This is a genomic window from Methylobacterium sp. PvP105 (assembly GCF_017876975.1).
GTDB lineage: Bacteria > Pseudomonadota > Alphaproteobacteria > Rhizobiales > Beijerinckiaceae > Methylobacterium > Methylobacterium radiotolerans.
Genome location: NZ_JAGIPA010000006.1, coordinates 1 through 46,698, shown reverse-complemented (window position 1 = coordinate 46,698; position 46,698 = coordinate 1). Strand labels below are relative to the sequence as shown.

General features: G+C 66.5%; 39 protein-coding genes and 3 pseudogenes. 17 read left to right on the top strand and 25 right to left on the bottom strand.

The window, feature by feature from the left end:
* The first annotated feature begins 157 nt into the window (after positions 1-157).
* Positions 158-586, top strand: a complete 429-nt coding sequence (locus J3A75_RS35965; protein WP_053608552.1) for a hypothetical protein — start codon at positions 158-160, stop codon at positions 584-586.
* 63 nt (positions 587-649) lie between these two features.
* Here J3A75_RS35965 and mobF read toward each other — a convergent pair whose 3' ends face one another.
* Positions 650-3,595 carry a MobF family relaxase gene (gene mobF / locus J3A75_RS35960; protein ID WP_043388356.1) on the bottom strand — a complete coding sequence of 982 codons (2,946 nt, stop codon included), beginning with the start codon at positions 3,593-3,595 and terminating at the stop codon, positions 650-652.
* The gene (locus J3A75_RS35955) at positions 3,595-3,888 is read right to left on the bottom strand and encodes a hypothetical protein (RefSeq protein WP_043388352.1); all 294 of its coding nucleotides are present in this window, start codon (positions 3,886-3,888) and stop codon (positions 3,595-3,597) included. Before J3A75_RS35955 ends, mobF begins: the two co-directional genes overlap by 1 nt.
* 271 nt (positions 3,889-4,159) lie before the next feature.
* On the opposite strand from J3A75_RS35955, the gene J3A75_RS35950 reads away from it, so the two are divergent.
* The 3 genes from J3A75_RS35950 to J3A75_RS35940 are packed head-to-tail and all read left to right on the top strand — an operon-like array spanning position 4,160 to position 6,066.
* Positions 4,160-4,672, top strand: coding sequence for a hypothetical protein (locus J3A75_RS35950; RefSeq protein ID WP_043388350.1), 513 nt, complete (start codon positions 4,160-4,162; stop codon positions 4,670-4,672).
* Positions 4,673-4,676: 4 nt separating this feature from the next.
* Entirely contained in the window at positions 4,677-5,483 is an 807-nt protein-coding gene (locus tag J3A75_RS35945) for a hypothetical protein (protein WP_043388347.1), read from the top strand.
* The gene (locus J3A75_RS35940) at positions 5,467-6,066 is read left to right on the top strand and encodes a hypothetical protein (protein WP_043388345.1); all 600 of its coding nucleotides are present in this window, start codon (positions 5,467-5,469) and stop codon (positions 6,064-6,066) included. The genes J3A75_RS35945 and J3A75_RS35940 overlap by 17 nt, the downstream gene beginning before the upstream one ends.
* Before the next feature lie 164 nt (positions 6,067-6,230).
* On the opposite strand, the gene J3A75_RS35935 is transcribed toward J3A75_RS35940, so the two are convergent.
* The 4 genes from J3A75_RS35935 to J3A75_RS35920 form a co-directional block, all read right to left on the bottom strand.
* The gene (locus tag J3A75_RS35935; RefSeq protein WP_059409751.1) at positions 6,231-7,913 is read right to left on the bottom strand and encodes a type IV secretory system conjugative DNA transfer family protein; all 1,683 of its coding nucleotides are present in this window, start codon (positions 7,911-7,913) and stop codon (positions 6,231-6,233) included.
* Positions 7,914-8,027: 114 nt separating this feature from the next.
* On the bottom strand, positions 8,028-8,645 hold the full coding sequence (locus J3A75_RS35930; RefSeq protein ID WP_133250946.1) for a hypothetical protein: 618 nt from the start codon (positions 8,643-8,645) through the stop codon (positions 8,028-8,030).
* The gene (locus J3A75_RS35925) at positions 8,638-8,895 is read right to left on the bottom strand and encodes a hypothetical protein (RefSeq protein WP_043388532.1); all 258 of its coding nucleotides are present in this window, start codon (positions 8,893-8,895) and stop codon (positions 8,638-8,640) included. Before J3A75_RS35925 ends, J3A75_RS35930 begins: the two co-directional genes overlap by 8 nt.
* A 387-nt stretch (positions 8,896-9,282) precedes the next feature.
* Positions 9,283-9,879: a recombinase family protein gene (locus J3A75_RS35920; protein WP_059409752.1), complete on the bottom strand. Its 597-nt coding sequence runs from the start codon at positions 9,877-9,879 to the stop codon at positions 9,283-9,285.
* 294 nt (positions 9,880-10,173) lie between these two features.
* Here J3A75_RS35920 and J3A75_RS35915 point away from each other — a divergent pair, with 294 nt between their 5' ends.
* The 4 genes and pseudogenes from J3A75_RS35915 to J3A75_RS35900 all read left to right on the top strand — a co-directional run.
* Complete coding sequence (locus J3A75_RS35915; protein WP_238273932.1) at positions 10,174-10,386, top strand: AbrB/MazE/SpoVT family DNA-binding domain-containing protein; 213 nt, start codon at positions 10,174-10,176, stop codon at positions 10,384-10,386.
* Positions 10,383-10,772, top strand: a complete 390-nt coding sequence (locus J3A75_RS35910) for a PIN domain-containing protein (RefSeq protein WP_043388473.1) — start codon at positions 10,383-10,385, stop codon at positions 10,770-10,772. The genes J3A75_RS35915 and J3A75_RS35910 overlap by 4 nt, the downstream gene beginning before the upstream one ends.
* A 473-nt stretch (positions 10,773-11,245) precedes the next feature.
* Positions 11,246-13,099, top strand: coding sequence for a potassium transporter Kup (locus J3A75_RS35905; RefSeq protein WP_053609008.1), 1,854 nt, complete (start codon positions 11,246-11,248; stop codon positions 13,097-13,099).
* A 290-nt stretch (positions 13,100-13,389) separates the two neighbouring features.
* Positions 13,390-13,722: pseudogene (locus J3A75_RS35900) on the top strand (helix-turn-helix domain-containing protein); the annotation flags it as partial.
* 7 nt (positions 13,723-13,729) lie between these two features.
* Here J3A75_RS35900 and J3A75_RS35895 read toward each other — a convergent pair.
* Positions 13,730-14,950: an IS256 family transposase gene (locus tag J3A75_RS35895; protein ID WP_209651351.1), complete on the bottom strand. Its 1,221-nt coding sequence runs from the start codon at positions 14,948-14,950 to the stop codon at positions 13,730-13,732.
* Positions 14,951-15,004: 54 nt separating this feature from the next.
* Here J3A75_RS35895 and J3A75_RS35890 point away from each other — a divergent pair.
* Positions 15,005-15,960: pseudogene (locus J3A75_RS35890) on the top strand (transposase); the annotation flags it as partial.
* Between the two features lie 401 nt (positions 15,961-16,361).
* Here the strand turns inward: J3A75_RS35890 and J3A75_RS35885 are convergent.
* Both J3A75_RS35885 and J3A75_RS35880 read right to left on the bottom strand, forming a co-directional pair.
* Positions 16,362-16,970 carry a c-type cytochrome gene (locus J3A75_RS35885; protein ID WP_238247143.1) on the bottom strand — a complete coding sequence of 203 codons (609 nt, stop codon included), beginning with the start codon at positions 16,968-16,970 and terminating at the stop codon, positions 16,362-16,364.
* 66 nt (positions 16,971-17,036) lie between these two features.
* Positions 17,037-18,125, bottom strand: a complete 1,089-nt coding sequence (locus J3A75_RS35880; protein ID WP_238247141.1) for a PQQ-dependent sugar dehydrogenase — start codon at positions 18,123-18,125, stop codon at positions 17,037-17,039.
* Positions 18,126-18,734: 609 nt separating this feature from the next.
* Here J3A75_RS35880 and J3A75_RS35875 point away from each other — a divergent pair.
* A complete protein-coding gene (locus J3A75_RS35875) occupies positions 18,735-19,217 on the top strand; it encodes a MucR family transcriptional regulator (RefSeq protein ID WP_078947056.1) in 483 nt (160 codons plus the stop codon).
* 911 nt (positions 19,218-20,128) lie between these two features.
* Here J3A75_RS35875 and J3A75_RS35870 read toward each other — a convergent pair.
* Entirely contained in the window at positions 20,129-21,172 is a 1,044-nt protein-coding gene (locus J3A75_RS35870) for an IS110 family transposase (RefSeq protein ID WP_209650854.1), read from the bottom strand.
* A gap of 117 nt (positions 21,173-21,289) precedes the next feature.
* A protein-coding gene (locus tag J3A75_RS35865) for an IS5 family transposase (protein WP_091995207.1) occupies positions 21,290-22,131 on the bottom strand; the annotation gives its coding sequence in 2 pieces (ribosomal slippage) (positions 21,290-21,741 and positions 21,741-22,131; 843 coding nt in all).
* Positions 22,132-22,725: 594 nt separating this feature from the next.
* Between J3A75_RS35865 and J3A75_RS35860 the strand changes: the two genes are divergently transcribed.
* Positions 22,726-23,394 (top strand): transglutaminase-like cysteine peptidase, encoded by a 669-nt coding sequence (locus tag J3A75_RS35860; RefSeq protein ID WP_053608458.1) that lies wholly within the window; start codon positions 22,726-22,728, stop codon positions 23,392-23,394.
* Positions 23,395-24,462: 1,068 nt separating this feature from the next.
* Here J3A75_RS35860 and J3A75_RS36915 read toward each other — a convergent pair.
* From J3A75_RS36915 to J3A75_RS35840, 4 genes are all read right to left on the bottom strand, one after another.
* A complete protein-coding gene (locus J3A75_RS36915) occupies positions 24,463-25,455 on the bottom strand; it encodes a hypothetical protein (protein ID WP_210254069.1) in 993 nt (330 codons plus the stop codon).
* Positions 25,452-26,978 carry an efflux transporter outer membrane subunit gene (locus J3A75_RS35850; protein WP_053608464.1) on the bottom strand — a complete coding sequence of 509 codons (1,527 nt, stop codon included), beginning with the start codon at positions 26,976-26,978 and terminating at the stop codon, positions 25,452-25,454. The genes J3A75_RS36915 and J3A75_RS35850 overlap by 4 nt, the downstream gene beginning before the upstream one ends.
* A 174-nt stretch (positions 26,979-27,152) precedes the next feature.
* Complete coding sequence (locus J3A75_RS35845) at positions 27,153-30,326, bottom strand: efflux RND transporter permease subunit (RefSeq protein ID WP_053608460.1); 3,174 nt, start codon at positions 30,324-30,326, stop codon at positions 27,153-27,155.
* A 52-nt stretch (positions 30,327-30,378) separates the two neighbouring features.
* Positions 30,379-31,719, bottom strand: a complete 1,341-nt coding sequence (locus tag J3A75_RS35840) for an efflux RND transporter periplasmic adaptor subunit (RefSeq protein WP_053608461.1) — start codon at positions 31,717-31,719, stop codon at positions 30,379-30,381.
* Positions 31,720-32,187: 468 nt separating this feature from the next.
* On the opposite strand from J3A75_RS35840, the gene J3A75_RS35835 reads away from it, so the two are divergent.
* Positions 32,188-33,354, top strand: coding sequence for a sensor histidine kinase (locus J3A75_RS35835; protein WP_143739309.1), 1,167 nt, complete (start codon positions 32,188-32,190; stop codon positions 33,352-33,354).
* Entirely contained in the window at positions 33,351-33,935 is a 585-nt protein-coding gene (locus tag J3A75_RS35830) for a response regulator transcription factor (protein WP_053608462.1), read from the top strand. Before J3A75_RS35835 ends, J3A75_RS35830 begins: the two co-directional genes overlap by 4 nt.
* Positions 33,936-34,045: 110 nt before the next feature.
* Here J3A75_RS35830 and J3A75_RS35825 read toward each other — a convergent pair whose 3' ends face one another.
* From J3A75_RS35825 to J3A75_RS35795, 7 genes are all read right to left on the bottom strand, one after another.
* A complete protein-coding gene (locus J3A75_RS35825; protein WP_051976342.1) occupies positions 34,046-36,181 on the bottom strand; it encodes a carbohydrate porin in 2,136 nt (711 codons plus the stop codon).
* Positions 36,182-36,279: 98 nt separating this feature from the next.
* Complete coding sequence (locus tag J3A75_RS35820) at positions 36,280-36,684, bottom strand: hypothetical protein (protein ID WP_091995204.1); 405 nt, start codon at positions 36,682-36,684, stop codon at positions 36,280-36,282.
* A gap of 26 nt (positions 36,685-36,710) precedes the next feature.
* Positions 36,711-37,160, bottom strand: a complete 450-nt coding sequence (locus J3A75_RS35815) for an SLOG family protein (RefSeq protein WP_081948878.1) — start codon at positions 37,158-37,160, stop codon at positions 36,711-36,713.
* Between the two features lie 13 nt (positions 37,161-37,173).
* Complete coding sequence (locus J3A75_RS35810) at positions 37,174-38,946, bottom strand: Na/Pi cotransporter family protein (RefSeq protein ID WP_043388296.1); 1,773 nt, start codon at positions 38,944-38,946, stop codon at positions 37,174-37,176.
* A gap of 258 nt (positions 38,947-39,204) precedes the next feature.
* The gene (locus J3A75_RS35805) at positions 39,205-40,881 is read right to left on the bottom strand and encodes an NRAMP family divalent metal transporter (protein ID WP_043388287.1); all 1,677 of its coding nucleotides are present in this window, start codon (positions 40,879-40,881) and stop codon (positions 39,205-39,207) included.
* A 22-nt stretch (positions 40,882-40,903) separates the two neighbouring features.
* Complete coding sequence (gene hisE / locus J3A75_RS35800; protein ID WP_051976331.1) at positions 40,904-41,389, bottom strand: phosphoribosyl-ATP diphosphatase; 486 nt, start codon at positions 41,387-41,389, stop codon at positions 40,904-40,906.
* 258 nt (positions 41,390-41,647) lie between these two features.
* Positions 41,648-41,872: a hypothetical protein gene (locus J3A75_RS35795; RefSeq protein WP_043388285.1), complete on the bottom strand. Its 225-nt coding sequence runs from the start codon at positions 41,870-41,872 to the stop codon at positions 41,648-41,650.
* A 344-nt stretch (positions 41,873-42,216) separates the two neighbouring features.
* Here J3A75_RS35795 and J3A75_RS35790 point away from each other — a divergent pair, with 344 nt between their 5' ends.
* Positions 42,217-42,543 carry a metal/formaldehyde-sensitive transcriptional repressor gene (locus tag J3A75_RS35790; RefSeq protein WP_053622404.1) on the top strand — a complete coding sequence of 109 codons (327 nt, stop codon included), beginning with the start codon at positions 42,217-42,219 and terminating at the stop codon, positions 42,541-42,543.
* 411 nt (positions 42,544-42,954) lie between these two features.
* Here J3A75_RS35790 and J3A75_RS36910 read toward each other — a convergent pair.
* Positions 42,955-43,125: pseudogene (locus J3A75_RS36910) on the bottom strand (aldo/keto reductase); the annotation flags it as partial.
* A gap of 31 nt (positions 43,126-43,156) precedes the next feature.
* Here J3A75_RS36910 and J3A75_RS37335 point away from each other — a divergent pair.
* Positions 43,157-43,375 carry a TetR/AcrR family transcriptional regulator gene (locus tag J3A75_RS37335; RefSeq protein WP_306423994.1) on the top strand — a complete coding sequence of 73 codons (219 nt, stop codon included), beginning with the start codon at positions 43,157-43,159 and terminating at the stop codon, positions 43,373-43,375.
* Complete coding sequence (locus tag J3A75_RS35780; protein ID WP_238247135.1) at positions 43,376-43,786, top strand: TetR family transcriptional regulator C-terminal domain-containing protein; 411 nt, start codon at positions 43,376-43,378, stop codon at positions 43,784-43,786.
* Between the two features lie 166 nt (positions 43,787-43,952).
* On the opposite strand, the gene J3A75_RS35775 is transcribed toward J3A75_RS35780, so the two are convergent.
* Together J3A75_RS35775 and J3A75_RS35770 are read right to left on the bottom strand one after the other, a co-directional pair.
* A complete protein-coding gene (locus tag J3A75_RS35775; protein ID WP_051976340.1) occupies positions 43,953-44,321 on the bottom strand; it encodes a hypothetical protein in 369 nt (122 codons plus the stop codon).
* Positions 44,321-45,010, bottom strand: coding sequence for a ParA family protein (locus tag J3A75_RS35770; protein ID WP_043388460.1), 690 nt, complete (start codon positions 45,008-45,010; stop codon positions 44,321-44,323). Before J3A75_RS35770 ends, J3A75_RS35775 begins: the two co-directional genes overlap by 1 nt.
* An 851-nt stretch (positions 45,011-45,861) precedes the next feature.
* On the opposite strand from J3A75_RS35770, the gene J3A75_RS35765 reads away from it, so the two are divergent.
* Positions 45,862-46,680 (top strand): GntR family transcriptional regulator, encoded by an 819-nt coding sequence (locus J3A75_RS35765; RefSeq protein WP_053622403.1) that lies wholly within the window; start codon positions 45,862-45,864, stop codon positions 46,678-46,680.
* The last annotated feature ends 18 nt before the right edge of the window (positions 46,681-46,698 follow it).

Below are 46,698 nucleotides of genomic sequence, written 5' to 3'. Positions count from 1 at the left end.
TCTAACGAACGCCGCCCTCTCCTCGGGAGACGGGCAGGGCTTCTTCGGCCTCAAGCCCATCAGGCCCCCACCGACCGAATGCCATCCCCGCCCAGACCCCTGTGCGGACGACCCGTCTCGCTCTACGGTCACGCTTCGATCCCGTATCCCGATCCCCATGCCGATCCGGCCCGAGCACCGCTTCTTCTACCCGATCGACTGGCCCCAGCTCTCGGCCGTAATCCGGTTCGGGCGCGCTCAGGGACGCTGCGAGGGCTGCGGGCGACCGCACGGGCGGACGGTAGTCCACCTCGGCGACGGGCGATGGTGGGATGCGGACGCGGCCTCCTGGCGCGACAGGCGCGGGCGGCGGGTGCGCGTCCAGCCCGGTGCTGTGGACGTCCTCAGGACCGTGCGCCGGACCCGGGTGGTTCTGGCCGCGGCCCATCGCGACCACGACACCGCCAACAACGCCGATGCCAATCTCGCCGCCTTCTGCCAGCGCTGCCATATCATCCACGATCGGCCCGAACACCGCCGACGCCGCTGGACGACCCTGTTTCGCCGCAAGGCGCTCGGCGACCTGTTCCGCGGACCCTACGCCTGAGCGCAGGCGGCCTGGATCAGTGCGGCACGGATCCGGATCGGTCGCGGACCACAGGAATGGAGCTCATCGCTCGATACCGACGTCGCGATCGCGCGGCGGCACCGAGCTGGGGCGGCCGAGGTGGCGGGCGAACCGCATGACCAGGGCGCGCGTCACCGGCGCCGACGCGCGGCTCAGGCGGCGCCCGCAGGCGTCGACCAAGCGCCAAGCGGGCACAATCAGGCAATCCACCCCGAGCCACGCCACGGCCTCGCGCAGAGCCCGGGCCGCGCGGATCGCTCGGCGCACGTCGACGCCCGGGCTGACCCGCTCTGTCAGTCCGAGCAGCCCGTCGCGCACGAACGCCACCCGGTCAGCGGTGTAGTCGACCACGTTGGCCTTCTCGCGGTAGGTCCGTGCCTCCCGGAACAGCCGTTCCAGCACCAGCGTGTCGGTCGCCGGCACGCGCGCATCCGCCTGCCGCTGCCGACACAGGGCGTCGAGCCGGTCGCGCTCGACCACCACCCGCGCATCGTGCCGGTGGCGGGTCAGCCCGACATACACCTCGCGCGCGTCCGTGCTGGCCCCGAGGTACACCACCGCCGCGCAACAGGTTCGGCCCTGCGCCGCGTAAGTTGTACCTGCGTAGGCGTGTACGATCTTGGGTTGTGATGATCGGCGGCCGAAGCGTGGCTCCCGCGTCAGCTGCTCCCAGGCCGTGTCGAGCGCGCGCCCGTCCTCCAGCCGCAGCCGTAGGCGCGGTCCCGCGTCCGGATCGGTGGTGATCGCCTCAACCCGGGCGCGGTTGCCGTTGCGCAGGCCCAAGTGCGGCAGGCTCTCGCCGAACCGCAGGACGTCGCCGATCGCGAGCGCCAGCGGTACGACCTCATCGGCGCGGTTGCGCGACGGCAGCGCGACTACGTCGGGTCCGAGCTGTCCTTCCGCCCGCAGCACGGCCCGCGCCCGCGCGTTCAGCGCCGCCGCATCGGCATTGCGCCGGGTCACAATCAGCGCGTCGCCTTTATGGACCACGCGCTGCTCGGACCAGAGCGCGATCACCCGGGCGTGAGCCGCCTCGGCTCCGGAGATCAGCTCGACCCGGTCGTTGGCGGCGTAGGCGCGCAGACCCGCCTCGGCATCGCCGCGCGCCATCACCACCGAGGCGGCACGCTGCCAATCCACCGTCTGCCGGCGGACGTGTTCGAGCACGGCCGAGCGTCCGACCACCTCGGCGACCGCCCGCAGCGCGCTGGCGCCCCCGACCGAGGCGAGCTGACGCCGGTCGCCGATCAGCACCACTTTGGCCCCGGCCGCCTGCGCCGCGCTCAGCACGGCTTCCAGGTCACGGGTTGATACCATCCCGGCCTCGTCGACCAGCACCAGGGTGTCGGCGCCGAATGCCGGCGAGGGATCGGGGTGAGGCGCGGGGTCCGGATCCGTCGCCCGAGTCCGATCGTGGCGCCAGCGCGCGATCGCCTGCGCCAGGATCCCGGTGGAGCGCGCGAGCTCGTCGGCGGCGACCCAGGATGGTGCCAAGCCGACGACGCGCAATCCAGAGTCGTGGGCCGCGGCCACCAGGGCTGCGGCCGTGGTCGTCTTACCTGTGCCCGCGCCGGCCTGGAGCAGAGACACCCCATCCGGACCGGCAGCATGGCGCACGGCCTCGCCCTGTTCGGGGCTGAGATGGCCCGCCCGCGCAAGGGCCGCTTCGACCGCCTCGGGGGTGATCCAGATCCGCTCCAGCGGGCGGTCGGCGGCGCGCAGCATCGCGGCCTCGCAGGCGGCGATGCCCGGGCTGGTCCAGCACGCGTGGGCGCCCGGCACCCTCTCGGCGGCGCTCAGTGGCAGCAGCGTGCCGTCCCGCTCCAGGCGGGCGAGCTCCGCCTCCACGGCATCGACCCCGAGTCCCTGCACGCCAGCGAGCTCCAGAGCGCGCTGGAGCAGGTCCTTGCGCGTCACCACACTCTCGTGCCGAAACAACGCCGAGGCGGCGCGCGTGACCGGGCTGTCGCCGGGGATCTCGGGCTGATCGAACGGGGGGTCGCGTTCCGTCTCACGCGCGGCGGCCATCGCGATGGCGGGGTCGCGCTCGGGATGGCGCGCGGCATCCCACGGATCGAGCGCGCAGACGGCGAGCTCCTCGCGCCAGCGCGCCTCCAGCTCGGCGCCGGTCGGCAGCTCGTGCTTGCCGCGGCGCGTGGCGAGCGCGGCGATCTCGCGCTGGGCGCTGGTGGCGCCGGCCCCGGCGTAGTTGAGGATCTGCTCCGAGCGTTTGGAGAAGGCCGCCAGCACCGCCTCGGGCGGGCCGGCGATCTCCCACTGCCCGCGCCCGGCCTCGCGGTAGCGCAGGCCGAAACGGCGATGCAGGTCCTCGGCCAAGGCAGCGCGATACGCGGCACCCACGCAAATCTGGTAAGCGTAGAGTTGTTCGACCTCGATGGTCAGATGTGTCTGTGATTTGTAACGTCCGGATCCAGATTTAGGCGGCGCACCGGCAGCGTTGATGAAGACACAGTGCGTATGGATATTTGGATCGCCTTCTCGGGTCGTGTAATGATCGAAGCGGCCGACGATGATGTCACTCGGCCGGTGCCGTTCGACGCCGCCCGCACCGGTTCGGACGGTGACCAGTCCCTCCGCCGCCACGAAGGCGAGCGCCCGCTCGACGGCGGCGCGGTGGGCGGCCTCGATCGCGGCGCGCTGCTCGGGCGTGCCGGCCATCCAGAGGACGGAGACGGATTTCCCGGGGGTCAGGGTGCAATCCTGTCCGGCCCAGTGGCCTGGACCGGCGCCGCGGACCAGCGGCTTGCCGGTTCCGGGATGGAACCCCGCGCACAGGTCGCGGAACGAGCTCGCGTCGATCGCCGCGCCGTGGCGCACGACGCTCTCACCGCTGCTCCACCACACCCCGCCGCCGTCCGCGAGGTAGTACTCGTCGCGCCGGTCCGGCCTGGCTTCGCGCTCGCTGTCATTGGTGTAGTATAGCCCGGCCTCGGCCCCGGCGCCGAGGCGGTGCAGCGAGGCGGTCATCAGGCCAGATCCGGGCCGCCAGTGCCCTTGCGATAGCGGCAGATCTGGGACAGGTCGATGCCGGTCGACGGGGCCCCGAGCTCACCGACGGCCTGTGCCATGTCGAGGATCGCGGCGTCGACCTGTTCCATGCGCTCGATCAGGACACGGTGGCGGATCGCCACCTCCAGGGCTTGAGCGACGCAGTCGGCCGCCAGGCTCTCGGAGGCCCAGCCGCGCTCGGCCGCGGCGGCGCTCAACCGGGCGGCGAGGGATGCCTCCAGCGTGATCGTGAGCTTGACCTGATCGGCCATCGGCGTACCTGCTGCGTGCGGATCCGGACGGCAGCCCTGGCACGGTCGCGACGGCCTGGCGAGGCTCGCATGGCCGCGCGGTTAACGCTTCACCACTTCAGTGCGTGTGGTGTGATACCCCTCCCCTTGCCGTACACGCTACCGTATCGCTGCCGTCCTCAGCCGTAGCCTGCCGTCCGCTGCCGGACCTTAACGTCGGCTTGCCGTCGCCCCCGGCATTCGCGCGATCGGCTGCACGCCCTGGCAAGCCCCGCCTTGCTAGGGCGTCGCCATGGCCCAGCGCCCCCGCCTCGACCTACGCCGCCTCGCCCGCGACGCCGCCGCCACCCCCGACAGCCGCCGCAAGGCCGGTGCGCCGGGTGGTCGGCCCGCCACGGGCTTGATGGACATCGTGCGCGACCACCTCGACGCTCTGGTCGCCCTCCAGGCCGGCGGCTTGACCTGGGACGCGGTCGCGGCCGGGCTCACGGCGCAGGGCTTCACCACCGCCGCCGGCGAGCCGATCACCGGGCGCAACCTCACCGGCGTCATCTCCAGCGTGCGCCGGCAGGCCGCCGCCCGCGCCTCCAGGACGGCGGCGCGGGCGGCTCGCCCCGACCGCGCGGATCCCGCACCGTCGCCCGCGGCCTCGACCGGTTCCAGGTCACGGCCGACACGGCTCGCCCCGGAGCTGCGCTCGGGCAGCGATACACCGGACCCCGCGCCTACAGACGCACCGCTCACCGAGGCGGAGATCCGCCAGATGCAGGCCGAGCGGCACGCCCACCTGTTCAAGAAGGACTGACCTCATGCCCCGCGTCCTCCTCGTCGCCCAGGAAACCGGCGGCGTCGGCAAGTCAACTGTGACCCGCGGCCTCGCCGAGGCGGTGCCGGATGCCCCGATCCTGGAGATCGAGTCGGTGCACCGTCTGACCGAGTTCAAGGCCGCGACGGCCGCGAATGAGCCGGGCAGCGTGCAGCACTTCCTCATGCGCGCCTCGCGCGAGGCGATCGACGCCAGCGGCGGCAAGGCGGCGCGTGCCGAGTTCGACGACGTGATCAACGCGCTCTTCGAGGTCGCGACCCCCACGCTGGTGGACATCGGCGCCAACACCTCGGCGTCTCTGCTGGGGGTCCTGACGCACGAGGCACCGGCGCTGCGCGAGGCCGGGATCGAGCTCGGGCTCGTGGTGGTGGTCGCCGCCGAGGCCGGCGCGCTCGCCGACGGCGGCGCGCTGCTGCACGCGGCCAAGGACTGGGCGGGCGCCCGCTTCGTCGTGGCCAACGCGGTGCGGGGCGCCGTCGATCCGGCCCTGCTCAAGCGGGTAGCCGGCGACGCGGTGGTCACGCACCTGCGCCAATTCGAGCTGGAGGACAGGACGCGCGAGGTGCTGGCGGCAGGTCAGCTGCGCGGCGTCAGTCGGCTCGACCGGGCGGGCTTGGTCAAGCAGACCTCGCAGGCGCAGGCCGGACGGATGCTGCGCGATCTGACCGCGTTCCGCCTCGCCGTGATGGAGGCGGTCAAGCCGGCAGCCCTCTGGCTGGTCGAAGAAGCGCCGGTTCCGGCTCGGGCCGGTACGCCGGCAGGGGGGAGCAAGCGTGCCCGCAACGCCTGAGGACGTGCACGCCCGCCTCACGCGGGCTGATCGCGCCGCGCGCGAGGCTGCGGCCGGGTTCGAGCGGGACAGCCGCGCCGCGCTCACCCGGCTGAAGACGCGCCCGATCCACGAGCGGTTTGCGGCGTTGGAAGAGGGCGCAGTACAGCTCCTGCCCGAACATCGGCGCGAGCTCCTGCTCTCCATCCGTGACCGGTCCGACGCTGTGGGGCCGGGCGCCCGGCCCGCTCCTGGCCACGCCAGCCGCATCGCGGTCTGGCGCGGGCGCCTGCCGTTCCGCGTACGCCGGCTCACCCGTGACGCCCTGCTCGCGCTCTGTCTCCTGCTCGCGCTGCTCCTAGCCTATCGCCGCACGCCGATCTCCTGGGTCGAGGTTCGGAGCGACCGGGATGTGGCCATCGCCTGGGTCATGCCGGACGGGCGACCCGCCGGGGATCGCCTCGTGGCGGGCCGCGCCTACGCGCTGATGCGGGACGCCGACGGCATGGCCGAGCTGCGCGACTGGCGCCCTGGTGAGGGCTATGCCGCGACGCGTGTGCCATCTGATTGGCTGCGGACCCGCTCCGGACCGGCCTCACGCTGAGGTCCGTATCCCTCGATCGGTTGCGGCTCACCTCGGGCATGTGGCGTTCCGGCGGTCCGGCGCCGCTGGGTGGATCCGCCCTGCCAACCGCGGCGGCCGCGTTTTCCACCCTCGACCGAGGCGCGTCCGGCTGGCGCTCGCGCCTGCGTGGCGGCGTCCCCGGCTCAGCGCGCCCGGCCGACCGGCGGCACGGCGGTGATCAGCTTGCGAAAGCGCGGGTCGGTGTGCGCGACCGTCTTCTTCAGGCGCAGCGGATGGCGGGTCTGGCCGCCGCTGTTGGGAAACACCAGGAGCTCGTCGCCCGGCATCGCGATCAGCGCCTCCTTGGTCATCAAGCGCGCGCCCTGCGAGGCCCGGGTCGTGGACGGGCTGCCCTTGGCGTCGCCGGTCGGGGCCGTCCGGGTCTCGACGAAGGCGGTGTAGTCGCCGATCGCCCGCGACCAGCGCTCGGTCTCGTCCGGATCGACGGCCGGGACGTCGAAGACGGTGACGACCTCGGCGGTGTTGAGCAGCACGTCAGCCCCGGCCTCGCCGTAGAGCCCGACGAGCTGGGCGCGATCCTGCCACATCGTCCACAGGCTGGCGCCGTAGCCCGGCAACTCGCCCGCCGCGGTCAGCAGCGCGTCGAACCGGCCGAGCACCGCGGCCTCGTCGACGAAGATCATCAACCGCTCGGCCGGGCGGTGGCGACGCACCGAAGCGAAAAGGTCGGACAGCAGCCAGCGCAGGAACGGGGCTAGCACCGCCTTGTACTCGGTCGGCACCGCCACGAACAGGTCGACGGCGCCGGTGGACAGCTCCGATAGCTGGAAGGTCGAGTCGCCGACGAGGTCGCGCAGGCGCCGGTCGGCCAGCCACTGGAACGCCTGTAGGGCGGTGGATTTGATCGGGTCCTTGGTCTTCGGATCGGCCTGCAGGATCTCCATGGCGGCGTAGGCCGCGGGCTCGGGCCAGTGGGTGACGTACTGTTGCAGGAGGCCATGGAAGCGGGCCTCGTCGGTGAGCAGATCCTGGACCTCCACGACCGTGCACGCCTCCGGCTGGCGCAGGGCGACCAACAGCGCGCCGGTGATCAGGTCGACGGCCCGATTGCGGAAGTAGGCGGAGGCCTCGCCGTCACCGGTGGCCTCGGGCAGAAGGGCCAGGGCGGTGCTCTGAAGGTAGAGGACGTCGTCCGGGTCGCGGCCCTGGAGCGGGTTCCAGTGGTCGGTGCCGCCGGCCAGACCCATGGGGTCGAGGCAGATGACGCGGCGCCCGAGCGCCCGGCGCCGTGCGGCGACGGAGCGGTAGACCTCCCCCTTGGGATCGAACACGACCGCGGGTCCGCCCCAGCCCTGAGGTTCGGGAAAGGCGAGATTGGGGATGAGCAAGCCCGACGTCTTGCCCTTGCGCGGCGGCGCGATGGTGACGAGCGTGCCTTGCACGGCGAGGCGCACGGCACGGCCGGTCTCCGGGTCGCGGCCGAGTTCGAGCCCGCCGCGCAGGCGGCCGCGCTCGGTCGCGGTGGCGAAGCGGGCCGAGCCGAACAGGTCGGAGGTGTCCCGCTTCTGTTCGGGCTTGGCGCGCCGTAGTAGCGCGGCGCCAAACAGGATCAGGAGGGGCGAGAAGGCGATGAGTGGGGCTAGCGACCAGCCGCCATTCGCGAATTCGGGCGCGCGACCGATCAGCATGAGGTACGGCATCGCGAGCGCGTCACCGGCATGCGGGGAGAATAGGGCCCCGAACCAGGCACCGGGGCGCGTCACCTCTGCGGGCCAATACGCTGGGTCGAGCCCGTTCTGGATCAAACCGGCGACTGGGTAGGCCAGGAGCACGGTCGCGAGGAAGGCTGAGAAGATCAGGCGCATTGCGGATCAGTCACGAGGAAAGTAGGCAGCATCGCTGCAAGCACAGCTTGCCCCTCTGTCTCACTTGAAGTTCGACGACGGCATGTCCTCGCGGACCAAAAAGCTTGGAAGAAATTATCTATAATCTAGAGAGGCTAATTTTTCGAGACTTATTTTTTCTTTCAGCCAGGCAGCATTGAGTTGTTCTAGCCACATGGGACGATGACGAGTCCTGAGATCATCAAATCTTAGATGCATCGATGCGACCTCCGGATCGTTCAGAAAGGCCGCCTCGCACAGTGCGGCAAGACCATCAGCATCGAGGGCGTCGAACGCGTGGAGCACACGTGTGGCCAACTTGCGCTGCTCGGTGAGATCCGTCTCGGATCCTCCCAACTGCGCGAGGCGGACCTGACGACCCGCGTAGCGTGACACCGCCTCGTTGATACATGTCGTGACTGCGATGCTGGCGAAAGAATTCGGATTGTAGGCCAACATCTGAACCTGATGCCACGTGGGCAGCAGCACGATCCCGTCTCTTGCAAAGGCCTCCAGTTGCTCAGGTTGCGGCACCGCAAGCCGGTTGTTCTCGAACCAGCGCGTGTCGGGCTGGTGAACCTGGAGTACGGTGTAGGTCGTCGAGCCCATCCGCCGGGCGAAAGCGTTTGCCGCAGCGACCCACTGAGGATGGCGTGCGTCGTCGATGAGGATGATGTCGCGCCCGGTCCTCGCCGGCATTGTCTGTTCAGGCATGACCCTGCACCTGCGGCTTGAGCACGACTACGCCCCGCGTCCGAAAGAGCATTTCGTCGGCCTCTGTCCAGATGGCCCCAAAGCCGCTCAGATCCTGGCCGGGACGTGCCGACACCACGTTATAGTTCGGGCGCACAAGACCAAGCTCGGACGCCCAGCGGGCCTCGGCCTGCCGCACGTCGGGGTGAATCTCTGTATTGACGATAAGCAAGTCCTTGAAAAGCGCTCTCAGCAGCGCGTCCTTGTCCATGGGAGACATAACGATCCTTGCACCCGATCTATATGAACGATGACAGTCGCAATAGAAGGATCGTGTTTCTGAAGCGGCTGGTAAATCGGTAAAATTGATACGATTTGCTCAGTTCACATAAGCTTCGAAGAGATATAAGTATTAACCAAGGTATCCTCTTCAGATGCGCGTCGCCCATCGCCTCACATATTGCTCAGGATGTAGAAAACCTGCCGCCTGCGAGGTTGACGGCATTTGAGAGCGCATCAAGGTAGTGGGAGGCCCTCGGGCGGTCCTCTGGTGTTATCTTGATCGTTATTTGGCATTGATCCTCGGCGTCTCTGTCGCTCTGTATCGAGGGAAACCGGTGATGTGTGAACCCAATGCCGGGCGCCGTGCCGCGTCCACTTAGGTCGCCACGACAGCAGGCATCGTAGATTGGCGCTCCAGGGTCCGGTAGACGGTCGGCCGTGAGACTGAAAACAGCTCGGCCAAGTCGCTGATCGCGTAGTCGCCTGTGTCGTACATCCGGCGCAGCTCCTTCTGCTGGCGATCCGAGAGCTTAGGCTTCTTGCCCCGCAGCTTCCCCTTGGCGCGTGCCATCGCCATGCCCTCGCGCGTGCGCAGCCGGATCAGGTCCGCCTCGAACTCGGCAAACGTCGCCAGGATGTTGAAGAACAGCTTGCCCATCGGGTCGGACGGGTCGTGCACGCTGGCGCCGAGCTGGAGCCTCACACCCCGTTCCGCGAGCGCGTCGCCAATCGCGCGCGCGTCCGGCACCGATCGGGCCAGCCGGTCGAGCTTGGGTACTACTAGGGTATCGCCACTCCGGACCGCGGCCAGCGCTTGGTCGAGGCCCGGGCGTGCCCGGTTCGTCCCCGTGAAGCCCTTGTCAGTGTAGATGCGGTCAGTCGCCACCCCGAGCTGGAACAGCGCGTGGCGCTGGGCAGCGAGGTCCTGCTTGTCGGTCGAGCAGCGGGCATAGCCGATCAGCACATGCGTCATGAGCGGGACTGTAACGTACAGGGTCCCCTCACCGCAATTTTTATCGTACCAACCTATTGAGACAGCGTCCGCGCAGACGGATTGATCCTTTGCGAGCGGATCTTCCGAGCGTCCGTTGACCGATCCCCTTGCGGACATAGCTAAGCGGCACCACACGTCCAGAGTGATCCAGCATCGCGACGCCATGACGTCAGTCGCTTACCCTGGCGTGAACTGGTATTTTTGGCGTACATTGGTTTGCATGGCAGACAGTAGAGGCGTCCCATGAGAGCCAAGGTGATGCCCGATGGGCGCGTGAGCCTGCCGGCCGATCTCCGCAAGCGGCATGGCCTCATTCACGGAGGCGAGGTCATCGTCGAGGATTTGGGCGACGCCATCGTGCTGCGGACGCTCGATCAGGTCGTCGCCCGGGCACAGGCTCTGAGCCGCAGGCTGATCGGCGACAAGGCAGGCGCGTCCGTGGCGGACTTCCTCGCCGACCGGGCCCGTGAGGCCGAGGCCGAATGACGAGCTTCGTCCTCGACGCGTCCGCGCTGCTTGCCCTGCTGCTGGCTGAGCCGGGAGCGGATCGGGTGAAGGCCGGGCTCGACGGGTCTGTCATGACGATCGTCAATCTGGCCGAAGTAGTCAGCCACTACGCCAAGCTCGGGGCTGCACGCCCTGATATCGAAGCGCTGTTGCGCCCCTTGCCGATCCGGTGGGCCGCCGTCGATGCCGCGCTGTCGTACGAGGCCGGCATGCTGCGTCCGCTCACGGTTGCGGGTGGTCTGTCGCTCGGGGATCGCTACTGCTTGGCCCTTGCCAAACGTGAAGGTCGGCCAGCGCTTACGGCGGAGCGGCGCTGGTCGACGATCGCCGAGGCAGCTGGTGTCGTGGTCGAGATGATCCGCTGAGGGCTGCGCGGAAGGACCAGGTCGACGGCGGAGATGCGCGCGAAGCCGACGCGCATGTCGGGATCGTGCCAAACCGGCGTTTGCCCGCCAATAGAAAAGCCGACACGTTTTTCCGACACAACCGGGGTTGTTTCGAGCGACTAGCGATCCGCCCCGCCGGATCGTCGGGGAAACGGTCGGTTTGCCTACACACTAGGCGATAGGCTCAAAGTCCTTTTCTAAGATAATCGGTCCAAGATCCTCTAAAACCGCTTCTCCTTTCCTCTGTGACAGCCGGAGAGCTGCGGGGGCATCGGGGGCGTATCTGCCACCGATCACGCGGATCTGTTTCGGCTCGCCAAGCGTCTGAGACCAAGAGAGCTACCGAGCATAGCGCCCGTCGCGCTCGGCTGGCTGTGGATGGAGATGAACTGGTGACCGTCGCGATCCAGGCAGGCGAAGCGCAGCTCCCGGCACGAACCGCCTCCGTCGCCCTGTCCCTCGGCGCGCTCGGCATCGTCTACGGCGATATCGGCACCAGTCCGCTCTACGCGCTCAAGGAGACCGTCAAGGTCGCAGCCGCAGGTGGCACCCTCCAGCACGACGCGGTGGTCGGATCCGTCTCCCTCATCCTTTGGTCGCTGTTCCTCATCGTCGCGCTCAAGTACGCCGTCTTGATCCTGCGCGCGGACAATCACGGCGAGGGCGGCATCGTGGCCATGCTTGCTCTGCTCGGGGCCCGGCATGCACCGCCACGCTCGTGGCGCGCCATCCTGCTCGTCGTCGGGCTGATCGGAGCCGCGCTACTCTACGGCGACGGCGCGATCACCCCTGCCATCTCGGTGCTCTCAGCTGTCGAGGGCCTGAAGGTCGATGCCCCCGGCGTGACGCCTTTTGTGGTGCCGGCTACCGTCGTCATCCTGATCGGTCTGTTCTCGGTCCAGCGCAAAGGTACCGGCTTCATCGGGCGCCTGTTCGGACCGGTCATGCTGCTGTGGTTTGCCACCATCGCGGCCGTCGGCGCGGCCGGCATCCGGCAGAAGCCGGAGATCTTGGCGGCCCTGAACCCGTTCCGCGCCGTCTATTACCTTCTCACCGCGCATCTGCCGGTCAGCTTCGCCATGCTGGGCGCAGCCTTCCTGGCGGTCACCGGCGGCGAGGCGATGTACGCCGACCTCGGCCATTTCGGGCGCGCACCGATCCGGCTCGCGTGGTTCGCGATCGTGCTCCCGGCCCTGGTGCTGAACTACCTCGGCCAGGGCGCGCTGCTGCTCTCGAACCCGGCCGCGGTCGACAACCCGTTCTTCCAGCTCGCGCCGAGCTGGATCCACTACCCGCTCGTGGCGTTCGCCACGCTGGCCACCGTCATCGCCTCCCAGGCCATCATCTCCGGTGCGTTCTCGCTCACCGAGCAGGCGATCAAGCTCGGCTTCTTCCCGCGCATGCGCATCGTCCATACCTCTTCGCAGGAGGCCGGGCAGATCTACGTGCCCATCGTGAACTGGCTCCTGGCCTTCGCCACCCTCGGCGCGGTGCTGGCCTTCGGCTCGTCGGACGCGCTGGCGGGCGCTTACGGCATCGCGGTGTCACTGCTGATGGTGATCACGACCGTGCTGGCGGCATTGATCGCGCTTCGCTGGGGCTTCAACCTCGCCCTCGTGCTCGCGGTCAACGGCGCGTTCCTGCTCGTCGATCTGACCTTCTTCAGCGCCAACACGCTGAAGCTGTTCGAGGGCGGCTGGTTTCCGCTGCTGCTCGCGGCGGGCGTCGCCTTCCTGATGCTGACCTGGCGGCGCGGCACACAGCTCCTGGAGGCGGCCCGGGCCGATATCCGCATGCCCGAGGCGGAGTTCCTGACCCGCGTCGAATCCAAGCACCTGCCGCGCATCCCGGGCACGGGCGCGTTCCTGACCTCGGCCGAGGACGGCATGCCGTTGCCGCTGATGAACTTCGTGCGCCACCTGCAGGTGCTGCACGAGCGCGTGCTCCTCGTGACGCTGCAGATCCTGGACGTGCCGCACGCGGCAGACGCCGAGCGGATCGAGGTGGTGCCGGTCGCTCCGGACGTGACACGGGTGCTGCTCCGGTTCGGCTTCATGGACACGGTTCATGTCCCGCGCGCCCTGCGACGGGCGGTCGAGGACGGCCGGCTCAAGGGCATCGACTGCGACCACCTGAGCTACTTCATCAGCCACGAGACGGTGGTGGCCTCGGAGAAACGTCCCGGCATGGCGGGTTGGCGCGAGGAGATCTTCGCGCTGATGCAGCGTAACGCCGAGGAGACGGCGAGCTACCTGTGCGTGCCGGCCCAGCAGGTGATGGAGGTCGGCGCCGAGATGGAGGTGTGAACGGAGGCTCTCATGGGATCGATCGTATGCCCCGTGTGCGGGCTCAAGGACTTCGAGGTTGGGCCGCAGGCGGACGGTGGGCTTGCAGCGGCCGCAATCTGGACAGACGCGTTCGTGCGACGCTGCCAGCACGTTCAGGAGCGCAGGCACCGCGCTGATCTTAAGACTCACACCTGTCCGCACTGGGCATGCGCTGTGCAAGATGCCGCTGAGCAGGTCAGTGATCCTCCGCCTCCCGGTTGCTTGAGACACCCCGTTAGCGGACGGTCGCCGCGACAGGGGTGAGGATGATGAGCACGGATACGAGGGCAGATGCAGGCGCAGTCGGTCCTGGTCGCGGCGGGCGCATGTCCCGGCAGCGCAAACGGGATGCAGTGCTGCGGCTGCTACGCGGCGAGGACCTGGAGAGCGTCTCGCGCAGTCTGGGCGTGACCGCCGCGACCCTGTCGGGCTGGCGCGACGCGTTCCTGACGGCGGGCGAAGCGAGCTTGGCGACCCGGCCCCTTGATGCGGACGCGCTGGAGAGCGGGCGGCTGAAGGCCAAGCTCGGTGAGATGCTGATCGAGCGCGAGTTGCTGGAGGCCAAGATGGGACTGTCAGGAATTCCGTGTAGGGGCGGCGGGTTGAACATCAGGCCGCCATGGCCCGGGTGAAGCGCTCGCCGAAGATGACGGCGAACTGCGCCTTGGCCATGACCCACTCACGCGGGCCCATCTTCCACGCCTTCTCGGAGCGGTTCAAGACCAGGTAGAGCAGCTTCAGCGCGGCCTCGTCGGTCGGGAAGTGACCGCGGGCGCGCACAGCCCGGCGCAGCGTGGCGTTCAGAGCCTCGATGGCATTCGTCGTGTACAGGATCCGGCGGACTTCGCCGGGGAACGCGTAGAACGGGACCACCTCACTCCAAGCACGCCGCCAGCTCTGGGCGATGGCCGGGTAGCGCCGGCCCCACTCGCCCGCCTCGAAGGCCGCCAGAGCCGCCTCGCCAGCCGCGGCATCGAGCGCGCGGTAGATGTCCTTCAGCGCGCCCGCCACGAGCTTGCGGTCCTTGTAGGAGACGAAGTCGAGGCTGTGGCGCAGCAGATGGACGATGCAGGTTTGAACCAACGCCTCGGGGAACACCGCCCGGATCGCGTCGGGGAAGCCCTTCAGGCCATCGACCACGGCCAGGAGCACGTCCTCGACGCCGCGGTTCCTGAGCTCGTTCATGACCCGCAACCAGAACTTGGCGCCCTCGTTCTGCTCCAGCCACAGGCCGAGGATCTCCTTGGAGCCGTCGGCGCGCACGCCGAGCGCGATGTGGACGGCCTTGTTGCGGACCACGCCCTCGTCGCGCACTTTGATCCGCAGGGCGTCGAAGAACACGATCGGGTAGACCGGCTCCAGCGGTCGGGCCTGCCAGGCGGCGACCTCCTCCAGCACCGCGTCGGTCACCGCGCTGATCAGGTCGGGCGAGACCTCGATGCCGTAGAGCTCGCGCAGGTGGGAGACGATCTCCCGGGTGCTCATGCCGCGGGCGTACATCGACACGATCTTGTCGTCGAAGCCTGGAAACCGGCGCTGATAGCGGGCGATCAGTTGCGGGTCGAACGTCGCCTGCCGGTCGCGCGGGATCGCCAGCTCGATCCGGCCGGTCTCGGTCGTGACCGTCTTGCGGCCGTAGCCGTTGCGGCTGTTGCCGGCCTCCTCGCCCGCCAGATGATGGTCCATCTCGGCGTTGAGCGCCCGCTCAGCCAGGGCCTTCTTCAACTCGTCCAGCAGGCCGTCGGCCTCGAACGCCGACTTCGGATCAGCACCGGCCAGCAGCTGGTCCAGGATCGCGTCAGGGATGCGGGGGGCTTTGCGTCTGGCCATCGGGAACCTCCTTCGGGGCCACTATGGCCGCCCCACACGAAATTCCCGACAGTCCCGGCCAAGATCGCCGCCCTGGAGGCGCGCGGCCCCGGCCCTTTGGCCCGCAGGCGGTCGCGGCCATGAGCCGGGCCGTCTCGCCTGCCAGCGGCAAAGTTTACGGACTGGCCCGGGTGTGCCGGATCTGGCGCGTGTCGCGCGCTACCGTCCACCGGCACCTCTCACCCGCCCGGCTCGTGCCGTCGCGGCGTCCCGGCCCAGTCGGGCCGATGCCGGATGCGGCGCTGCTCACGCAGATCCGCGCCATCATCACGGACTGCCCCTTCCACGGCGAGGGTCACCGCAAGGTCTGGGCGCGGCTGCGCCTCAAGGGCGTGCGCACCTCCAAACGCCGCGTGCTGCGCCTGATGCGCGCCCATGATCTGCTCGCCCCCTCTCGCGTCGGCACACCGCGCGGCCCGCGCAATCACGACGGCACCATCATCCCGGAGAGGGTGGACACGATGTGGGGCACGGACTTGACCACCACCTGGACGGCTGAGGGACAGGTCGCGGTGTTCGTGGCCGTCGACCACTGCTCGGCCGAGTGCGTGGGCATCCATGCGGCGCGTCGGGCCACACGGTTCGAGGCGCTGGAGCCGATCCGCCAGGGTGTGCGGCAGCGCTTCGGCGGCTTTACGGCCGAGATCGCCTCCGGCCTGAGTGTCCGGCACGACCACGGCAGCCAGTACATGTCGGACGATTTCCAGGCGGAGCTGGCGTTCCTGGGTATCGCGAGTTCGCCCGCCTTCGTGCGCGCACCGGAAGGAAACGGCTGCGCCGAGCGCTTCATCCGCACGCTCAAGGAGAACCTGCTGTGGGTGGAGCACTTCGACACGGTCGAGGACCTGCGTCGCGCGCTGCTGGCGTTTCGCGACCTCTACAATGAGACGTGGCTGATCGAGCGGCACGGGTTCCGACCCCCAGCCGCCGTTCGTGCCGCGCAGCTTCCACCCGCGGCCTTGGCCGCGTAGGCTTCAGATCGGTGTCTCACAATCCGCGGGCGGTACAGTGAGGAGGTATCCGCTTGATTCTATTCAGGATGGGATGCTGCAGAACTACTCGACGAGGCCGCGCCAGCCGAGGAATTCGCGGACGTCCTCGAGGTGATCAGGCTTCATGAGGAGAGGGCCGTTGAAGCGTATACCCTGAAGACATGCGATGCGGGCAAGACCATCTTTGCGACTTCGACGCCGTGGTCCCGAGACTGTGAACATCAGGCGATCACACAAGCTACGCAAACGATCCGTAGCAACGCAAAACTGATCGTTTTATCGACAAAATAAATCCATAGATAATCCTATCATTCTAACTCGTTGATATGCTCTTAGACATGAGGCTTATCAGAGCTCAACTTGACCGCCCGCGACCCCGTTCAAGGTTTTGGAACCTGCCCCGCCGTACTCTGCTCCGAGCGGTATTGGGCGAGGTAGCGTGCAAGCACTGGAATGTGCTCATCTTTGATGTCTCGTGAGACCTCGTTCATCGCCGGCTCGTAGCCAGGGCGTGCGTTGCTCTTGTAGCCCTCAAGCGCGGCCGTCAGATAGTCCTCGCGCTGCCCAGCGACCCTTGGGATCTGTCCCTGCCCCGCGAGGTCGGCACCGTGGCACGAGCCGCAGCGATAGCGCGCGATGAGTGCGCGCGCCTCTTCGGCCGCTTTAGCTTCGATCGGAGCAGAAGTTTCCGGCGCGGGCAATTTGGAGATTGCCTCGGCGAGCGACTGTAGATCATCATCCGACAGGTTTGCCGCCATATCGTTCATCGGCGGAGCAATTCGCTGCTTCTCGCGGAACATCAGCAGCTGCGCGACTACGTAGTCGCTCTTCTGGGCGCCGAGCGACGGCACGTGCTCCGCTTGGGACGTGCCGTTTTCGCCGTGGCAGCTGAGGCAGATACTCAACTGCTCCGTGGCCGGCTGCGCACACACCGGCACGCCGATGCTATCGAGCAAGATCAAGGCTGATAGACCAACAAGCAGGCGCACGGCGGGTCCGATGGCGGGCGAGGGTGATTAAGCCGGGGCGAGGAGGTCTCACCTCGGCCAAGTCACTTAGGGCTCTTTGTAGGTGATGCGCCAGATAGCGCCGTTCCAATCGTCGGATACCAGTAGCGATCCGTCCGGCATTGGCTGCACATCGACGGGCCGGCCCACGTAGGCATTGTTCTGGAGAAAGCCTGTCAGGAACGGCTCGTACGATGCGATAGTGCCGTCGTCCTTGAGCTTGACGACCACGACATCTCCGCCGAGCTTCTTCGTACGATCCCACGAGCCATGACGGGCCAGGAAGATCGCATTCTTGTAGCTGCTCGGGAACATATCGCCCGTGTAAAACCGCATCCCCAGCGTCGCCACGTGCGGGCCCATCAAGCCGGCTGGCTTGGCAAACTCGTCGCACGAGTGACCCCATCCAAATTCAGGGTCGGTGAAGTTGCCCTGATGGCAATAGGGATAGCCGAAGTTGGGCGCCGTCGTCGTTCCCGCCTTGACCACGTGCAGCGTGTCGTTCGGCAGATCCTCCGACATCCAGTCGCGGCCGTTGTTGCTGAAGTAGAAGTCTTTGGTAACAGGGTTCCAATCAAATCCAACTGAGTTGCGCACGCCGGTCGCGACCAGTTCCACGTTCTTGCCGTCCAGGTCCATGCGCCGGATCTGCGCGTGGCGCGATGACGGCATGACGATGTTGCCGGGCGCGCCGACCGGGACGTAGAGCTTGTTGTCGGGGCCGATGGCGATGAACTTCCAGCCATGCGGCTCGTCCGTTGGCAGATCTTCGTAGACCAGCACGGGTTTGGGCGGGCTGTCGAGGTTCGCCTCGATGTTGTCATATCGCCAGATCTTGGACAGCTCCGCGACGTAGAGCGCGCCGTCGTGGAACGCGAGGCCGTTCGGCCGATGCAGACCGCTGGCGATCACCTTGACCACGTTGCCGTTCGGGCCTGGCACGACGGCGTACACCTTGTCGCGCACGCGCGAGCCGACGAACAGCGTTCCCTTGTCGCCCAGGCGCATGGATCGGGCGTCCGGCAGCCCGCTGGCGAACACCTCGACCTTGAATCCCTCGGGTACGTGCAGCATCGCCGTTGGCAGCTTGTCGGCACGGGTGGGCAGAACTGGGCCAGATACCGGAGCCAGCTTCATCGCATCTGGATTATCCGGCTGCCCGATCAGAGGGTCGCCCGGCGGCAGCTGTTGGCCGCGCTGAGTGACAGTCGACGGCTGAGACGGTGGGGTGGTTTGCGCCAGCGCCGTTCCAGCCCACAAAATTGCCCCAGCTGCGATAGTAGCTGGCAGTCGGCGTCTTTCGCCTAGCATGTCATCCTCCCTGACACTCATCGCGCCCACTAACATGTGCTGAACGAGACTGATGTCTAGCTGCAACGATGCCTCAGGCCGCGGCAGTGACCAGACGGTGACGGGCTGTGTCCCGAAGCCGGTTTGATAGTTTATCTACGATTGCGCTTGATCTGACTGAGCAGACCTCGGGCGTTCGAAGCGCAGTGTCTAGCGGAAAACTGAATACGATGAAATTATTGCCCAGCCTAATGTTTATCGTTGATATGGCTCACCTTCATGAATTTAACAGAGTCCGGTGAGATAGATGATTGTGAGCGAGATGTTGCGGCAAATATCTAATTTGATTATGCAGATGGTCGGAGGTAAGTTTCAAATCTGTATTATGAGATTTCTACTTGAATTCGGAGGAAGATTGCGTCATTTGTGCACTTGATCTCCAAAAAGGATTACTTCATGAACGAGAAAGCGGTCACACTGCGGAATGATCATATTCGGCAGACAGTCAAGGTCGTTGCAGCATACATCTCGAACAACAGCCTGCCGGCGGCTGAGCTGCCAAGCTTGATCTTCGGGATCTACTCCGCTCTGTCCGGCCTCCGCCAGGGTGGCGCATCAGAAGCTCCGATGGTCGAGAAACCAACCCCAGCTCAGATCCACAAATCGATTACGCACGACGCGCTAATCTCCTTCATCGACGGCAAGCCGTACAAGACACTGAAGCGGCATCTCACCGGCAATGGTATGACCGTCGCGCAATACCGCGAGCGCTACGGTCTGCCCCGCGACTATCCCACAGTAGCAATTAGCTATTCTCAGCAACGCTCGACTCTCGCCAAGAGTTTCGGTCTCGGCAGTCAGCGCCGAGAGACCACGGCTAAGGCAACAATTACGGTCGGCGCTGAAGCTCCTAAGAAGCGCGGCCGGAAGACCACTTGAAGCCGTCTGCCGTGGCTCCGCCGGCAACCGCTGTAACGGGTTAAGGCCATACTAGATACAAAACTCGGACGGCCCTGTGCATCCGCGCAGGACCGTCGATCCATCGCTGAACTGAATCGTGCCGAGTTCAGCTACACTTTGCGAAAACTAATTTAGAATGCGAAAATCCTCGATGACGCTACCTGACGTAACACACCGCCTCACCGGCGGACCGATCGCGCAGTTCAGGGCGCAGCCGGTGTTCTCCTCGCAGAACCACGTCAGCAACCCGCTCTTCAGGCATGCGCCGCCGCACTGGTGATAGGTACCGTAGGTGGGCCTGATATAGACCGGTTCGATCGATTTCCGCAGCTGCCCCGAGTTGTACTGCGCAGCGCATGACTCAGTGTGAAAAGCAATCCCTGATATCAAAAATAACAGAGTTAGCCCTCGATAATACATGGATCCGATACCGCGCATGATTTTTCAGCACGATTTATTCATTGTCCTCATCAGAATCGAGTAAATAATATTTCATGCAAAAATATGTAAGGCCTGTAGCTGACGGCGTGAACCGCCCTTATGCATCAACGAGACTGAACGCAGGCTGCCAACCTGTGTCCGCCTCTGAGAGTCTTCTCTGATTGGGGTTCGTGAGGCAAGTTTCTCCTGATCGATGTTTTCTGGTTCCGGCTGTATCGCTCCCGCGGGTCACGCGCTTCTCTTCGCGGTCGGCGCGAGGCCGCCGCATGATGGGGTCAGGAGAGCGAGGCGTCTCAATCTGTTTCACGACCTGGTCTGCTGACGCGGACCGGTTCGGGACTCTCAACGAGATCGCCTCACCCATCGTCCCCACGGGAACGATCCGGGTCACCCTCGCGGGTGAAGTCTGGCCTGCCGTCGTCCAGTTCACTTCAGCAGGCGTATCTCGATCAGGCGGCTGCGACGGCCGCTGCCGGCTCCTTGCCAAAGCGGAACTCGGTCCCGTCGCTCCACATCCGATGGAGGATGACGGCGAGCTTGCGCGCAACCGCCACGCGGGCCCGCGCCATGCCACGATGTTTGGCGACCTGCATCCCCCAGGCGCGCAGGCTCGACCATTTGCGCGAGCGCGTCAGCAGGGAATGGGCCGCTTCGTAGAGCGCGGTACGCGCTAGTTCGTCGCCGCAGCGGCTGACCTTGCCCTGGATGTCGGTCTCGCCCGACTGGTAGCGAGACGGTGTCAGGCCGAGATGCGCCCCGACGTTCCGGGAATGCCGGAACCGCTCCGGCTGATCGATGGTGGCGCGGAAGGCCAGCGCGGTGATCGGGCCGACGCCCGGTACACTCATCAGCCGCCGGCAGACCATCTCGCCGCGCACGATGGCGAGGACCTGCCGGGTCAGCCGATCGAGTTGCTCCAGCATCGTGGCCAGGATCGCCAGCAAGGGCGTGACGAGCGGTAGGATCAGGGGATCGTCGCCCGCCATCTCGCGCACCCGCTCGGCAAAGGCCGCGCGGGCCGGGGTGCCGAGCTTGATCCCGCCCTCGCGTAGGATCCCCCGCACCACATTCTCGATGGCTCGCATCTCGTTGAGCACGGTCCGCCGCGCCACCAGCAGCGAACGCCAGAGCCGGGACTGACGCGACTTGACGTGAACCTGCCGGTACCAGCCCGTGCGCATGATCTGAGCAAGCGCGCGGGCATCGTTGCGGTCGGTCTTGTTGGGCATCGTCTTCATCGCCGCGTTGGCGAGCCGCGTCTCGATGCAGACCGCCGGTAGACCCGCCGCCCGAAGCTCGTCGTGCAGCCACGCCGTCAGCGAGCACGCCTCCAGGCCGATGCGCTCCAGGGGAAGGCCGAGCCCCGTCAGGGCAGCGATGAGGGCGAGCGGCTCGCTGGCGGCTCGCAGTTCCTTGATGAGCCGTCCCGTCTCATCGACCACGCAGATCGCGGTCTCTTCCAGGGAGACGTCGAGTCCGGCAAAGTGCGTCATGGCTGCTCCTTCCTGATGCTGTGGCGATCCGACATCGACCACGCTCTCACATCTCGATAGGAGCAGCCGCCTTCAGCGGAACCGCAGCGTGACCCCAATCACCCCATCTGTCCGGCATCATGATGTTTTCTGACAGAGCTTTCGGGTCATGAGGCGGATGGAGGCCAAGAGGACGAACGCTCGTGCTTTCCGGCTTTTGCATTCCCAATCCTTTGCGAGACGGCGGCAGCGGTTGAGCCAGCCGATCGTTCGCTCGACGATCCAACGCTTGGGCAGCACAGCGAAGCCTTTGGCCTGATCGGAGCGCCTGACGATCTCGACCGTGAGGGTGCGGCAGACCTTGCGAAGGCCATCTTGGAAGGCCGGTCCCTGGTAGCCGCCGTCGGCGAAGAGCTTGAGCAGGAACGGGTAGAGGCCAAACAGCGTGGCCATCACCAGCACGCCGCCATCCCGATCCTGAATGTCGGCGGGATGGACGAGCGCGTGCATCAGCAGGCCCTGCGTGTCGACCAGGATGTGGCGCTTCTTGCCCCTGATCTTCTTGCCCGCATCGTAGCCGGGCGGGTCGATCGAGCGCCCCCCTTTTCCGCGCCCTTCACGCTCTGGCTGTCGATGATGGCCACCGTCGGGCTGGCCTCCCGATCCATCCGTTCCCGGCAGGCGACGTAGAGCGTGTGATGGATCCGCTCCAGCGTGCCGTCATAGTCCCAGAGGTCAAAGTAATCGTGAACCGTCGAGCGCGCCGCCAGATCCTTTGGGATCGCCCGCCATTGGCAGCCGGTGCTCAGCACGTACATCAGGCCGTTCACCACCGCCCGCATGTCGACACTGCGCTTGCCGCCGCCACGCTTGGCTGGAGGGATCAGGGGCTCAATCAGCGCCCACTCGTCATCCGTCAGATCGCTCGGATACCGAAGCTCGCTTCGATCGTAGCGGGCCCGGTTCTCGGTCGTCCACATCAGCAGCCTCCACACAGGCCGCCTTGAATCACAAACCCCTTACATCACTCAATATGTCGCCGGACAGACACTGAGTGATCGATGCCCAGCTCCGTCAGCGTTCGTGCGCAGCCGACCATGAAAGCTGCCTGGCCGAATGCGACCAGTCGGAGCTGGACGAACGTCACACTCTGACCTCGACCTTATCGACACGTTGAAGCGCGACGCATTTCGTCTTCATCCTCTTGCACTCACGTCGGCTTGGGCTGCCGAGCCTGGGCGTTCGCCGATCGGGCCTCGCCTCACACGGCGCTTCCATCGTGTCGGACGCACCGTAGATCCTCGAAACGAGCTGGGAATGCGCAAGCGTTTGGGATGTCAGACTTTCGACACGCCCGGACTCAAGCTCTACCTTATCCCTGCAATAAAATCCAAGCTGTTTCTCATAGTCCCCGGGAAAGGCTATGCATACTGTCAGATCTGACAGGACGATTAGCGCCGACCGATATTATCCGCGCTACGCACAGGGTTAATTTTTCGTTGAGCGCTGGATTGCCGCCGGCGCGTCGGCGTGAGAACTTCCGTTAACGAAAGCTTAACGGTTGGGTCTCGGCGATGCGGTTTGCGGCTTTCACGAGGCGGAATGCGGTCTCGGTCCACGCCGCGCGTCGCCTCAGGCCTGCCCTCGCGGCAGCCTTCTCCATCGGCCTCGGGATCGGCGCCGTGCAGGCTCAAACCCTCGCGTCGCTGCCGAGCGCCCCGAGCGTGGCGCAGCCTCTGGGAACGGCCCGACCGATCGCGGCATGGGTGACGTTCTGCGAGAACTATCCGGCCGAATGCGTACTCGACCGCACGGAGCCTGCCCGCATCACCCTCACGCCCGCGACCTGGTCGACCATCGTTTCGATCAACCGCCGGGTGAATAAGGCGGTGCAGCCGATGACCGACATGGACCACTGGCACGTAGCCGATCAATGGAACCTGGCCGAGGACGGCTTCGGCGACTGCGAGGACTATCAGCTCCTGAAGCGCCATCTGCTCGCCGAGGCGGGTCTGCCGCGCCGGGCGATGCGGATGACCGTGGTCGTGGACGCCAACGGCGAGGGTCACGCCGTACTCACCCTGCTGACCGATCGCGGCGACCTCGTCCTGGACAACAAGACCAACGACATCTTACCCTGGCACCGGACCGGCTATGTCTTCGTCAAGCGCGAGAGCCAGGACGCCATCGCCTGGGTGTCGCTGGGCGGGGTCACCTCGCCCGTCACCACGGCGAACCGTTGAGAGGGGATAGTCGCTCGACCGGGCACAGCCTCGGCGAGGATGAGGCGACCGTCGGCTCGATGCCGTTCGTGCCCGTGCTGCGATGATTACCCCTCATATCATGCGCAGGGAACTCCGATGCGGCTAATTTCGGTGATGGTCCTCCCGCTCGTCATGTTTCTGACAGACGTGTCTGCCGAGGCACGTGTGCGCGGCGTCAAGGCTCACCATGATCACAGGGCTTCACGCGCAAGTGACATGGACCTCACGCTCAGACGCAGGGCCGCCGCCGATCGTGCGCGAGGTTGGATGGACTGGGAGGTGCACAGGCCGCTGTCCAGCTACCTCCCGCCTGTGACCAAGCAGCGGGTATCCGCTCCGCCGTTCACAGGTTGGGGTTATGGCGAGACGATCCCCGGTGCGTGGCCCGGCTTCTGATCGTACGATCCTGCACCGTGCGCAGCGTTTGCCGCGATCGTGCGCCCCATCGTGTCGTCGCACGCCTCGCTTTCGGCATCGGCATGCTGGCGGTGGCCGTCACGGCGCTGACAAAGGCTTCGATGAGATATGGGATGCGGCTACCGACATCGTGAGAATCCCCGATCTCGGAACAGCGCCATCCCCGGTCCGGTTGGCTCGATTGCAGCGCGTCTCGAACGCGCCGTCCACGCCATGACCGGAGGCAAAATGAGAGTCGATATCCGCACGCCGCTGATCGCGGCCTTGATGGTCATCGGCATGGTAGCCGGTGTAGCCGCCGCGGGTGGCGGAGCCGGCGGTGGCGCGGGCGGAGCTGGGGCGGGCGGCAGTGCCGGCGGCTCTGCTTCTGGAACCGGTGGTACGGGCTCCAGCGGCGTCAGTGGCACGGGCGCCGTCAACGGGGCGACATCACCGGGTACCTCAAGCACGAGTTCTGGGCTGCCTGCGGGCAGCACCGGCAACTCCAACATCTCGCAGGGGGGCAAGTCGGTCACGCCCGGTACCGGTTCGACATCTGGTACAGGTCGGTAAAGCGCCGGCGTCGCGCGACGTCCGAAGCCGTTCGAACCCCACACCGGACCGGAGGCGGCGAGCGCGATGGGTTTGCCGTCAGCGCCAGTCGTAGGGATTGAGCGGCTCGAGGACCCGACGCAACGCCTGCAGCGGGGCCGGCTGCTGTTGGTGCTCCGCTTCGCGGGCGAGGGCCCGTAGGAAGGCCTGGGGACCCTGCTCGAGGTCGCGACCGATGCCGTCGAACCGGTCGGCCGGCTCGACGTGCGGCGGATCGCGAGTCACGAGATAATCGATGTTGCAGATCGGCGCCGTCGATCGGTCGCCGAGGCGGTAGCAGATGTGAACCCGGGTATACGGCTCACCGAGCCGGTGCTCGGCGTGCACCCGCTCGACCGCGAAGGCTCCGTTGCTCGCGCGCTCGGCGTAGCGCAGGGTCTGAGCCACCGTCGTCAGCGCTTCCGTGCGCCGGCTCAGCACCAGTTCGACCGCACCTCGCGCGGAGGATAGGCGAGGTTCATCGTGGACGAACGATGATCGCGCGGCGGCGTCGATGCTCGCGCGCGGATCGGTTAGCGGACAGGCAGCGGGCACGACGCTGATCACGACCGAGCTTGGGCACTGGCCTCGGCAGCCCGAAGCCGCATCGATCTGATCTCGACCGCAGGCGTCGGCGTAGCAGGACCGCGCGAGAGTCTCGCAGGTCGCCAGGAACCGACCGACGGGCTCTGAGACGATCAGGTCGGCGGCCGACGCGGTCTTGAGGCCGGCCATTCCAACGAGAAGGCCGAGTGCCGTCGCGCAGACCATTCTCGCAACCCTCGCGGCTCGCCGATGATCGTCGGCGGAGGTGGGCGTAAAGTCCCGGCAGGCGAGACCGACCTGATCCAGCGCTTCAGAGAGCCTGCCGGACTGGTCGTACAGTAGTCCCTCGCCATCATGGGAGGGACCGATCCGATCGATGCGAGGTCGTCGATGCCGCATGTGCTCTGTGCCCTTGTATTCACTGGATCGGGTCGTTCCGAGAACAGCGGACGGGTTCGACGAACCAACACTGCCATCGCCTCGGGTTACGGAGAGATGCTGGATCACAGGAACTTCAGCGGATCCTTCTCCGGGGGCGGCGGCGCCACGTCGGCGCGGTTCCACCAGCCGCCGCCCAGCGCCACGAACAGCGCCGCGGTGTCGGCGTACTGGGTCGCGCGAGCACCCGCCGCGGTGACCAGCGCCGACAGGTAACCCTGCTGGGCGATCAGCACTTGCGTCGAGGTCACCGAGCCGGCCGTGAACTGCTTGCGGACCAGCTCCAGGCTCTGGTTCGTCGCATTGACCGCTGCGTCGGCGGCGGCCACCGCCCTGGCGTCGGCCTGCAGCGCTCGCAGCGCGTCGGCGACGTTCTGGAAGGCGGTGATCACCGTGGCGCGGTACTGCGCCTGCGCCTGGGTCAAGCCTTCCTCGGCGGCCCGCTGGCGTCGGAACAGGGTGCCGGCATCGAAGATCGGTGCCGTCGCCTGGCCGACGATCGTGAAGAACGAGGCGGCCGGGTTGGTAATCTGGGTTATTTGCGTCGCGCTCGATCCGCCCGTGGCCGTCAGCGTGAACTGGGGCAGGCGGTTGGCGACCGCGACGCCGACGCTGGCGCTCGCCTGCTGCACCATGGCTTCCGCCGCCTTGACGTCGGGGCGCTGCTGCACGAGCCGCGAGGGCAGGCTCACCGGAAGCCGGGTCGGCAGCCTCAATGCCGAGAGACGGAAGGTCTCCGGGACCTCGTCGGAGGGCAGACGCCCGGCGAGTGCGGTGAGCAGGTTGCGCTGCTGCGCGAGCGCCTTCTCCAGCGGTGGCAGCAGCTGCTGCGACAGGGCGAGCGCCGCCTGCTGCTGCACCACGTCGGCCCCGGCGATCTGCCCGAGCGACAGCTGCTTGTTGTACAGCTGCAGCACCTCGATCTGCGCCTGGATCACTTTCTGCGTCGCATCGATCTGCGCGCGCAGGGATGCCTCCTGGATGGCGGCGGCGACGACGTTGGCGGTCAGACTTAGATAGGCCGCCTCCAGCTGAAAGCGCTGGTTCTCGGTGGCGGCCTCCAGCGACTCGATCTGCCGCCGGTTCCCGCCGAACACGTCTGGATTGTACGAGACCACCGCCTGCGGGGTAAACAGGCTGTAGAGGTACTGGGTCTGGTTCTGCAGCGGCGATTGCAGGTCGAGGCCCGGGGCCTGGATGCCTTCGGCCTGAGGCGTCGCGGTCAGGCTCGGATAGAGCGTGCCCTTCTGGGCGAGCGCGTTCTGCTGCGCTACCCGCAGGGAGGCCTGCGCGGCCTCCAGCGTCGGGTTGTTGGCCAGCGCCTGCTCGACGAGGCGGTTGAGTGCCTTGGAATGGAACAGCGTCCACCACTGGCCGGGGATGTCGGCGCCCGAGGCGAAGCTCTGGTCGGCCGAGCCGCCTTGCCGGGTGCGAATCTTGTCGGCGGCCGACGGGTTCTTCAGCGGCTCCCTGGTGTAGCGGCTGACCGGCGGATCCTCCGGCGGCATGAAGTTCGGCCCCACCGCGCAGGCGGCGACGCTCCAAGCCAGCAGTATGACGCCGCCATACCGAGAGAGACGACCGAGGGCCATCGTCAGCGGGATTACCCATCCTTCCGACACGCGGACGAACATCCCGTCCCGCACCGGATATCGCGCGGCATGATGATCGAGATCGGGACGCATCGAGGCACTTCTGCAGGCGTGGTCCGTCGAGCGACGGCAAGCATCTGAGCTTGACCGTTCTCTATGGCGATTGCGGGACGTTTAAGGGGCGGACACGGCCTGTACTTTGGGTCGAACCTGCGTGCTCCTGGCCGGTCGCCGCCGCGAGAACAGCGAGATCAGGATCGGCATAACGACCAGGATCAGGGCCGGCGCCAGGAGGATGCCGCCAACCACAACCAGCGCCAGCGGCTTCTGGACCTGCGAGCCGATGCCGGTCGACAAGGCGGCCGGCAGCAGGCCGACGCAGGCCGCGACGCAGGTCATCATCACCGGGCGCATCCGCACCGTCGCGGCCTGGAACACCGCGTTGCGGCGCTGCCAGCCGTCTTCGACGAGCTGGTTGTAGTAGGCGAGCAGGATCACGCCCTCCATGGTCGAGATGCCGAACAGCGCGATGAAGCCGATCGCCGCCGAGACCGAGAACGGCGTCCCCGTCAGCACGAGGGCGAAGATGCCGCCGATCATCGCCATCGGGATCACCGACAGCGTCAGCAGCATGTCGGTGGCCGATGAGAAGTTGATGTAAAGGAGCAGGGCGATCAGCGCGAGCGTGATCGGGACGACGACCTTCAGTCGGGCGATCGCGTCCTGCAGGTTCCCGAACTCGCCGACCCATTCGAGGTGAGAGCCCGGCGGCAACTGGACCTGCTGGGCGACCCGGTTCTGCGCCTCGATCACGGCGCCGCCGAGGTCGCGTCCCCGCACCGAGAACTTGACCGGGATGTAGCGCTGCTGACCCTCGCGATAGATGAACGAGGCGCCCGAGACGAGCTCGACCGTGGCGATCTCAGAAAGCGGCACGGGAATCACGCCGCCGCTCGGATTCTGGGCGCCCACCGTGATGTTGCGGATCGTGGCGAGGTCGCGGCGGTACGCCGAGGCCAGGCGCACGCGCATCGCGAAGTGCCGATCCGAGCCATACTCGTACACGTCACCCGCGGTCTGACCGCCGATCGCGGCCTGAACCGTGGTGTTCACATCCCCGGGCGCCAGCCCGTACCGGGCCGCCTTCTCGCGATCGACGGTGATGCGGACCGTCGGCTGACCCAGTGAGGTGAAGATCGCCAAGTCGGTGATGCCCTTCACCTCGGCCAGGGCCGCCTTGATCTGCTCGGCCGCCTGCGAGATCGCGCTGAGATCGTTGCCGTACACCTTGACGGAGTTCTCGCCCTTCACGCCGGAAGCCGCTTCCTCGACATTGTCCTGGATGTACTGGGAGAAGTTGAACTCGACGCCGGGGAAGTGCTCCTCCAGCGTCTTTGACATATCCTCGACGAGCCGCTCCTTGGTCAGCCCCGATGGCCAAGTCTCCTCGTCGGTCAGCGGTGCGAAGATCTCGACGTTGAAGAAGCCGGTCGCGTCCGTGCCGTCGTCGGGCCGGCCATGCTGCGTGATCGTGGTCTCCACCTCCGGATACGCCTTGAGCACGGCGCGTATCCGGTTGACGTAGGTGTTCGCGGCCTCGAGCGAGATCGAGGGTGGCATCGTCCCGCGGATCCAGAGATTGCCCTCCTCGAGCTTGGGCAGGAACTCCAGGCCGAGCGAGCGGACCATCGTGCCGGCGACGAGCAGGACGACGAGCATGGCGCCGAGCGTCAGGATCTTGTTGCCCAAGGCGAAGCGCAGGAAGCGCGTGTGCCCGAAGTGCAGGAGGCGCACGATGAGCGTGTCGCGCTCCTCCATCTCGTTCGGCAGGATCAGGGCCGACAGGGCCGGCGAGACCGTGAAGGTCGCGAGCAGGCCGCCGATCAGCGCGTACGCGTAGGTCTTGGCCATCGGCCCGAAGATGTGCCCTTCAACGCCGCTCAGCGTGAACAGTGGCAGGAAGCCGACGATGATGATCGTCGCCGAGAAGAAAATCGCCCGGTTCACCTCGGACGCGGCGAAACTGATGGTGCCGAGCTTGCCCGTCAGGGCCGACCCCTCATCGCCAGCGTCATCGGCGTGCGTGATCGGACCGCCGGGATGCTCCGACAAGTGTCGGAAGACGTTCTCGACCATGATCACGGTCGCATCGACGATCAGGCCGAAGTCGATGGCACCGAGCGACAGCAGGTTGGCCGACTCGCCGCGGATCACCAAGATCGCCACCGCGAAGGCGAGGGCGAACGGGATCGTCGCCGCCACGATGATGGCGCTTCGCAGCGAGCCCAGGAACAGCCACTGAACCACGAACACGAGCGCCACGCCGAAGACGAGGTTGTGCATCACCGTGTGCGTGGTTTTGCCGATCAGCCCCGACCGGTCGTAGAGCGGCACGATGCGCACGTCGGGCGGGAGAATGCCGCTCGCGTTGATCTTCTCGATCTCGGCTTCCACGCGCTGGATCGTCGGCAGGCTCGGGCTGCCGCGGCGCAGCAGCACGATGCCGAGCACGATGTCGTCCTGATCGTCGTGGCCGACGATGCCGAGCCGGGGTGCGTTCGAGACCCGCACCTCGGCGACGTCGCGCACGAGCACGGGCGTTCCGTTCACCTGCGTGAGCATGGTGTTGCGGATGTCGTCCGGATCGCGGATCAAACCGATGCCGCGCACCACGGCCGCTTGCTCGCCGATGTTCAGCGTCTGACCGCCGACGTTGATGCTGGAGTTGTTCAGGGACGTGACGAGTTGCACCAAGGTCAGGCCCTGCCCTTGAAGCCGGGCGAGGTCGACGGCGATCTCATATTCCTTGGTCTTGCCGCCGAAGCCGGTGACGTCGATGACCCCGGGGATCGCCTTGAACCGCCGCTGCAGGATCCAGTCCTGGAGCGTCTTGAGGTCGGTGGGCGAGAACCCCTTCGGTCCGACCAGCTGATAGCGCATGATCTCGCCGATCGGGCTCACCGGCGAGATTGAGGGCTGGGCGCCGTTCGGCAGGGGGCTGAGCTGCGACAAGCGGTTGAGGACCCGCTGCTCGGCCTCCTCATAGGTGAAATTGTAGTTGAACTGGACCTTCACGTCGGAGAGGCCAAACAGCGAGATCGTCCGCACGACGGTGGCATTCGGGATGCCGGCGAGCTGCACCTCCAGCGGGATGGTGATGTAGCGCTCGATCTCCTCGGCCGATTGGCCGGGGTTCTGGGTAATCACGTCCACGAGCGGCGGCACGGGGTCGGGATAAGCCTCGATGTTCAGTTGGGCATAGCTGGCCGCGCCGACTACCAGCGTCGCGAGAAACAGCAGGAGGACGAGGACGCGCTGGCGCAGGACGAAGGTGATGACGCCGGTCATGACAACTTCCCGCGGTCGGTTGCGGTGCAAGCCGAAGCTCGTCGATCGGTGATCATGAAGCCTTCTCTCCGCTCGCGGCCCGATCGATGAAGAGGGCGCCGCGCGAGACGATCCGTTCGCCGGTCTGCAAGCCCTCGGTGACCTGCAGAAGATCACCGTCACGCAGCCCGAGCTTGATCTCGCGGGCCTCGACCGCGCCGTCCGGGCGCAGCACCCAGACATGCGCGCGGTCCCCCTCCTGAACGACCGCGCTCTCTGGGACCGCCGGGCCGCTCACGGCGTCGCCGGTGATGATCGCGAACCGCGCGAACATCTCAGGCTTGAGTTCTTGATCGGGGTTCTCGACCTCGCACCGGACCGCGAGCCGGCGCGTCGCCGGATCGAGGCTCGCGGCCATGTAGGTGACACGCGCGCGGAAGGTGCGGTCGCCGAAGCCGTTGACGGTCGCCACGGCCGGCTGACCGAGCCGGATGCGGGGGATGTCGCTCTCGCGCACGTTGGCGATCAGCCACACGGTCGCGAGATCGCCGATGGTGAAGACCGGATCGCTGCCGGTGCCGAGGTACTGGCCGAGGCCGACCTTGCGCTGCACGACTGTCCCGGCGATCGGCGCTCGGATCACCGTCTCCGGACTCATGCTGCTGTTCTTCTGGAACGCGGCGATCTCCGCGTCGGTCTTGCCCAGGATCCGCAGGCGGTTCTTGACCGCCTCCAGGGCCGCCTCCGCGGTCTGTTTGTCGCTCTGGGCCGAGATGACGTCGTTCTCGGCGCTCTGATAATCCTTGAGCGCGGCGGCTTTGGCCTGGAATAGCACCTGCTGGCGCGCGGCGATGATCTGGTTGAGCTTGAGCTGCTCCTGGGCTTTGTTGAGGGCGTTGATCGCGCTCTGGAAATCGTTCTGCGCCTGGACCATGTCGGTCACCTCGACGGTGAACAGGGGCTGGCCCGCCCTCACGTCGTCACCTGCCTTGGCGGTGATCTTGGTGACACGCCCAGCATAGGGAGAGTAGACCGGCACGTTGTCGTCATCGTTGAGCGCGATGCGCCCTTCGGCCAGTCCTTGCGGTCGGAACTCGGTCGCCTGAACGCTCGTGATCCCGAACGACGCGAGCTGCATCGGCGTCGGCCGAAAGCTGCGCTCGACCGCGATTGTCGTCGCCGGTTCGGAAGCATCGGCTCTGTCCGCGCGGCGGCCGGACAGGCCGGTGACGAGTGCTGCCGTCCTGCCAGCGACGTCGCGTGCGGCGTCGGGCCAGATGGCAACCGCCGCGACGGTGCCGATCAGAAGCATAGACGCGGCGGCGATCTTCAGCGTCGGCGAGCCGAATGGCCTCAGCGGTGTCCCGGCTTCAGCATCGAGAAGATCAGGCCGGAGCTGATTACGCACATCCATGCCGCGACCTTTCTAAACGACTGCCGCGCATACTTTTGCAGCTCGATGCATACAGAACTAAACATTGCGAACAGGAAGCATCAGCGTGTATCGCGCTGGCTTGTCGCGGGCACCGACGCCCGAGCGGCCGGCTCACACAGGCGCAGCTTCGCGGTAGAGCGTTGCTCCTCCTTCGGCAACTGTCAGTTCTGACAGGCGCACACCCTCGGAAGTTGAGCTTAGCAACCTAGTGTTAGGGTTTTTATATCGGACCGTGGCAAGTGTATGATGATTTTTACAAGCGGTGGGCGGCGTGCGCGGGTCGTCTAACTGTCAGGTTTGACAGGTTGCAGGTCGGCGCGATCCTCGCTCTACTACCCTAAGTTCCGGCGAGAATGTCGCAGCTCAGGTTCTGTGAAAGATTGGTAGCGGCGATCCGTCCCGAGCTTTCAATCGGTGTTGGGTTACGTCGGTAAGGAGGGTAAAGCGTTGGCGAGCGCGCACCATACGGGAACCCGAGCGTTACCCAAGCGCGCCGCTAGCCCTGTCGGTCTCATGCGCGCGCGCCCTCTGCTCATCGAGCCGAGTCGCGCGGCGCGACGAGCGCTCTTCCAAATTACCACGTTGCCGATGCTTAGTCTCAAGCCGAGGCTCGCCCTCGCGCTCCTCCTCGTGGTCGGCGTGTTCACGGCTGATCTCTTCGAGCCCGCCGACAACGTCTCGATCTGCTTCGCCTACACGCTGCCGATCCTCCTCGGCGTCTACATGGGTCCCGGCAGCACGTTCCGTCTCGCCGCCCTCGCCACCGCCGCCTCGTTGGTCGGCTCGTTCATTCGACCGCCGGAGGGCGGGATCGTCCTCAGCTTCGTCGTCAACCGCGTGATCGCGGTCGCCGCGCAGTGGCTCGTCGCCTTCCTGGTCGAGCAACGACGGCGCAACCACGCCCTGGTCGACGCACGTCTGACCGAAGAACGGCTGGTGGCCGAGACCGGACGGCGGTTCGTGCAGATCCTGACTCACGAGATCGCGACGGCGCTGACTGCGATCGACGGTCAAGGCTATCGCCTCGGCAAGCTGGCGCAGACGATCGAGCCGATGGACATCATCGCTCGCAGCGAGAAGATCCGACACGCCGCGACGCGCCTCAAGGGTCTGGTCGAGCGCGTCCGCCTCGCTGCCGAAGTCGGCCGTGGAGAGATCTTGCTGAACCGCGAGGCGATCGAGGCAGTCCCTTTCCTCGAGGCGCTCGTGGCCGAATATGAGGCCGCGCATGTTCACATCGCCGTGTGCGTGGCCGAGCCAACCCTGCACGGCGACCGCGTCCTGATCCATCAGGCGGTGTCGAACCTCGTTTCGAACGCGATCAAGTACTCGCCGCAGCCTTGCGCGATCAGCATCCACGCCGGCCGCTCGGCCCTACTCGACGGAAGCGAGATCACGGTGGCCGACCACGGCGTCGGGATCGCCCTGGAGGAACTCGATCGGGTCTTCGAGCCTTACTATCGCGCCGCCAACAGCGGCGGTGTTCCTGGCCTCGGCATCGGCCTGCATCTCGTGCGCCATTTCGTCGAGGCGCATGGCGGCCAGGTTCGCATCGAGAGCCAGGTCGACCGGGGCACGACGGTACACCTGCATCTGCCCGGAGCGAAGCCGTGACGCGGCGCATCCTGTGCATCGAGGACGATCCCGACATCGCCGAACTCACCAACGAGGTGCTCGCAGAGGCGGGCTTCCGTGTCGATCTTGCGATCACCGGCATGCAAGGTTTGGCGCGGTTGGGCGAGGCGCACGACGCGATCCTCTGCGACATCGACCTTCCGGGCCTGAGCGGGCTCGAACTGCTGCGCGCATTGCGCAAGACCGGCTCGCGGACCCCGTTCGTGCTGCTGACGGCTTTCGCCGGCCGGGAGAACCAGATCGAGGCGCGCCAGCTGGGCTGCGACGACTTCGTCGCCAAGCCCATCGACTTCGAGCTGCTGCTGGCCGTCCTGCACAACGTCCTGCAGCGGACAGCGCCGGCCGTGGGGGACACCGAGCGCCCGACGCTGACCGAACGCGAACGGGAGGTCCTCGCCCGGGTGGTGGAAGGCAAATCCTCTGTCGCCATCGCCGCCCTCCTCGGTATCAGCGAGCGGACGGTGAACTTCCACGTAGACCGCGTGATGCGCAAGCTGAACGTGACGACGCGCACGCAGGCCGCGATTACTTGCGTACGCCTCGGGCTGATGTCTGCCTGAACGCGCGGATCCCACGGATCGGTTAGATCGAGATATACATGATAGAAATAATGATTCAGAGTATGTGAGGCATATACATCTGGACTGGTTGTGAATTTCAAAAATAGAAACTAAAAATCGATGTGTAGACGACTACTGAAAAAATTGGCTGGGCCGCGATCCTTATTGTAACCAGGATTGTCGATGAACTGATAGTCGAACGACACTGTCACCGTGTTTGTCAAACCCAGCGCATAGTAGGTCTCGATGCCGCGCTCTGGCCCGTAACGCAACTGCCCGTCACCGATCACGAGGCCGAGGCCGCCTGCGGCAAAGTAGTCCCGATGCGCGCGCGACAGGCCGTTGATCATCGCGCCGATGCCAATCGTGTCGCTCGGTCGCTCCCACAGGGAGCCCTTGAACGAGAACCCACCGGAGGCGCTCCGATCGACATCGGTGAAGGAGAGGTTCTCATTGCGGCCATCGGCGGCGCTGACCCGGGCGAACAGGCCGATCTCCGGCGTGAGCGCCTGTTCGAGATTGATGTAGGCGCCCCGTTTGTTGCGGGTTCTCCGGCTGAGGTTCACGGCCGTGTTGACGTCGGGGATGTCGATCGAGTCCGCGAGCGCGACCACCTGCCGGTAGTTGGCGGTACGTCCCTCGTGCGAGAACGCGCCGATCCTCAGCCTTCCCGGCTGGTCGAGGATCGGGAGCACGTGGCGTTCCTCGAACTCGACCACGGCCCCGCCCCGGCGCGGGAAGCGCGGATCGAGCGGATCCGTACTCGGGAGCTTGGGGACCTGGGTATAGGCTGCGCGCAGCGCGAACTCGCGACGGTTGTACTCGACCACGATGCCCTGGGTGTAGCCGGGCAGGTTGGCCGGGAAATCGTAGGCCGCCGACTCCCAGAGCGACCAGTTCATGAAGTCGACGCGCGGATCGTGGGCATAAATGTTGCCGTCGAAGAAGTCGCCCAGCGCGAATTTGCCCGCCGCGACGGTGATCCGCTCGATATCCCGTGTGATCGCGACTTGGTTCGGCCCGTCCGGCACGGTCTCGGTCTCGCCGCCGAGCCCGAAGGTCTGACGCACGAAGTAGCGCTGCGAGCGCAGCTTCGGAGAGGACGAGCCGGCCTTCTGCGCCTCGCCGTTGGGAAAGCCGGCCACGCCGAGCGTGCGGCTCAGACCGAAGCCTTGGTCGAACTCAGGATTGTAATACAGCTCGGTGTTGTCGGTCAGCTTGAACCCGAGGAAGGCGGTGGCGGTGAGCGTGCCGCGCGCCTGATGCGGCACGAGGCTGTTGTCGCCGCGGTAAGGCGAATGGAAGCCCGTCACCCCCTGGTCGATGAACGTCGTCTGGCCGTGCAGCGAGAAGCGGCCGGTGTCGCCGTTGTCCGGATCGTGGGGGGCGAGCTCGTCGGGTTCGGGGGGCAGGCGCAGTCCTCCGGGAACCCAGAGGAGCCGCGCCATCACTTGGTTTGAGGTGAACGAGGCCTGGGTCGAGAACGCCCCGCCGTCCGGACCCGCAACGCTGCCGAGACCGAAGCGAGCGCTCCTGCCGTAATCGGCATAGCGATAGTCGATGCCCAGGGCGAGGTTCTCAGCGATTGCGAACTGCACGCCGGCCCCGAGTGTGAAGCCGAGATAGGAGTGGTCACGCCTTGCGATCCCGGCGAAGCCGGTATCCAGGTCGGGAAACGTGGAGCGGAAGCGTGTCTCGGCGCCCGCGAGGCCGAAGGTGGCGTAGACGAGGTTGCGTTCGAACGCGTAGCCGATACGGGCGCGGGCAGCGCCGAACAGATCTGCCTGAGCGCGGATGAGACTGAAGGAGGCGTCGCCGTTCTCGAAGCCGAACCCCGGCACGGTCGACGACACGGGCCGCTTCAGGTTTGCGCCGTAGAGGTCCGCCTCCAGGCCGTAGACGTACGGACCGGTCTGCCAGTTGTAGCCGCTGACGACACCGCCCAGCACCGTCGTGGCATTGCGTCCCTGATCGCTGCGGCCAGTGCTATCCCCGCTTCGAAACGCCGGCACGGAGCGACGCTCGACCGAGCCCGCGTCGAAGTTGAAGCTGCCGTAGGCGTCTCCGGCGCTGCCCTCGACGCCCAGATACCCGCCGGACCAGTCTGCGACGGTCGGGCGATCCGACGATGAACCTCTCCATTCGGCGGCCCGCGCTTGGTCCAAGCATAGGATCGCGACGGCGCCACCCAGAAGCGATAAAAGCTTCTCGATCGGCGATAAGATCTGAATTTGCAGATATCTCATGGCATAGCCTCAATTTTTACTGTATGAATTTCATCTTTTTGTGCATCTACGATAAAACGAATGTTTGATGAGATCTCGGATCCATTCGGGAGCTTGGATCACGCGATATGTTCATGACGGAGCATGGCAAAACCCACGTCGCCCAGACCGGCAACGGCGAGGCGGATCAGCAGAGCCGTCCCGAAACGGCGTGAGCGCATGATCCGCGGCAGGATCGAGAGGACGTGCAGTGCGTGTTCGAGGATATGCACCAGCACCGGAAGCTCGGCTGGCCCCGCGGTCGAGCCTCGCTCCGTCCCCGGCCCTGCGCGGGGTGGCCGCGCGAGCGGCCGGTGGTCGAGCGCGACCTGCAAGCCCATTCGGCTCAGCTGATGCGCGACCTGCGTCCCGATCAGGGCGCCGCGCCGCCCGATCAGGCCGGCGCGGTAGGCCCGCATCGTCAGCCCGAACGCCGATCGACCGAGGCCTGAGAGCAGCCTCGCGAGGTTGGGATGCCGAACCACGATGATCTCCCTGTGTCGGTCGATGTTCAGATGTGCAGCACGATAGCGCGCTGGCTTCGAAGCCCGTTCGAGCGATCTCGACCCGGCGGCCCGTCCGCACGGTCGAGGATCGTCTGGGCCGGCACGTCGCGCTCGGGCACCTCGTAGACGGCGAGCCGTGCCCGAAGGGCGCATCGCACGAGATCCAGCGTGTGCGGGCCGCCGGGGAAGGCCGCCACTAGATCGGGTCGGGCGTCCTTCAGCATGAATCGGTTGCGCACCGCCTCCGCCGTCTTACCGTAGCGAACCCAGTTCGGCGGGTAGCGCACCACGTGCACACCGGCCCGCCGCGCCCAGTCCTCGGCCGCCGCGCAGACGCCGCCCAGACCGCCGTGGATCAGGACCATGACTCGGCAGCGGCGGTGCAGCTTCGCCAACTCGAAGCTCACGAGATCCCGGTATTCCAGATGACCGCTGCCCCCAATGACAAGCCGCATGGTCGTCTCCCGCTCAAGCTGCCGGCCGGAGGCTCGACGCCTCCTGAACCGGATCCTCGCCGTCGCCGCCCGGACCGCCGGCCGAGATGGTCTCGTCCTCGCCGCCGAGCACCGCCTCGTGCCGCCGTTCGAGCAGGGGCGCGCACAGCGCGGCGACGTGCGAGTGCACCCGGCGCAGATCGCGCAGCGTCCGCAGGAACAGCGCATTCGCCTCCGCCATCGCGGCCGGATCGGCGTCGTGCGGCGCATCGCGCAGGCGCGCGACGTGCCGGTCGATGGCCGCGCGCTCCAGCGCGCGCAGGAGACCCTTGCGCCGGGCCACCGACCGCGCGGCGTCGAGGTCGTCGCGTAGGAACGCAGCGAGCGCGAGCTGCAGGCTGGTGAGCGCCTCGGCGTGGAGCCGTTCGATGTCGGCGAGTTCCTCGACGGAGAACGGCTCGCCGGTCCGTTTCAGCCGCCGGCTGGCGAACGCGACCAGGTTATGGGCTATGATGTCACCGACGTGCTCGAGGTTGAGCACGAAGGTCAGGATCTCCTGGGCTCGCGCCTGCGCATCCGCCGAGACGGTGCCGACCTCCTCGCCGCCGAGGTCGGCCAGGTAACGCCGGATCGCGAGCCCGATCCGGTCGATGGCCGCGTCCCGCCGCCCGGCTGCACCGGCCAAGGTCCGATCTCCGGTGCGGAACGCCTGAAGGGCATCGCGCAGGGCTGCGCCGGCCAGATCCGCCATGTGCAGGGCTTCAAGGGCGGCGTTGGCGAGGGCCAGGCTCGGGGTCGCCAGGGCGGTGAGGTCGAGGTGGTGCGGGAGTTCCGCGATCGGCGCGTCTTGCCGTGCGCTCTCAGGCATGATCGGCGCGGGCAAGAGACGCGTGGTGAGGCGGCCAAGCGCGGCCGTCCAGGGTAGGACGAGGATGGCGAGCGCGAGGTTGAGCGCGAGGTGGAACGCCATGGCTCCGCGCGCGGGGTCAGCGACGCCGAACTCGGCGAGACCTGCGGTGATCGGGTCGAGGAGCGGCAGCGCGGCGGCGCAGCCGGCCGCTCGCACGAGCAGGTTGCCCAGGGGAAGCCGGCGCGCTGCCGGCGCACCGGCTGCTTCAAGATAGGGCGGCAGTGCCGCGCCGAGGTTGGCGCCGAGCACGAGGGCGAGGGCACCCTCAAGGGTGATCACGCCTGCACCCCCGAGCGAGACGATGAACAGGATCGCCGCCACGCTGGAATGAGCCGCCCAGGCGAGCATCGCCGCCGCCAGGACGGCCAGGACCGGCTCGGCCGCAAGCGCCCCCACGAGGCTGCGTAGGATCGGCGTGGCCTCGACGGCGGTGAGGCACTGTCCGAGCAACGCGAGCGCCGTCAGCATCAAGCCGAGGCCGATCAGTGCCCGGCCGAGATTGCGCGGTTTGGACCGATCCGCGCGCGCGCGGAACAACAGGAACCCGAACAGGATCAGGATGGGGGCGGCCGCGGCCACGTCGAAGGACAGCACCTGCACGATCAACGCCGTACCGACGTTGGCGCCGAGCATGAGGGCGAGGCCGGCCGAGAGGTCGAGGGTGCCGCTCGCGGCGAAGGCGGTCGCCATGAGCGCGGTGGCGGTGCTGCTCTGGAGCACCGCCGTGACGAGCAGACCCGCGAAACAGGCGCGTGCTCGGCCCTTGAGCCCGCGCCCGATCAGGTCGCGCAGCTCCGGCCCGAAGCCGCGGGCGAGGCCGGTCGTGACCATGTGCGTGCCCCACAGGAGCAGCGCGACGGCGCCCGCAATGTGCAAGAGGGTGAGCGTGCCGGTCATGGCGCCCGTCCGCATCGGCTCGAGGCCGCAGTGAAGTCGCCCAGGGCGTCACTCAGGATCCGGTCCGCGAGGGCAGCCGAACCCTGCGAGTCGGCCGTCAGCAGATCCGGCCGGCGATCGCGCAGGCACGCGAGGATCGCCGCGCGCCGCCACACAGCCGGGTCGTGCAGGCCGAGGTGGAGCGCGGCCAGGTCCGACCTGAGCCACCGGAGCAGGCCGGCTCGGACGGCGGCCGGGATGAAGCGCCGCCGCACCGGTCTAGCCCTCGCCGCCGAGGGCGAGGCCGACGATGCGCATCAGGACGAGGCCGCCAGCGACGACGAGGTAGGCGCGCAGCACCACCATCCACACGCGCGCCGGCAGCGACAGCTTGGCGAGCGGGAGCTGATCCAGCGGCGGCATCCGCCAGCGCTCGCGCGGCAAGGTTGCCCGGTCGCCGGCCGCGGGATCGACGGCCAACCCGTCGGCGCACGTGCGCCGACGCAGGAGCGCGAGCGCGCCCGCGGTGACCAGCGCGACGAGGCTGCCGCCGACGAGCACGCCGACGATGACGGTCTCGTTCGTGGCGTCCGGGAACAGGACGGACGCGGTCAGGATCAGCGAGAGCATCACAAGCACGGAGATCACCGCGCCGGTGAACAGGTTCATCGCGCGCCCGTTCACCCACGGCCCGAGCACGGCCCTGTCGTTGCACAGCAGGAGCAGGAACACGCTGGCGCTGGGCAGGAGCACGCCGGCCAGCGTCTGCACGGCGTTGGTGAGCAGGCCGAGCGGCGTGCCGGGCGTCAGCACCAACCCTGCGGCCAGTGCAATCAGTCCGGAGTAGACCAGGAAGAAGCCCTTGGCCTCGCCGGGTTTGCGATGCAGCGAGTGCCGCAGGGCGAGGACGTCGCCGATGGCGTAGGCGGTAGCCAGCGACACGGCGGCCGCACCGATGATGCTGGCGTCGATGAGCGCGAGCGCGAACAGCACCGCCGGCACCGGGCCGACATACCGCTCCAGCCCGGCTGCGACCCCGCCCGCGTCACCGAAATTGCCGAACTCGGGCCTTCCGGCGAAGGTCGCGGCGCAGAAGGCCATCATCGCTACCGCGCCGACGATGACGAGCACGATGCCGAGGCAGAGATCGACCTTCTCGTAGCGCATGAAGCGCGGCGTGATCCGCTTGTCGATGACGTAGCTCTGCTGGAAGAACAGCTGCCAGGGCGCCACCGTGGTGCCGACGATGGCGATGATCAGCAGCATCACCTCCGAGAGCTTGGCGCCCGCGGGGAGCCGCGGCACGAGGAAGTCCCGGGCGATCTGGCCTACCGGCGGGTGCACGATCAGCACCACGGGCACGAGCAGGAGGCTGCCGGCGACGAGCGCCAGCGCGAAGCGTTCGAAGCGGCGGAAGTCGCCGGTGCTCGCGGCCGCGATCACGAGGATTGCAGCTGCGAGCACGCCCCAGAGCTTTGGCACACCGAGATAATCGAGGCCGAGGCTGATGCCGATGAACTCGGTGACGAGCGTCAGGGCGTTGAGGAGGAACAGGTCGATGACGCTGAACGCGCCCCAGAACCCGCCGAACCGCTCTAGGATGAGGCGGGCGTGCCCGACGCCCGTGACCGCGCCGAGGCGCAGCACCATCTCCTGGTTTACGAACAGGACCGGGATCAGCAGCGCCAGCGTCCACAGCAGCGCCGTGCCGTAGTTCTGGCCGGCCTGGGTGTAGGTGCCGAAGGCGCCGGCATCGTTGTCGCCGACCATGACGATGAGCCCGGGACCGAGGATCGCCAGGAGCGTCTTGAGGCGCGCCCCCCAGCCGATCCGGGGTGCGTGATCGCCCTCGGCGATGGTGCCGAGCGCGCCGCGAATGTCGCCGCGATGGGCCTCGTCCAAGACGGCCGTGGCGGGAAGGCTGGACGCGTCGAGCGCCGAGGTGTGAGCGGTCATAGGTGTCGTCCGACGCCGAGGATCAGGTGAAATCGTCGGCGGCGCGAACGCCGCCCGCTTCAGAGCTGCCCTTGGGCAGCTTCTCGGCGATGCCGAAGCGCTCGGCACGCCGGTACATCTCGGCCCAGATCTCGTCCGGGGCGATGCCGCACTCGCGCCAGAGCACGACGAGGTGGTAGAGCAGATCGGCGCTCTCGCGCACGGTGGCGCGAGCGTGCTGGCGCGACGCCTCGAGTGCGACCTCGCCCGCCTCCTCGATCAGCTTCTGCGCCATGCGCTTGGCGCCGGCCGCGAGCAGTCGCGCCGTGCGCGGATTGGTCTGCGGGGAGACCAGATCGAGCGCGGCGTAGAGCCTGGCGATCTCATCGGGCCCTGTCGCGCGGACACCCTCGGGCGCGCCGGGACAGGACGGAGCAAGCCGGCCTCCCGGGTCGGCATCGTCATCCGCCGCCGCAAAGGACGGCACGCCGCGACGCGGCGGCAGGGGATCGCGGACGAGAGAAACCATGCATGATGACTCCGAGCTTGGGTCGCGTGCGACCGGCTGGGCTCGGGCAAGGCATTCCGGTGCGGTTCAGGCCGCTCGCGAGGAGAGGTTGTCGCGCCAGATGACGCCGTGCTCGCGATCCGAGCCGGGGCGGGTGTGGGAGATCCGTCGGTCGCGCGCGCGACTGGGAGGCTCCACAGTGGATGAAGATCGGCCTGTCATGGTGCTTTCACAGCGCGGAGCCGCCGATACCTCAGCGGGTATCGGCGGCTTGTCGGATCAGCGGGGTGCGAGTTGCCAGGCGCAGACGAGACGATCCGCTTCGTCGCGTCGCCAGACGGCGACGACGTGATCGCCCGCCCACTTGGCCGGTGCCAACGTGTCACCGGTGACGGGACGCGTCGATGTGGGAGCGGCCGGGCTGGCGCCGCTGCGCCGCTGAGGGAAGAGCCCGGACCGCAGCGCGTAGGGCAGCGCGGGCGCGAGGGCGTGGACGAAAGCCATGGTCACCTCCTGTTCGTCGGGTGGTTGCGGATGCGACCCGAGAGGAGGTTTGAGCGCCAGCTGACGAAGCTGGCGAGACGAGGTCTTGCCGGCTCAGACCGTCAGATGATGGCGCTCCGCTCCGCGCGGGTCGACCATCCCCCGCCGGCGCGAGCCCGCACCGGACGGTGCGCGGCCTTCACCGATGGAGGATGAGGGTCTAGATCGAGGGTTCATCGGTCCCGAGGCGTTGACATCGGACCCGGCGCACGGCCGGATACCTGACCGGGTATGGTGACGAGGCTGACGGCTGTCAAGCCGGGTTCTTTGGAAAAGTTCTAAAACTGGCAGGTCGGACGAATTCGATGGCGAGACGGGATGACAGTGTCGACGCGGGATCACAGGCTCGGAGTGACACGCACGTACTGCGGGACAAGCGCGGGTTGGTGAACCGGGTGCGGCGCCTGCGCGGTCAGGTCGACGCCATCGAGCGCGCCTTGCAGGGCGAGTCGAGCTGCTCCGATCTTCTGCAGCGCATCACCGCCGCACGGGGTGCGATCAATGGTCTGATGGCCGAGGTTCTGGAGGAACATGTCCGTGAGTATCTGATCCCGCAGGCCAACTTGCCCGAGGAGACGCGCGAGGACGCCGGCGAGGAATTGATCGAGATCATTCATTCGTACTTGACTTAAATGACGTAAGTATTTTGTAATTTGAATAATAACTCCAAGAGGCATCGTTGTTCAAAAAACACTCAATATCAATTAAATAATTTCATGTATCATTGCCTCAGCGAGATGTATTAAGAGAGTTGTCAGGACGCGGTTGCGCTCCTCCGGGGTCTTCCTTACGAGGTTGGCGTCACTGTTCAGATGCTCCCCGCCAAGAGTTTTGGAAGTCGACATCTAACTGAAGTTGACTGTGGTGTAGATAGGCGTCGAAGGATGAAGCCGCGCAAAGCAGATGTAATCCATTATGGAAGCTAAGAAATTTGTACCGAAGGTGGGGCACGATCGTGCCCCACCTTCGGTACAAATTTTAATTTAAGAGCAATGACTTAAAGTGACCTGAGAGAGCGGTCAGCCTTTGAGGCTCTTTCACACATAGACATCGGCAGTGTCGACGAAGTTGCCACCCGCGTCCACGTAGGCGTCGAACACCGCCCGGCTGTCTGCCTCGTTCGAGCCCCAAGGCGCAGTGCCGAAGGTCATCGTGCTCAGCGCGAGGGGGCTCACGGCGAGGTCAGAGCGGCCCAAGGTGCGGTTGTCGGTCAGCTACATTGCTTAAATTTTCGTATTGTTTGATATGAAACCAATCGACCCAACATCCAGGCGCAAGACCGGCCGCCCGCTTTCATTCGACCCAGATGCTGCCCTGCTCCCGGCCATGCTGCTGTTCTGGCGCTACGGCTATGAGGCCACCTCCCTTGCCGAGCTTACGCGGGCGATGGGGGTTACACCGCCGAGCATCTACGTCGCCTACGGCGACAAGAAGGGGCTGTTCCGATCTGCGGTCCGGCGCTAATTGGCGCAGCCGCAGTCGCCCATTGACGTGATCGCGGAGGCACCCACCGCCGAGGCAGCCGCGCGCACGCTGATTAACGGCGCAGCGATGGCGTTCACCCGCACGGACACGCCGGCGGGGTGCCTGCTGGCCAGCTCGGCGATCGCGGTCTCGGCCGAGGCTGAGGATGTCAAAGAGGAATTGGCCGCGATCCGTCGGGAGATCGAAGCCGCGTTGCGCGACAAGATCGCCGCCGGCATCGACGCGGGAGACGTCCCGGGCACGGCGGATCCGACGGCGCTGGCAGCTTTCGTCATAACGGCGATCCAGGGACTGTCCACCCTGGCGCGCGACGGCGGGAGCCGCGCGAAGCTCCAGCAGGTGGCGAAATTGGCCATGCTCGTTTGGCCATCACCACGATCTCACGCTTGAGAGCTCAACGCTCCGTAAGCTGCCCTTATGCGCATGACGACGAACCAGCTTGGCTTGGCCTTCCAGACCTTGATTGTGCCCTGTGTGGGAGGCGCCGTGGGTCTTCCTGGCAGCTGTCTGGTTTCTTTTGGCTTCCTATTCGGTGCCCGATAGGCTTTTGAGAAGGTCATTTCCTTTTGTGGGCGGCCTCGTAGGCTTCAAGCGCTCTTTCCAGCAGCTCGCCAAGCACCAAGCGGTGTTCGTCGGCTAGGCGGGTGAAGCGCTGGGCGGTCTCTTCCGTCACCTTGAGGCTGAGCTGTTTGTTGCGGCCGGTGCGGTAGCGGCGCTGTTCGACCTTGGCCAATGCCGGCTTCGCCTTCTCGCGTGGGGCGGACTCGCGGCTGGGGAAACCTTCCGCTTCGGAGACGGCACGAATTGCCTCGACCGGCGGCTTCGGCTGCTGGGCAGCGCGTGGCGTGGGCTTGAAGTCGTCCAGTCCACCGAGGTCGAGCTTGCCGAGCGGATCGGTGCGTTCAGGCTTGGGCTGGCCGGGCATCACGCAACCTCCTTGGCCTGCTCGCGCTTGTCGCGCAGGCGCTGCACAATCTCCGCGGCGTACTCGGCCGCGTTGTTGATCGCCACGGTCGTGTTGGCGACCCCCTTCCCTGCTAGGCCCTGCAGCGTGCCACCATAGGAGAACATGGCACGGTAGGCCTCACGGTCGCACAAGCGGGTTTTCAGGACCGGGATCGCGCGCTCGTCGAAGCTCTGCAAGATGTGCTTGAGGGTGTGGGGCATGATCGCGGGATTCGTGCGCGTGATCAGCACCGTGTAGGGAATGGCCCTCCCCCCGCGCTTCTCCGTCCGCTTGATGAGCCCGATCTGACGGGCAGCCTGCGAGGCGTCGAACTGCGAGCCTTGGACGGGGATCACAACTAGGTCGGACATCGAGATTGCGTGGCTGACCATGAGGCTCGCCAAGCCCTCCAGATCCACGATCACGAAGGCGGTCATGCTGGCCGCCTCCTCGATCTTGTCCATGATCGTCTCTTCCGTCGCGCCGCCTACGACCTGAAGGGTGGCGGGCAGGCCCGGCAGCTGCGCCCATTCTTGGACGAACTGATTGGGGTCGGCGTCGATGATGGTTACGGTCGCTCCCTGCTCCGCCAGCATGCTGGCGAGGATGCAGGCAGCCGTGGTTTTGCCGGCACCGCCCTTAGGCGATGAGAACGTGATGACAGGCATAGACACCTCGTTAGAAGCTGTCAGGCACCGGGAAGCTGCCGGGCAGCCGTTAGGTGCCGGGAAGCTGTCGGAAAGCCATCCGGTTCCGGGAAGCTTCCAGCTCTGCGGTAAAAGCCACCTTAACCCGGCGACACCCTGTTTATAACCAGAAAGCTGTCAGATAGCCATTCTCTTTCGGAAAGCTGTCTGGATCCTGGCGTATGTCTGACTGAACGGCGCTAGGCGCCCTCCCCGGTATTCGTATGAGGGTATCAGACAGCTGTCAGACAGCTGATTGGTTTCCACTAAATACTAAACCTTGGCCGTTTTGTCCTACAAAGCGAGCGAGTCTTATTCCCCGGCTCAACCGGGCCGAATTTTCGGCCGAGATGGTGCGCGCCACCGCCAAAACCGTCGCGGCGGTCACCGCCTGGCCGCGTGCTCTCGCCTCGCCGGAGGGGCACGCGCGCTACGTTCATCGAATAAGGAGAAGTGCCTACCGGAATATGGGGTGGTTCAGGACGGCAGGAAAAAGGTCATCAGCCACCCGCAACGTTGACTTAGCCGTGCCGCCCGGTCGACATGGGCTGTCATGGCCGTGCTCGCCCAAGCGAGTCGTGAGCCAGCCATTCAGGAGAGCAATCGCCGCAGTAGGACCCTGAAAAGCCAAAGGCCCCACCCCGGCAAGGGTGAGGCCTTCGAAATCGAGATGGCCTGTGAGGCACAACAGCATCCCTCACAAGCCATAAAGCGCCCTCAGGCGTCAAGTCGGAACCCCGGTTCCGGCAACGATATCGGCTTGTCTTGAACGGAGCGCACAGCTTGCGCCGCCAAACGTCCCCCTGTGGCCCTATGGAAAAGGGCCAAGACACGTGTTTGCCGAAAAAATCCGCTGCGCGATCGAGGCGGCTGACCGAATCACCCTTCCGTCCGTGACGGCGCTGCTCTGGCGCGCTTACGGCGAAGGGCACGTCACGGAGACCGAGGCCGAGACCCTGTCCGGGCTGATCGAGGCGCGCACGGACGCGCCCGCGGCTCGTCGGCTACCGGCGGGTCTACGACCCAGCCCTGAGGCTGCAATCGCGCCCACGTTCCAGGACGGCGCAGGAGCACCCAGGAGGGCCGTCGGCTCACGCCCGCGCACGGAGGCCTCGCTGGAGCGCCGCCGCCGCTGGGCGGCTTCGGGAAGGCTGCCGCCGGGGTTAGCGGCCCAGTTCACCCTGGCCGAGCAGGCGGTGCTGGCCCTGGTGGCCACGGAAACCTCAAAACGAGGCGATTGCCGACTGGCCGTGGGGCAGCTCGCGGCGATCGCGGGCGTGGCCGAGACTACCGTCCGCAACGCCCTGCGCGAGGCCAAGAGACTCGGGCTCGTCACCGTCGAGGAGCGGCGGGTGACGGGCTTCAGGAACGACACCAACGTCGTGCGCATCGTCTCGCCCGAGTGGCAGGCGTGGATGCGGCTGGCGCGCAAGCCGGGCAGAGAACTCTCGGGTGCTGAGGATCACCGGGCCACGCTGAGCGATGGGGGAGGGTGCAAATCCGCGAAGCGCACGAGTACTGGAGTTCTCATCCTGTCAGAATCGGGGAAAACGGAACCGTCGAAGGGCTGTCGGGGGGCAGCGGTCGACCTCGACCGGAGCGGGCACACGCGAATCCGCGCGGGTCGTGGCACGGGCCGAGCCATGCGCTGAGGGTCTGAGCTCGTGCGG

Bases quoted from the DNA above. Each gene is read 5' to 3' on its own strand.
- J3A75_RS35965 (WP_053608552.1), top strand. From the start codon at position 158: ATGCCGATCCGGCCCGAGCACCGCTTCTTCTACCCGATCGACTGGCCC.
- mobF (WP_043388356.1), bottom strand. From the start codon at position 3,595: ATGACCGCCTCGCTGCACCGCCTCGGCGCCGGGGCCGAGGCCGGGCTA.
- J3A75_RS35955 (WP_043388352.1), bottom strand. From the start codon at position 3,888: ATGGCCGATCAGGTCAAGCTCACGATCACGCTGGAGGCATCCCTCGCC.
- J3A75_RS35950 (WP_043388350.1), top strand. From the start codon at position 4,160: ATGGCCCAGCGCCCCCGCCTCGACCTACGCCGCCTCGCCCGCGACGCC.
- J3A75_RS35945 (WP_043388347.1), top strand. From the start codon at position 4,677: ATGCCCCGCGTCCTCCTCGTCGCCCAGGAAACCGGCGGCGTCGGCAAG.
- J3A75_RS35935 (WP_059409751.1), bottom strand. From the start codon at position 7,913: ATGCGCCTGATCTTCTCAGCCTTCCTCGCGACCGTGCTCCTGGCCTAC.
- J3A75_RS35930 (WP_133250946.1), bottom strand. From the start codon at position 8,645: ATGCCTGAACAGACAATGCCGGCGAGGACCGGGCGCGACATCATCCTC.
- J3A75_RS35925 (WP_043388532.1), bottom strand. From the start codon at position 8,895: ATGGACAAGGACGCGCTGCTGAGAGCGCTTTTCAAGGACTTGCTTATC.
- J3A75_RS35920 (WP_059409752.1), bottom strand. From the start codon at position 9,879: ATGACGCATGTGCTGATCGGCTATGCCCGCTGCTCGACCGACAAGCAG.
- J3A75_RS35910 (WP_043388473.1), top strand. From the start codon at position 10,383: ATGACGAGCTTCGTCCTCGACGCGTCCGCGCTGCTTGCCCTGCTGCTG.
- J3A75_RS35895 (WP_209651351.1), bottom strand. From the start codon at position 14,950: ATGGCCAGACGCAAAGCCCCCCGCATCCCTGACGCGATCCTGGACCAG.
- J3A75_RS35880 (WP_238247141.1), bottom strand. From the start codon at position 18,125: ATGAAGCTGGCTCCGGTATCTGGCCCAGTTCTGCCCACCCGTGCCGAC.
- J3A75_RS35875 (WP_078947056.1), top strand. From the start codon at position 18,735: ATGAACGAGAAAGCGGTCACACTGCGGAATGATCATATTCGGCAGACA.
- J3A75_RS35870 (WP_209650854.1), bottom strand. From the start codon at position 21,172: ATGACGCACTTTGCCGGACTCGACGTCTCCCTGGAAGAGACCGCGATC.
- J3A75_RS35860 (WP_053608458.1), top strand. From the start codon at position 22,726: ATGCGGTTTGCGGCTTTCACGAGGCGGAATGCGGTCTCGGTCCACGCC.
- J3A75_RS35850 (WP_053608464.1), bottom strand. From the start codon at position 26,978: ATGGCCCTCGGTCGTCTCTCTCGGTATGGCGGCGTCATACTGCTGGCT.
- J3A75_RS35845 (WP_053608460.1), bottom strand. From the start codon at position 30,326: ATGACCGGCGTCATCACCTTCGTCCTGCGCCAGCGCGTCCTCGTCCTC.
- J3A75_RS35840 (WP_053608461.1), bottom strand. From the start codon at position 31,719: ATGGATGTGCGTAATCAGCTCCGGCCTGATCTTCTCGATGCTGAAGCC.
- J3A75_RS35825 (WP_051976342.1), bottom strand. From the start codon at position 36,181: ATGAGATATCTGCAAATTCAGATCTTATCGCCGATCGAGAAGCTTTTA.
- J3A75_RS35815 (WP_081948878.1), bottom strand. From the start codon at position 37,160: ATGCGGCTTGTCATTGGGGGCAGCGGTCATCTGGAATACCGGGATCTC.
- J3A75_RS35810 (WP_043388296.1), bottom strand. From the start codon at position 38,946: ATGACCGGCACGCTCACCCTCTTGCACATTGCGGGCGCCGTCGCGCTG.
- J3A75_RS35805 (WP_043388287.1), bottom strand. From the start codon at position 40,881: ATGACCGCTCACACCTCGGCGCTCGACGCGTCCAGCCTTCCCGCCACG.
- hisE (WP_051976331.1), bottom strand. From the start codon at position 41,389: ATGGTTTCTCTCGTCCGCGATCCCCTGCCGCCGCGTCGCGGCGTGCCG.
- J3A75_RS35795 (WP_043388285.1), bottom strand. From the start codon at position 41,872: ATGGCTTTCGTCCACGCCCTCGCGCCCGCGCTGCCCTACGCGCTGCGG.
- J3A75_RS35790 (WP_053622404.1), top strand. From the start codon at position 42,217: ATGGCGAGACGGGATGACAGTGTCGACGCGGGATCACAGGCTCGGAGT.
- J3A75_RS37335 (WP_306423994.1), top strand. From the start codon at position 43,157: ATGAAACCAATCGACCCAACATCCAGGCGCAAGACCGGCCGCCCGCTT.
- J3A75_RS35775 (WP_051976340.1), bottom strand. From the start codon at position 44,321: ATGCCCGGCCAGCCCAAGCCTGAACGCACCGATCCGCTCGGCAAGCTC.
- J3A75_RS35770 (WP_043388460.1), bottom strand. From the start codon at position 45,010: ATGCCTGTCATCACGTTCTCATCGCCTAAGGGCGGTGCCGGCAAAACC.